Source organism: Streptomyces sp. NPDC048504 (assembly GCF_043200035.1).
Taxonomy (GTDB): domain Bacteria; phylum Actinomycetota; class Actinomycetes; order Streptomycetales; family Streptomycetaceae; genus Streptomyces.
In genome coordinates this window covers 379,923-434,013 of sequence record NZ_JBICXA010000006.1, presented here as the reverse complement: position 1 = coordinate 434,013, position 54,091 = coordinate 379,923, and the positions used below count along the sequence as shown (strand labels likewise).

At 70.6% G+C, this 54,091-nt stretch carries 57 protein-coding genes (1 of these 57 running past the window's edge); 28 read left to right on the top strand and 29 right to left on the bottom strand.

Annotated features, from left to right (window positions below; translation table 11 throughout):
* Nucleotides 1–44: 44 nt before the first annotated feature.
* Nucleotides 45–1,256, bottom strand: a complete 1,212-nt coding sequence (locus tag ACGFY9_RS18040) for an FAD-dependent monooxygenase (RefSeq protein ID WP_393755157.1) — start codon at nt 1,254–1,256, stop codon at nt 45–47.
* Between the two features lie 126 nt (nt 1,257–1,382).
* Nucleotides 1,383–2,078 (bottom strand): ribonuclease H, encoded by a 696-nt coding sequence (locus tag ACGFY9_RS18035; protein ID WP_393755156.1) that lies wholly within the window; start codon nt 2,076–2,078, stop codon nt 1,383–1,385.
* A 118-nt stretch (nt 2,079–2,196) separates the two neighbouring features.
* Here ACGFY9_RS18035 and ACGFY9_RS18030 point away from each other — a divergent pair, with 118 nt between their 5' ends.
* Together ACGFY9_RS18030 and ACGFY9_RS18025 are read left to right on the top strand one after the other, a co-directional pair.
* Nucleotides 2,197–3,129 (top strand): SDR family NAD(P)-dependent oxidoreductase, encoded by a 933-nt coding sequence (locus tag ACGFY9_RS18030; protein WP_393755154.1) that lies wholly within the window; start codon nt 2,197–2,199, stop codon nt 3,127–3,129.
* A gap of 17 nt (nt 3,130–3,146) precedes the next feature.
* On the top strand, nt 3,147–4,361 hold the full coding sequence (locus ACGFY9_RS18025; RefSeq protein WP_393755152.1) for a low temperature requirement protein A: 1,215 nt from the start codon (nt 3,147–3,149) through the stop codon (nt 4,359–4,361).
* 13 nt (nt 4,362–4,374) lie between these two features.
* Here ACGFY9_RS18025 and ACGFY9_RS18020 read toward each other — a convergent pair whose 3' ends face one another.
* A complete protein-coding gene (locus tag ACGFY9_RS18020; protein WP_393755151.1) occupies nt 4,375–4,845 on the bottom strand; it encodes a nuclear transport factor 2 family protein in 471 nt (156 codons plus the stop codon).
* A 58-nt stretch (nt 4,846–4,903) separates the two neighbouring features.
* Between ACGFY9_RS18020 and ACGFY9_RS18015 the strand changes: the two genes are divergently transcribed.
* Nucleotides 4,904–5,515 carry a TetR/AcrR family transcriptional regulator gene (locus tag ACGFY9_RS18015; RefSeq protein ID WP_393755149.1) on the top strand — a complete coding sequence of 204 codons (612 nt, stop codon included), beginning with the start codon at nt 4,904–4,906 and terminating at the stop codon, nt 5,513–5,515.
* 16 nt (nt 5,516–5,531) lie between these two features.
* Here the strand turns inward: ACGFY9_RS18015 and ACGFY9_RS18010 are convergent, their stop codons facing one another.
* Nucleotides 5,532–6,326 carry a VOC family protein gene (locus ACGFY9_RS18010; protein ID WP_393755147.1) on the bottom strand — a complete coding sequence of 265 codons (795 nt, stop codon included), beginning with the start codon at nt 6,324–6,326 and terminating at the stop codon, nt 5,532–5,534.
* A gap of 121 nt (nt 6,327–6,447) precedes the next feature.
* Between ACGFY9_RS18010 and ACGFY9_RS18005 the strand changes: the two genes are divergently transcribed.
* From ACGFY9_RS18005 to ACGFY9_RS17990, 4 genes are all read left to right on the top strand, one after another.
* On the top strand, nt 6,448–7,458 hold the full coding sequence (locus tag ACGFY9_RS18005; RefSeq protein ID WP_393755277.1) for a zinc-binding alcohol dehydrogenase family protein: 1,011 nt from the start codon (nt 6,448–6,450) through the stop codon (nt 7,456–7,458).
* 252 nt (nt 7,459–7,710) lie between these two features.
* Nucleotides 7,711–9,156: a family 2B encapsulin nanocompartment shell protein gene (locus ACGFY9_RS18000; protein WP_393755145.1), complete on the top strand. Its 1,446-nt coding sequence runs from the start codon at nt 7,711–7,713 to the stop codon at nt 9,154–9,156.
* 16 nt (nt 9,157–9,172) lie between these two features.
* On the top strand, nt 9,173–10,210 hold the full coding sequence (locus tag ACGFY9_RS17995; RefSeq protein ID WP_393755143.1) for a family 2 encapsulin nanocompartment cargo protein terpene cyclase: 1,038 nt from the start codon (nt 9,173–9,175) through the stop codon (nt 10,208–10,210).
* Nucleotides 10,211–10,259: 49 nt separating this feature from the next.
* Entirely contained in the window at nt 10,260–11,135 is an 876-nt protein-coding gene (locus tag ACGFY9_RS17990; protein ID WP_393755141.1) for a geranyl diphosphate 2-C-methyltransferase, read from the top strand.
* A 3-nt stretch (nt 11,136–11,138) separates the two neighbouring features.
* Here the strand turns inward: ACGFY9_RS17990 and ACGFY9_RS17985 are convergent, their stop codons facing one another.
* Nucleotides 11,139–11,567, bottom strand: coding sequence for an STAS domain-containing protein (locus ACGFY9_RS17985; protein ID WP_393755139.1), 429 nt, complete (start codon nt 11,565–11,567; stop codon nt 11,139–11,141).
* A gap of 232 nt (nt 11,568–11,799) precedes the next feature.
* Between ACGFY9_RS17985 and ACGFY9_RS17980 the strand changes: the two genes are divergently transcribed.
* From ACGFY9_RS17980 to ACGFY9_RS17970, 3 genes are all read left to right on the top strand, one after another.
* Nucleotides 11,800–12,474, top strand: a complete 675-nt coding sequence (locus tag ACGFY9_RS17980; protein WP_393755137.1) for a response regulator transcription factor — start codon at nt 11,800–11,802, stop codon at nt 12,472–12,474.
* An 8-nt stretch (nt 12,475–12,482) separates the two neighbouring features.
* A complete protein-coding gene (locus ACGFY9_RS17975) occupies nt 12,483–14,147 on the top strand; it encodes an ATP-binding protein (protein ID WP_393755135.1) in 1,665 nt (554 codons plus the stop codon).
* A 77-nt stretch (nt 14,148–14,224) separates the two neighbouring features.
* Complete coding sequence (locus tag ACGFY9_RS17970; protein WP_393755133.1) at nt 14,225–15,142, top strand: SGNH/GDSL hydrolase family protein; 918 nt, start codon at nt 14,225–14,227, stop codon at nt 15,140–15,142.
* Here the strand turns inward: ACGFY9_RS17970 and ACGFY9_RS17965 are convergent.
* From ACGFY9_RS17965 to ACGFY9_RS17925, 9 genes are all read right to left on the bottom strand, one after another.
* Nucleotides 15,096–15,764: a TetR/AcrR family transcriptional regulator gene (locus tag ACGFY9_RS17965; RefSeq protein WP_393755131.1), complete on the bottom strand. Its 669-nt coding sequence runs from the start codon at nt 15,762–15,764 to the stop codon at nt 15,096–15,098. The two genes, ACGFY9_RS17970 and ACGFY9_RS17965, sit on opposite strands and share 47 nt — an antisense overlap.
* Nucleotides 15,761–17,767, bottom strand: coding sequence for a CocE/NonD family hydrolase (locus tag ACGFY9_RS17960; protein WP_393755129.1), 2,007 nt, complete (start codon nt 17,765–17,767; stop codon nt 15,761–15,763). Before ACGFY9_RS17960 ends, ACGFY9_RS17965 begins: the two co-directional genes overlap by 4 nt.
* Complete coding sequence (locus tag ACGFY9_RS17955) at nt 17,764–19,494, bottom strand: dipeptide ABC transporter ATP-binding protein (protein WP_393755128.1); 1,731 nt, start codon at nt 19,492–19,494, stop codon at nt 17,764–17,766. Before ACGFY9_RS17955 ends, ACGFY9_RS17960 begins: the two co-directional genes overlap by 4 nt.
* On the bottom strand, nt 19,494–20,381 hold the full coding sequence (locus ACGFY9_RS17950) for an ABC transporter permease (protein WP_393755127.1): 888 nt from the start codon (nt 20,379–20,381) through the stop codon (nt 19,494–19,496). The genes ACGFY9_RS17955 and ACGFY9_RS17950 overlap by 1 nt, the downstream gene beginning before the upstream one ends.
* Entirely contained in the window at nt 20,378–21,334 is a 957-nt protein-coding gene (locus ACGFY9_RS17945) for an ABC transporter permease (RefSeq protein WP_329352469.1), read from the bottom strand. The genes ACGFY9_RS17950 and ACGFY9_RS17945 overlap by 4 nt, the downstream gene beginning before the upstream one ends.
* A gap of 2 nt (nt 21,335–21,336) precedes the next feature.
* Nucleotides 21,337–22,920 (bottom strand): ABC transporter substrate-binding protein, encoded by a 1,584-nt coding sequence (locus ACGFY9_RS17940; RefSeq protein ID WP_393755125.1) that lies wholly within the window; start codon nt 22,918–22,920, stop codon nt 21,337–21,339.
* A 187-nt stretch (nt 22,921–23,107) separates the two neighbouring features.
* Entirely contained in the window at nt 23,108–23,866 is a 759-nt protein-coding gene (locus ACGFY9_RS17935; protein WP_393755124.1) for an ABC transporter permease, read from the bottom strand.
* Entirely contained in the window at nt 23,863–24,672 is an 810-nt protein-coding gene (locus ACGFY9_RS17930) for a class I SAM-dependent methyltransferase (protein ID WP_393755123.1), read from the bottom strand. The genes ACGFY9_RS17935 and ACGFY9_RS17930 overlap by 4 nt, the downstream gene beginning before the upstream one ends.
* Nucleotides 24,669–25,700, bottom strand: a complete 1,032-nt coding sequence (locus ACGFY9_RS17925) for an ABC transporter substrate-binding protein (RefSeq protein ID WP_393755122.1) — start codon at nt 25,698–25,700, stop codon at nt 24,669–24,671. The genes ACGFY9_RS17930 and ACGFY9_RS17925 overlap by 4 nt, the downstream gene beginning before the upstream one ends.
* Before the next feature lie 156 nt (nt 25,701–25,856).
* On the opposite strand from ACGFY9_RS17925, the gene ACGFY9_RS17920 reads away from it, so the two are divergent.
* The gene (locus tag ACGFY9_RS17920) at nt 25,857–26,615 is read left to right on the top strand and encodes an ABC transporter ATP-binding protein (protein ID WP_393755120.1); all 759 of its coding nucleotides are present in this window, start codon (nt 25,857–25,859) and stop codon (nt 26,613–26,615) included.
* A gap of 146 nt (nt 26,616–26,761) precedes the next feature.
* On the opposite strand, the gene ACGFY9_RS17915 is transcribed toward ACGFY9_RS17920, so the two are convergent.
* Nucleotides 26,762–27,265, bottom strand: coding sequence for a VOC family protein (locus ACGFY9_RS17915; RefSeq protein ID WP_393755119.1), 504 nt, complete (start codon nt 27,263–27,265; stop codon nt 26,762–26,764).
* Nucleotides 27,266–27,386: 121 nt separating this feature from the next.
* On the opposite strand from ACGFY9_RS17915, the gene ACGFY9_RS17910 reads away from it, so the two are divergent.
* The 3 genes from ACGFY9_RS17910 (at nt 27,387) to ACGFY9_RS17900 (ending at nt 29,967) form a co-directional block, all read left to right on the top strand.
* The gene (locus ACGFY9_RS17910) at nt 27,387–28,604 is read left to right on the top strand and encodes an epoxide hydrolase family protein (RefSeq protein WP_393755118.1); all 1,218 of its coding nucleotides are present in this window, start codon (nt 27,387–27,389) and stop codon (nt 28,602–28,604) included.
* A 105-nt stretch (nt 28,605–28,709) separates the two neighbouring features.
* Entirely contained in the window at nt 28,710–29,363 is a 654-nt protein-coding gene (locus ACGFY9_RS17905) for a ClpP family protease (RefSeq protein WP_393755116.1), read from the top strand.
* Nucleotide 29,364: 1 nt separating this feature from the next.
* On the top strand, nt 29,365–29,967 hold the full coding sequence (locus ACGFY9_RS17900) for a ClpP family protease (protein ID WP_393755115.1): 603 nt from the start codon (nt 29,365–29,367) through the stop codon (nt 29,965–29,967).
* Nucleotides 29,968–29,976: 9 nt separating this feature from the next.
* Here the strand turns inward: ACGFY9_RS17900 and ACGFY9_RS17895 are convergent, their stop codons facing one another.
* A complete protein-coding gene (locus ACGFY9_RS17895) occupies nt 29,977–30,369 on the bottom strand; it encodes a helix-turn-helix transcriptional regulator (RefSeq protein ID WP_328685430.1) in 393 nt (130 codons plus the stop codon).
* Between the two features lie 88 nt (nt 30,370–30,457).
* On the opposite strand from ACGFY9_RS17895, the gene ACGFY9_RS17890 reads away from it, so the two are divergent.
* The gene (locus ACGFY9_RS17890) at nt 30,458–31,237 is read left to right on the top strand and encodes a class I SAM-dependent methyltransferase (protein WP_393755114.1); all 780 of its coding nucleotides are present in this window, start codon (nt 30,458–30,460) and stop codon (nt 31,235–31,237) included.
* A gap of 48 nt (nt 31,238–31,285) precedes the next feature.
* The gene (locus ACGFY9_RS17885) at nt 31,286–31,609 is read left to right on the top strand and encodes a hypothetical protein (protein WP_393755113.1); all 324 of its coding nucleotides are present in this window, start codon (nt 31,286–31,288) and stop codon (nt 31,607–31,609) included.
* Between the two features lie 29 nt (nt 31,610–31,638).
* On the opposite strand, the gene ACGFY9_RS17880 is transcribed toward ACGFY9_RS17885, so the two are convergent.
* Nucleotides 31,639–32,100, bottom strand: a complete 462-nt coding sequence (locus ACGFY9_RS17880; protein WP_393755112.1) for an ATP-binding protein — start codon at nt 32,098–32,100, stop codon at nt 31,639–31,641.
* Between the two features lie 83 nt (nt 32,101–32,183).
* A complete protein-coding gene (locus ACGFY9_RS17875; RefSeq protein WP_393755111.1) occupies nt 32,184–33,431 on the bottom strand; it encodes a DUF6777 domain-containing protein in 1,248 nt (415 codons plus the stop codon).
* A gap of 161 nt (nt 33,432–33,592) precedes the next feature.
* Here ACGFY9_RS17875 and ACGFY9_RS17870 point away from each other — a divergent pair, with 161 nt between their 5' ends.
* A complete protein-coding gene (locus tag ACGFY9_RS17870) occupies nt 33,593–34,882 on the top strand; it encodes a streptophobe family protein (RefSeq protein WP_393755109.1) in 1,290 nt (429 codons plus the stop codon).
* A 31-nt stretch (nt 34,883–34,913) separates the two neighbouring features.
* A complete protein-coding gene (locus ACGFY9_RS17865) occupies nt 34,914–35,342 on the top strand; it encodes a nuclear transport factor 2 family protein (RefSeq protein ID WP_393755108.1) in 429 nt (142 codons plus the stop codon).
* Between the two features lie 76 nt (nt 35,343–35,418).
* Here ACGFY9_RS17865 and ACGFY9_RS17860 read toward each other — a convergent pair whose 3' ends face one another.
* The 4 genes from ACGFY9_RS17860 to ACGFY9_RS17845 form a co-directional block, all read right to left on the bottom strand.
* Entirely contained in the window at nt 35,419–36,396 is a 978-nt protein-coding gene (locus ACGFY9_RS17860; RefSeq protein WP_393755107.1) for a serine/threonine-protein kinase, read from the bottom strand.
* Nucleotides 36,386–36,931 carry a hypothetical protein gene (locus ACGFY9_RS17855; RefSeq protein ID WP_393755105.1) on the bottom strand — a complete coding sequence of 182 codons (546 nt, stop codon included), beginning with the start codon at nt 36,929–36,931 and terminating at the stop codon, nt 36,386–36,388. The genes ACGFY9_RS17860 and ACGFY9_RS17855 overlap by 11 nt, the downstream gene beginning before the upstream one ends.
* Before the next feature lie 11 nt (nt 36,932–36,942).
* Complete coding sequence (locus tag ACGFY9_RS17850; RefSeq protein WP_393755104.1) at nt 36,943–39,285, bottom strand: FHA domain-containing protein; 2,343 nt, start codon at nt 39,283–39,285, stop codon at nt 36,943–36,945.
* 72 nt (nt 39,286–39,357) lie between these two features.
* On the bottom strand, nt 39,358–39,768 hold the full coding sequence (locus ACGFY9_RS17845) for a hypothetical protein (RefSeq protein WP_033280890.1): 411 nt from the start codon (nt 39,766–39,768) through the stop codon (nt 39,358–39,360).
* A 390-nt stretch (nt 39,769–40,158) separates the two neighbouring features.
* On the opposite strand from ACGFY9_RS17845, the gene ACGFY9_RS17840 reads away from it, so the two are divergent.
* Entirely contained in the window at nt 40,159–40,542 is a 384-nt protein-coding gene (locus ACGFY9_RS17840) for a nuclear transport factor 2 family protein (RefSeq protein WP_393755102.1), read from the top strand.
* A gap of 77 nt (nt 40,543–40,619) precedes the next feature.
* Nucleotides 40,620–40,907 (top strand): DUF1905 domain-containing protein, encoded by a 288-nt coding sequence (locus ACGFY9_RS17835; protein WP_393755100.1) that lies wholly within the window; start codon nt 40,620–40,622, stop codon nt 40,905–40,907.
* On the opposite strand, the gene ACGFY9_RS17830 is transcribed toward ACGFY9_RS17835, so the two are convergent.
* The gene (locus ACGFY9_RS17830; protein WP_393755098.1) at nt 40,897–41,823 is read right to left on the bottom strand and encodes an AraC family transcriptional regulator; all 927 of its coding nucleotides are present in this window, start codon (nt 41,821–41,823) and stop codon (nt 40,897–40,899) included. The genes ACGFY9_RS17835 and ACGFY9_RS17830 overlap by 11 nt on opposite strands.
* Nucleotides 41,824–41,929: 106 nt before the next feature.
* Here ACGFY9_RS17830 and ACGFY9_RS17825 point away from each other — a divergent pair, with 106 nt between their 5' ends.
* Nucleotides 41,930–42,913 carry an oxidoreductase gene (locus ACGFY9_RS17825; protein ID WP_393755096.1) on the top strand — a complete coding sequence of 328 codons (984 nt, stop codon included), beginning with the start codon at nt 41,930–41,932 and terminating at the stop codon, nt 42,911–42,913.
* Here ACGFY9_RS17825 and ACGFY9_RS17820 read toward each other — a convergent pair.
* Nucleotides 42,903–43,895, bottom strand: coding sequence for an aldo/keto reductase (locus ACGFY9_RS17820; RefSeq protein ID WP_393755095.1), 993 nt, complete (start codon nt 43,893–43,895; stop codon nt 42,903–42,905). The genes ACGFY9_RS17825 and ACGFY9_RS17820 overlap by 11 nt on opposite strands.
* 126 nt (nt 43,896–44,021) lie before the next feature.
* On the opposite strand from ACGFY9_RS17820, the gene ACGFY9_RS17815 reads away from it, so the two are divergent.
* Entirely contained in the window at nt 44,022–44,912 is an 891-nt protein-coding gene (locus ACGFY9_RS17815) for a LysR substrate-binding domain-containing protein (protein ID WP_393755093.1), read from the top strand.
* 27 nt (nt 44,913–44,939) lie between these two features.
* Nucleotides 44,940–45,455 carry a DinB family protein gene (locus ACGFY9_RS17810; RefSeq protein ID WP_393755091.1) on the top strand — a complete coding sequence of 172 codons (516 nt, stop codon included), beginning with the start codon at nt 44,940–44,942 and terminating at the stop codon, nt 45,453–45,455.
* Here the strand turns inward: ACGFY9_RS17810 and ACGFY9_RS17805 are convergent.
* Together ACGFY9_RS17805 and ACGFY9_RS17800 are read right to left on the bottom strand one after the other, a co-directional pair.
* Complete coding sequence (locus ACGFY9_RS17805; protein WP_393755089.1) at nt 45,437–46,507, bottom strand: adenosine deaminase; 1,071 nt, start codon at nt 46,505–46,507, stop codon at nt 45,437–45,439. The genes ACGFY9_RS17810 and ACGFY9_RS17805 overlap by 19 nt on opposite strands.
* Before the next feature lie 52 nt (nt 46,508–46,559).
* Complete coding sequence (locus ACGFY9_RS17800) at nt 46,560–46,955, bottom strand: VOC family protein (protein ID WP_393755087.1); 396 nt, start codon at nt 46,953–46,955, stop codon at nt 46,560–46,562.
* Nucleotides 46,956–47,607: 652 nt separating this feature from the next.
* On the opposite strand from ACGFY9_RS17800, the gene ACGFY9_RS17795 reads away from it, so the two are divergent.
* Together ACGFY9_RS17795 and ACGFY9_RS17790 are read left to right on the top strand one after the other, a co-directional pair.
* Nucleotides 47,608–48,459 carry a putative RNA methyltransferase gene (locus ACGFY9_RS17795; RefSeq protein WP_393755085.1) on the top strand — a complete coding sequence of 284 codons (852 nt, stop codon included), beginning with the start codon at nt 47,608–47,610 and terminating at the stop codon, nt 48,457–48,459.
* A 137-nt stretch (nt 48,460–48,596) separates the two neighbouring features.
* On the top strand, nt 48,597–49,304 hold the full coding sequence (locus ACGFY9_RS17790; RefSeq protein WP_393755083.1) for a histone-like nucleoid-structuring protein Lsr2: 708 nt from the start codon (nt 48,597–48,599) through the stop codon (nt 49,302–49,304).
* A gap of 119 nt (nt 49,305–49,423) precedes the next feature.
* Here the strand turns inward: ACGFY9_RS17790 and ACGFY9_RS17785 are convergent, their stop codons facing one another.
* Nucleotides 49,424–49,795, bottom strand: a complete 372-nt coding sequence (locus ACGFY9_RS17785) for a BlaI/MecI/CopY family transcriptional regulator (protein WP_393755081.1) — start codon at nt 49,793–49,795, stop codon at nt 49,424–49,426.
* Nucleotides 49,796–50,093: 298 nt separating this feature from the next.
* Here ACGFY9_RS17785 and ACGFY9_RS17780 point away from each other — a divergent pair, with 298 nt between their 5' ends.
* The 3 genes from ACGFY9_RS17780 (at nt 50,094) to ACGFY9_RS17770 (ending at nt 52,475) form a co-directional block, all read left to right on the top strand.
* Nucleotides 50,094–51,122, top strand: a complete 1,029-nt coding sequence (locus tag ACGFY9_RS17780; RefSeq protein WP_393755079.1) for a sodium-dependent transporter — start codon at nt 50,094–50,096, stop codon at nt 51,120–51,122.
* Between the two features lie 105 nt (nt 51,123–51,227).
* A complete protein-coding gene (locus ACGFY9_RS17775) occupies nt 51,228–51,938 on the top strand; it encodes a dienelactone hydrolase family protein (RefSeq protein ID WP_393755078.1) in 711 nt (236 codons plus the stop codon).
* 78 nt (nt 51,939–52,016) lie between these two features.
* Nucleotides 52,017–52,475, top strand: coding sequence for a pyridoxamine 5'-phosphate oxidase family protein (locus tag ACGFY9_RS17770; protein WP_393755076.1), 459 nt, complete (start codon nt 52,017–52,019; stop codon nt 52,473–52,475).
* A gap of 13 nt (nt 52,476–52,488) precedes the next feature.
* Here the strand turns inward: ACGFY9_RS17770 and ACGFY9_RS17765 are convergent, their stop codons facing one another.
* Nucleotides 52,489–53,394, bottom strand: a complete 906-nt coding sequence (locus ACGFY9_RS17765; RefSeq protein ID WP_393755075.1) for an aldo/keto reductase — start codon at nt 53,392–53,394, stop codon at nt 52,489–52,491.
* 42 nt (nt 53,395–53,436) lie between these two features.
* On the bottom strand, nt 53,437–54,091 hold the 3' portion of the coding sequence (locus ACGFY9_RS17760; RefSeq protein WP_393755073.1) for an RICIN domain-containing protein. The gene runs 710 nt beyond the window's last position; only the last 655 of its 1,365 coding nucleotides appear in the window; the start codon falls outside the window, past its right edge; its stop codon occupies nt 53,437–53,439.

Genomic DNA, 54,091 nt, shown 5'->3' with positions numbered 1-54,091 from the left:
CCTCCCCAGGCCGCTCGCGGAAGCCGGGCCGCTCCCGGAGGGGCCTACTTGCGGGAGGCGAGCGCCCGCGCGTGCACGGTCCGCGCGACCCTGGGCCCGAGCCAGCGCTTGAACCGGCGCAGCGCCTCCAGCCGTCCCGCCGCCTTGTCGATGCCGTAGTACACCTGCGGCGGGATGTACGGCAGCAGCGGCGAGTGGCGTTGGCCGAGCAGGGCGAACATGCGGTGCGGGGGCAGGTGGATGTAGCGCTCGAGGTTCTCGTACCACTGGGCGCTGTAGCGGGCCGCGCTCTGGATGGACAGCAGGGCGGATCTACGGCGCTGTTCGTAGGCGGCGAGGGCCTGCGGCAGCTCGGAGTGGTCACGCAGGGCGTCCGCGAGCGCGATGGCGTCCTCCAGGGCGAGGGTGGTGCCGGCGCCGATGGAGTAGTGGGTGGTGTGGGCGGCGTCGCCGAGCAGGACGAGGTTGTCGCGGTGCCAGGTCCGGTTGGTCAGCGTGCGGAAGTTCAGCCACTGGGCGCTGCCGTCGGCCGAGGCGCGGCCGATCAGGGAGTGACCGTCGAGAATGTCGGCGAACAGCTTCTCCAGCAGGGCGAGTCCGTCGGCCTCGGCCGCGGTGTCGAGACCGAGGCCGGTCCAGGTCTCGGGGGCGCACTCGATGACGCAGGTGCTGCCCTCGGGGCCGAACGCGTAGCCGTAGCACCAGATCCAGCCGTGGTCGGTCTCCACGAAGGCGAAGGTGAAGGAGCCGAAGACCTTGCTGGTGCCGAGCCAGATGTACTGGTTGCGGCCGGGCGTGAGTTCGGCGCCGAAGTGGTCGGCGTGGCGGGTGCGCAGCGCGCTGTTGACACCGTCGGCGGCCACGATCAGATCGGCGTCGGGCAGGTCGTCAGCGGTCACCTCGCACTCGAACTCCAGCCGCACGCCCAGGGATCGGGCCCGTTCGGCGAGGATCTTGAGGAGTCGGTGGCGGCCGATGCCGTGGCCCTCGTCCCCGGGTTGAGTGGTCGTCAGGTCCCGGATGCGGGCGACGCCGTCGCTCCAGCGCACCGAGTGTTCGTCGACGGCCCGCGCGGACTCCGGGTCGTACTCCCGGAGTTGGTCGAGCAGTCCACGCCAGTACGTCACGCCCCAGCCGTAGGTCGAGCCCTCGGGGTTGCGCTCGTAGACGGTGATGTCGTGGGACGGGTCCTGACGCTTCAGCAGGATGGAGAGATACAGACCGGCGGGCCCGCCTCCGACACAGGCGACCTTCACGCGCACACCCCTGGGGATTACTCAAAGTGGTCAAGTGGAACCGCAGAGTAGCAGGCTGGAGACGCACGAAAGTCCCATCGGCCTCGGAACTCGAAGACCGATGGGACGCGTCGAGCAGGCGGGGGCTTACGCCTCGGCGGTAGCGCACTCCGGGTGGCCCCAGCCCTGGGGGTTCTTGCTGATGGGCTCGCCGGCCGCGTACGCGCGACCGCACAGGCAGCGGCCGGGGAACTTGGCCTTGATGGTGCGGGAGGCCGAACCGGCGCTCTTGCGGGGCGACTTGGCACCGCCGGAGCGGGCGGGCTTCTTCGGGGTGTCGGGTGAGGGGGGCGGTTCCGGGGAGCCGAGGTCGCTGCCCGCGGGCTCCTGGACGATGGCCGCCTGGCTGGCCGCGCGGTCGGCGAAGTCGTTCAGCGGGTCGCCGTCGACCTGGTGGGCGGGGACGTAGCGGAACTCGACCGAGCGGCCGTCGAGGAGTTCGTCGATCCGGACGACCAACTCCTGGTTGGCGACGGGCTTTCCGCCGGAGGTCTTCCAGCCGTTGCGCTTCCAGCCGGGCAGCCAGGTGGTGACCGCCTTCATGGCGTACTGCGAGTCCATGCGGATCTCCAGCGGTACGTCCGGTGCGGTCGCCGTCAACAGGCGCTCCAGCGCGGTGAGTTCGGCGACGTTGTTGGTGGCCTTGCCGAGCGGCCCCGCCTCCCAGCGGGCCGGGCTCTCCTTGTCGTCCGAGACGACCCACGCCCAGGCGGCCGGCCCGGGATTCCCCTTCGAAGCCCCGTCGCACGCGGCCACCACACGTTCACGCATGCGCCCGATCATGCCATGGCCGCGCGAGGGGCCCGGCGTCACCCTCGGCAAGCGGTGCCGGTTCGAGAGGCGGTGTTCACAGCCACTGCTAATATACAGATGTCAATTAGTCCACCTGTTGGGGTTCCAGATGTTCAGTGCGGACACAACCGCCGCCGAAGTGATCGACGGCGTCGACCTGCACGGCCGCCGGGCCGTGGTGACCGGGGCCAGTTCCGGGATCGGGGTGGAAACGGCCCGGGCGCTCGCCGCGGCGGGAGCCGATGTCACCCTCGCCGTACGGAACACCGACGCGGGCGCCCAGGTCGCGGAGCGCCTGGAGAAGGAACTGCCGCCCGGATCGGGGCAGTTGACGGTCGGGCGGCTCGACCTGGCCGACCGGTCGACGATCACCGCATTCGTGGCGGCCTGGCAGGGCCCGCTGCACATCCTGGTCAACAACGCCGGCGTCATGGCCACGCCCGAACTCACCCGCACGCCCGAGGGCCGCGAATGGCAGTTCGGCGTCAACCACCTGGGCCACTTCGCCCTCGCCACCGGCCTCCACTCGGCTCTCGCGGCGGCGGACGGCGCGCGGATCGTGTCGGTGAGCTCCATCGGCCACCTCTTCTCCCCCGTCGTCTTCGACGACCTGGACTACCGCTTCCGCCCCTACGACCCCTGGACCTCGTACGGCCAGTCGAAGACCGCCAACGCCCTGTTCGCCGTCGGTGCCGCCGAGCGCTGGGCCGCCGACGGCATCACCGCGAACGCGCTGATGCCGGGCAATATCGCGGACACCTCCCTGTCCCGGCACATGGACATGGACCAGGTGGCCGCCTTCATCGCCTCGGGCGAACTCGCGCTGCCGCCGCAGAAGTCGGTGGAGCAGGGCGCCGCGACCTCGGTCCTGCTGGCCGCCTCGCCGACCGTGCAGGGCGTCACCGGCGCCTACTTCGAGGACTGCGCCCGATCCGAGCCGGTCACCGAGCGGGCCGGAGCCGTCGCCGGCGTCGCGCCGTACGCCCTGGACCGGGACAACGCGGCCCGCCTGTGGGCCGTGTCCGAAGATCTCGTCCGCTAGCCCCTTACGCTGCGCGCATGACCTCGCGACAAGAGCAATTCGCCCGGGTGCGCCGCCACTTGTGGCGACCCCCGCGCCCCCACGGCGAACAGCCGCGCGAGCGGGTGGTCGGACCGCTGGAACTCTTCTACGACCTGGTCGTGGTCGTGCTGGTCGCACAGGCCGCCCACCATCTGTCCGGAGAGCTCGACTGGCACGGACTGGGCCTGTTCGCGGCGGTGTTCGCGCTGGTGTGGATCGCGTGGCTCAACGGCAGCCTGCATCACGAACTGCACGGGCACGAGGACGCGCGCGGCCGGAGCATGTTCCTGCTGCAGATCCTCGTGCTCGTCCCGCTGGGCGCGTTCATCCCCGGCGCGGGCGACGAGCGCGGTGCCGCGTTCGCCGTGGACGCGGGGGTGCTGTTCGGGGTCCTGGCGCTGCTGTGGCTGCTCGCCTCGCGCAGTGACACGCCCGAGTTCCGGCGCCCCAGCACGCTGTACGTGACGGGGACGGCGGCCTGCGCGGTCGTGCTGGCCGCGAGCGCGGCCCTGCCCGCCGACGCCCGTGTGCTGACGTGGGGCGCGTTGGCCGTCGTCTATCTGGTGGGGTTCGTGTTCGTGATCGGGAGGGCCATTCCGGAACAGGTGGTCGCGCTCAGCGTGACCGACGCGCTCACGGAACGGTTCGGGCTGTTCATCATCATCGTGCTCGGCGAGAACGTGACCGGAGTGGTCGACGGACTGGCCCACGAGCCGACCAACGCGCTCACCCTCGCCGTCGGACTGGTCGCCGTGGTCGTCGGGTTCGGCGCGTGGTGGACCTACTTCGACTTCGCCGGACACCGGCTGCCGAGACCCACGCGCGCGTGCGCCCTGCGGTGGATGGTGGTCCATCTGCCGATCACGGCCGCGGTGGCGGCCATGGGCGCCGCGATGGTCGGCCTCGTCGAGCACGCCCACGACAGCCGGACGCCCGCGGCCACCGCCTGGGTGCTGTGCGGGGGCGCGGCCGCCGTGCTCTGCGCGACGATGGTGCTCGCGGCGTCCACGCGCCACTGGAACGAGAACCTCGGGCTCTACCGGCCTCTCGCCCGCACCTGTGTCGCCATGGCCGTCCTGTGCGTGGGGGTCGGCGCCCTGCGCCCGGCTCCCCTCGTCCTCGGCCTGGCACTCGTCCTGCTCTTCGGCATCCCCTGGGGAGTCGCCGTGGCCAACCGCGTGGCCCACTACGTGGAAGAACCGGCCACGTGACCCCGCCCGGGCGTCAGGGCGTCGACGTGCGCGTCTCGGTCCAGTCGACCAGCAGCCGGCGTTCGGCGAAGTACCAGTCGCCGTCCTGCTTGGCGAACTCGTCGAGGTAGCGGATGGAGGCGATCATCAGCGTGCGCCGCCCGGACTCGTCGACCCCGATGTGATGGGCCAGGCAGTAGCTCTCGCCTGTCGCCCGGTCGTCGCCGTCCATGGAAATGGTGCTCTGGCCGTTGAAGTGCGTGGTCGCCCGGTAGGTGTTGAGGTTGTCGAACACCGGGGCCAGGGACTCGCGCCCGTGCAGGGTCTGCGTCGGCTCGGCGGCCGTGGCGTCCATGAACACCAGGAAGCGGGTGTCCTCGGTGAACAGGCTCATCTGGCCCTTGGCGTCCCGCCGGTCCGCGCAGTGCGCGTAGGCGTCGACCAGCTCGCGGATGGCCAGCCGGTCGGCGGCTTCCCGGGGTGAGATCTCGGTGTGCGAGGCCATGACCTTGTCCCTTCACCACGCTATTTGACATGTGTATAAAATCACTCCCCATGGCAGAGTGCAACGTGCACCCGAGGAGGGCAGAGCACTGAGCGACCGGATCGATCCGCGCATCACCCGTACGACGCGGGCCTTCGAAGAGGCGATCATTGACCTCGCCGCCGAGCGGCCCGTCTCGCAGATCACGATCGGCGAGCTGGCCGACCGCGCCGGGGTCACCCGCGCGACGTTCTACAACCGCTACAGCTCCCCGCTGGACCTGCTCATCCAGGTGCTCCACGCCGACCTGGACCGCGGCCACCTGCTGGAGGCCGAGCGCCGCGCGCAGGGCGACTCCGCCCCCGAACTGCTGCGCCTGGCCACGTCGGAGGTGGCCGACCACGTCGAGCGGTACCTGCCGATATACCGGCACGCCCTCGACGACCCGGCGGACAGCGGCGTGTACGAGGCCCTCGTGCGCCACTTCAGCGACTACACGCTCGCCCTCATGGCCGACGGCCACCACCCGGGACTCCCCGAGGCCAACCGTCACGTGATCGCGCAGTTCATGGCGCGCGGCTTCGCGGGAGCCATCAGGGCATGGCTCGACGACCCGTCCGTCACGAAGGCCGACCTGGTCGACGCGGCCGTGGCCTGCGCTCCCGCCTGGTGGGCGGCCGACGGGAGCTGATCGACGACCGGCCCGGCTAGACGCCCGTGCTCGTGGGCATCTCTCCCTGGGTCGTGGTCACGTCGATCACCGTGAACGCGGCGCCCTGCGGATCGCTCAGGGCCGCGAACCGCCCGAAGGGACTGTCCATGGGGCCGAAGCGCACGATGCCGCCCAGCTCGGTGGCCTTGGCGACGGCTTCGTCGCAGTCGGGGACGGTGAAGTACACGTTGACGTACGACGGCACCTCGGGCGGGAACTCGTCGCCCATCGCCATCCGGCCCAGCACCGTCTCGTCGCCGACGTTGTACATCCGGTAGTCCATGCCGCCGCCGTCCATCTGCTTCTGCGCGTACGGGAAGACCGCCGCGAAGAACGCGTCCGCCTTCGCGGGTTCGCGGGTGAAGACCTCGGCCCAGGCGTAGGCGCCGGGCACGCCCGTGGCCTCGAAGCCCTCGTGGGCGCCGCCCTGCCAGACGCCGAAGACGGCGCCGCTGGGCTCACTGGCCAGGCACATCGTGCCGAAGTCGCCGACCTTCATCGGCTCCATGAGCACCTGCCCGCCGTTCTCGCGGATCTTCGCCGCGGTGGCCGCCGCGTCCGGTGACGCGAGGTACAGGCACCACTGCGACTGCCCCTCCGCTCCGGGCATCGGCGGTACGACGGCCGCGACCGCCTTGTCGTCGACGAAGGCCTGGGTGTAGTTGCCGTACTCCGACGACGCGTCGCCGAAGGTCCAGCCGAGGACCTCGCCGTAGAAGCGCTTGGCTCCCTCGACGTCGCTGAACATCGCGTCGGCCCAACAGGGCGTTCCCTCAGGTTGTACGGCCATGATCGCGGCCCTCTCCGATAGGTCGGGTTGTCCGAATTCTCACGCTAGTCACCCGGAGAGCAGGACGCGCGCCGAACGCCGCGGTCCGTTCCACACTGGACGCATGGCGGATACGACGACGATGCGCGCGTGGGCCGTGACCGAGCCGGGTCCCGTCGAGGGGGGTTCTCTCCAGCTCGTGGAGAAGCCGGTGCCCGTACCTGGGGATGACGAACTGCTCGTGCACGTGCGCGCGTGCGGGGTGTGCCGGACCGATCTGCATGTCACCGAGGGGGATCTGCCGGTGCACCGCCCGGAGGTGACTCCGGGGCACGAGGTCGTCGGGGTGGTGGCGGGACTCGGGGCCGGGGTGAGCGGGTTCGCGGTCGGTGACCGGGTGGGCGTCGCGTGGCTGCGCCGTACCGACGGCACGTGCGCGTACTGCCTGCGCGGGGCCGAGAATCTGTGCCCGCGCTCCGAGTACACCGGCTGGGACGCCGACGGCGGCTACGCGGAGTACACGACCGTACCGGCCGCGTTCGCCCATCGGCTCCCGGCCGGCCTCGACGATGTGGCCCTGGCGCCGCTGCTCTGCGCCGGCATCATCGGCTACCGCGCGCTGCGCCGGACCGCACTGCCGCAGGGCGGCCGCCTTGGTCTCTACGGCTTCGGGGGCAGCGCCCATCTGTGCGCCCAGGTGGCGCTCGCCGAGGGGGCCACCGTGCATGTGCTGACCCGGGGCAGGGCGGCGCAGCGGCTCGCGCTGGACCTGGGGGCGGCTTCGGCGCGCGACGCCTACGAATCTCCGCCGGAGCCGTTGGACAGCGCGATCCTGTTCGCGCCGGTCGGCGATCTCGTGCCGGTGGCGCTGCGAGCGCTCGACCGGGGCGGGGTCCTCGCGGTCGCCGGCATCCACCTCAGCGACACACCGCCCCTGGACTACGAGCACGAGCTGTTCTACGAGAAGGAGTTGCGCAGCGTCACCTCCAACACCCGTGCGGACGCGAGGGAGTTCCTCGATCTGGCCGCCCGGCACCACGTGCGCGCGACCACCCACACGTATCCGCTCGCGCGGGCCGCGGACGCGCTGACGGATCTGAAGGCCGGCCGTTTCGACGGGGCCGCGGTGCTGGTGAACGACCTCAACGGGTAGGCGGTGCGCAGGGGTTCGCGGGTGGACGACCTCAACAGGTCGGCGGCGCACGGAGGTTCGCGCAGGTGAGGCGCTCCAGCGCCCCGTGCGCCGGGGCACGGGAAGGATCTCTTCCTCTCCCCGCCTCGATCGGCGGTTTACACCCTCCCGGGCGTGAAGCCGCCCCCTGCGCGCGGTTACCGGTCCTGGGCAGGACTGTTTGGCTTGAACACCGACGACGCGCTCACCCCTGTTCACCTCCCGGGAGGGAAAGTGTCCACTCCGGAAAGCGCCCACGGACCCGCCACCGACGAACCCGACCCCACGGCACCCGGCAACGGTCAACAACCCACCAGCCTCAGCACCCTGGCGGCACGTCAGCTCGCCACGACCACCAAGTCCGAACCCCAGATGCAGGCCATCACCTCCCGATGGCTGCTGAAGATGCTGCCCTGGGTCGACGTGCGGGGCGGTGCCTACCGCGTCAACCGGCGGCTCCAGCTCAGCGTCGGCCGCGGCCGGGTGCAGTTCGAGCAGAACGGCGCCGACGACATCAAGGTCATCCCCGAGACCCTCACCGAACTGCCGGTGCTGCGCGGGTACTCCGACACGGAGGTCCTGAAGGAGGTCGCGGGCCGGTTCCGGGTCCGGGAGGTGCGGGCCGGCCAGATCCTCTTCGAGGCCGGACAGCCCGTCACCGAGGCCTACTTGGTCGCGCACGGCCGCTTCACCCGCTACACCGCCGGCAAGTACGACGAGGAGGAGATCCTCGGCGTCGTCACCGACGGCGACCAGATGGGGGACGAGGCGATAGGGCAGTCCGACCCGCTGTGGCTGAGTTCCGTGCGCGCCGAGACGGCGGGTGTCCTGCTCGTGCTGCCGTGGGACGTCGTGACCGAATTCACCGGCCGCGTACCGTCGTTGGCCGCACATCTGGAGGCGTACGCCGAGCGGCAGCGGCTACCGATGAACCGCAAGGGCGAGGCCGACGTCCCGGTGCAGGCCGGCCATGTGGGCGAGCCGACGCTGCCCGGCGGCTTCGTCGACTACGAACTCGCCCCGCGCGAGTACGAGTTGTCGCTCACCCAGACCGTGCTGCGGGTGCACACCAGGGTCGCCGACCTCTACAACGACCCGATGGACCAGACCCAGCAGCAACTGAGGCTCACCATCGAGGAGATCCGTGAGCGGCAGGAGTGGGAGCTGGTCAACAACCGGGAGTTCGGGCTGCTGCACAGCGTCGACTACACCCAGCGCATCAGCACCTTCACCGGCCCGCCGACCCCGGACGACCTGGACGAACTGCTCGCGATGCGGCGCAAGACGCGGCTCTTCCTCGCCCATCCGAAGGCGATCGCGGCCTTCTTCCGACAGTGCAACCGGCGTGGCCTGGTGCCCGGCACGGTGAACGTCGAGGGGCACGAGATCCCCGCCTGGCGCGGTGTCCCGTTCTTCCCGTGCGGCAAGATCCCGATCACCCCGCAGCACACCAGCAGCATCATCGCGCTGCGCACCGGGGAGGCCGACCAGGGTGTCATCGGGCTGTTCCAGACCGGTATCCCCGAGGAGTTCCAGCCCGGCCTGAACGTGCGCTTCATGGGCATCGACTCGGCCGCGATCATCCGCTACCTCGTCACCGCGTACTACTCGATGGCCATCCTGGTGCCCGACGCGGCGGGAATCCTGGAGAACGTCCAGATCGGCCGGACCGCCGAATGACGGCGTGGAGCACCTCATGACCACATCCCTTTCGCTGCCCGGTCCGCCGAACCTGGCCGGCGCCGTCCGAGCCCGGCGCACCGGGGCGATCCCCGGCCTCAAGTACCGACCCGCGGCGCCCGCCGACCCCGAGAAGGCCGCGGAGATCGACCGCAGGCTGGAGGCCTGGGCGCGCGAGCTCGATCTGTTCCCGGCCGCGTGGGACGGGGACTTCGCCGGCTTCCGGTTCGGCCGGGCCGTGGTGCTCCAGCACCCGGGGGCGCTCGACCTCGAACGCCTCACCGCCGCGGGCAAGTTGCTGCTCGCCGAGAACATCGTCGACAACTGCTACTGCGAGGAGGACGAGGACAAGGGCGGCTCGCACCGCGGCCTGGGCGGACGGCTGATCTTCGGACAGTCCGCGCTCGACCCCTTCCACTCCACCCCCGAATACGAGGAGGAGTGGCGGCACGGCGTACAGGCGGACGGCCCGCTGCGCTCGTACCACTTCGCGCTCAAGGACTACGCCCTCCTCGCCACCCCCAGCCAGACCGACCGGTTCGTGCACGACATCGCCCGGCTCCACCTCGGCTACCTCGCCGAGGCCGCGTGGGCGGAGATCCGGTACAAGCCGCGTGTCTGGGAGTACCTGGTGATGCGGCAGTTCAACAACTTCCGCCCCTGTCTGTCGATCGTCGACGCGATCGACGGCTACGAACTGCCCGAACAGGTCTACGCCCGTCCCGAGATCCAGCGGGTCACGGCCCTGGCCTGCAACGCCACCACGATCGTGAACGACCTCTACTCCTTCACCAAGGAGCTGTCCGACCCGGATCACCTCAACCTGCCCCAGGTCGTCGCCGCCAACGACCGGCGCGGGCTGAAGGCGGCCTATCTGAAGTCCGTCGAGATCCACAACCGGATCACGGACGCCTTCGAGGAGGAGTCCGCGCTGCTGTCCGCCGCATCGCCCCTCGTCGAGCGCTACACCCAGGGCCTCGCCGCCTGGGTGGCCGGCAACCACGAGTGGCACGCCACCAACAGCCACCGGTACCACCTGCCCAACTACTGGTAGCAGAACAGCCCCTGACATCTCGTCAGACGTACGACGCTAGGAGTCACCGTTGACCACAGCCGACGCCGGCCGCACCACAGCCCCGGTGCCGACCCAGTCCACGTACCAGAACCGTGTCGCGGAGTACTGGAACGCCGAAGAGAACCCGGTCAACCTCGACCTCGGACAGATCGACGACCTGTACCACCACCACTACGGAATCGGCGGGGCCGACGAGTCCGTGCTCGACGAGCCCGACCCCGTCCGGCGCCGGGAGCGGCTCACCGCGGAACTGCATCGTCTGGAGCACGCGCAGGCCGAGCTCCTCGCTTCCCATCTCGGCCAACTCACCCCGGAAGACCGGGTGTTCGATGCGGGCTGCGGGCGCGGCGGGGGCAGTGTCGTGGCGCATCTGGGGTACGGCTGCCGGGCGGACGGGGTCACGATCTCCGCCAAGCAGGCCGAGTTCGCCAACGCGCAGGCACGCAAGCGGGGCATCGACGGCAAGGTGCGCTACCACCATCGCGACATGCTCGACACCGGCTTCCCGACAGGGGAGTTCGCCGCGTCCTGGAACAACGAGTCCACGATGTATGTGGAGTTGGACCTGCTGTTCGCCGAGCACGCCCGGCTGCTGCGCCGGGGCGGACGCTATGTGGTGATCACCGGCTGCTACAACGACACGTACGGCCGGGCCTCGCGCGAGGTGTCCCTCATCAACGCCCACTACATCTGCGACATCCACCCCAGGTCGGAGTACTTCCGGGCGATGGCCCGCAACCGGCTGGTGCCGGTCCATGTCCAGGACCTCACCGAGGACACGATCCCCTACTGGGCGCTGCGCAAGCAGGCCGACCATCTGGTGACGGGGATCGAGGACACCTTTCTGGACGCCTACCGCAACCGCAGTTTCCAGTATCTGCTGATCGCGGCCGACCGGGTCTGAGTCTCAGCGCCCGGCGATCCTGGAGGCCGCCTCCGGGAGGCCGGGCACCGGATCGAGCAGGTCCAGCGTGCCGTGCGCCCGCAGCAGGCGCACGGTGCGCGGAGCGCACACCACAGCGAACCCCGCCTCGTGCTCCCGCACCCGGCGCCGGAAACGCAGCACCAGGTTGAGGCCGGTGGAGTCGATGAACGTGGTGCGGCGCAGATCGACGACGTAGGCGGGCGCGCGCAGCGCCACCACCGAGTCGAGCCACTCGCGCAGCGGGGTAGCGGTCGCGAGGTCGACGTCGCCGTGCAGATCGACGACCAGCAGGCCGTCCCGCGTGCCCAGCAGGGCGTGTTCGCCGGGTGCGGGCCAGGCCGGGGTGGGCACAGGCTCCGGGCCGTTCTCGTACCGCAGGGCGTTCTCGGGCAACAGGCCGTTCTCGTGCAAGGTGTTCCGTCCCCGTTCCGTGCCTTCCGCGCGCGGGCGCGCGATCCGGCGCGGGTCCGTGCGGCGGCTTCGACATCCCCGCACCGCACGAGCCCGCGCCGGAACTCCCCCCGAGCGGCTCCCCCTTGAACCGTGGGTACCTACTGTTCTACCTTCGCCACATGGTCGGGGCATCAACGCCCGCTCATCAGCGACACAACGAGCGGGCAGCAGTTGGGCCAGGTGATCCGGAATGCGTCCGCACCTCGCCCTGATCGAGGACGAACCCGATTTCGCACTGATGTGCCGTTCCTATCTGGAACGCGAGGGATTCACCGTCACCTGGGCCATGGACGCCCGCGCCGGAAAGTCCGTCCTCCACGAGAGCCGTGTCGATCTCGCCGTCCTCGATCTCGGCCTGCCGGACGGCAGCGGCCTGGAACTCCTCCGGGCCCTGAGGCCCACCAGCCGCCTCCCGGTCATCGTGATCACCGGGCGGGGCGCGGAGGCCGACCGCGTGGCAGGCCTGGAGATCGGCGCCGACGACTACCTGGTCAAGCCGTTCTCGCAACGGGAGTTGGTGGCCCGGATCCGGGCCGTACTGCGCAGATCGCAACCGCCGGAGGTCCCGGCCGTGTTCCAGATCGGCTCGCTGCGGATCGACACGGCGGCCCGCCAGGCGTCCGCCGACGGCGTCTTCCTGACGCTACGGCCCAAGGAGTACGCCCTGTTGGAGATGCTCGGGGAGGCGCCCGGCCGGGTGTTCTCCACGGAGCAGGTACTGGAGCGGAGCTGGGGTGCCTCCTGGCAGCAGCCGGCGACCGTGATCGAGCATGTGTACCGCCTGCGCGGCAAGCTCGCGGCACTCCCCACGCCCGCACCCCGGATCACCACGGTCCGTGGCTACGGCTACCGCCTCGACCCCTGAGAGCCGCCATGCCGCCCCCCGCCACCCCGGACTTCCGGCGTCTCTTCGACTCGGCGTTGTCCCCGCTGCTGGTGCTCAGCCCCGACTTCACCATCGTCGAGGTCAACCGCGCGTACCTCGCCGCCACCCGTACGGGCCGCGAGATTGTCGGGCAGCGGATCTTCGACGTGTTCCCCGACAACCCGGACGATCCGTCGGCCGACGGCGTCGCCAATCTGCGCCGCTCGCTGGAGTCGGTGGTGGCGACGGGCCGCAAGGACACGATGGCCCTGCAGCGCTACGACATTCCCGGCGGCGAGGCGGGCACCTTCGACGAGCGGTACTGGAGTCCCGTCAACTCCCCCGTCCTGGACACCGACGGACGCGTCACGCACATCATCCACCGGGTAGAGGACGTCACGGACTTCGTCCATCTGCGCCGGGTCGGCCGGGAGCAGGAACGTGCCGCGGCGGAGGCGCAGATGCGGGCGGAGGGCATGGAGATCGACCTCTTCGTCCGGGCCCGGGAGATCCGCGAGGTCAACGAGCAGCTGAGCCGCGCCAACGCCGAACTGGACGCGGCCGGGCGGCAGTTGAGGGAGGAGCAGCGGGCCAAGGACCGTTTCATCGCGACGCTCTCGCACGAGCTGCGCAACCCGCTCGCCGCCGCCACCGCGGCCGTGGAACTGCTCTCACTCGATCTGCCGGACGGCGGCCGTCCCGCACTGTCCGTCCTGGAACGGCAGTTGGGCACGCTCGTGCGGATGAGCAACGATCTCCTGGACGGCACGCGGGCGTTGACCGGCCGCCTGGAACTGGTAACCGAGCGGGTCGACGTGCGGTCCGTGGTCGCGAGCGCGTGCGCCGACATCCGCAACCTGTTCGGACACGAGGAACGCACGCTCCAACTCACCTTGCCCGACACACCCGTTGTCGTCGACGGGGACCGGCTGCGGCTCGCCCAGGTGCTGACGAACCTGCTGTCCAACGCCCTCAAGTACACCCCACCCGGCGGACGTACCGAGGTCCATCTCGCGATCGACGAGGGGCAGGCCCGGCTCACCGTCCAGGACGACGGCATCGGTTTCGAACCCGCCCGGGCCGAGGACCTGTTCGGCGTGTTCACCCGCGTGGCCCCGGCAGGTCCCAACACACCCGAGGGCCTCGGTCTGGGCCTCGCGGTCGCGCGGACGGTCGTCGAACTGCACGGCGGCCGGATCAGCGCGCGGAGTGAAGGCCCCGGCAAGGGAGCGGAGTTCACCGTGCTGCTGCCGCAGGCCGACGAGGAGGCTCCGGAGCCGCCACGGCCGTCCGCGCTCCCTCGTCCCCGGCGCCAACTGGCCATCCTGATCGTGGAGGACAACACCGACCTGGCCGCGACATACCGCACCCTGTTGGAGCGGCAGGGTCACCACGTCACCGTCGTCCACACCGGCGCGGACGCGCTCACCGCGACGGGGTCCGACGTCTTCGACGTGGTGCTGTGCGACCTGGGCCTGCCCGACACCGACGGGTACACGGTGGCCCGTACGGTCGGTGCCCGCCCGCACGGCACCCGGCCGCGTCTGATCGCGGTCTCCGGGTTCAGTCAGGGCACCGACCGCTCGCTGTCCCGGGCGGCCGGCTTCGACGCCCATCTCGCCAAGCCGCTCCCGCTGACCGATCTGCTGGAGTTCCTGGAGAGTCCCGAGTAGTCGGGTGTCTTCCTCCTTCCGTCCGGCTGTGCTTGCCTGAGGGGCCGTTTTCCGGTGCCCGGGACGGGAGTTGGCGTATGCGGAAGCCGTGGATCGTGGGTATGGCGCTGGCCGCGGTGCTGCTCGGCGCGTGCACGGACCCGTCGTCCGGGCCCGAGGCCGCCCCGCCCACCCCGTCCGTGCCCACCACCACGGAACGACGGGCGCCGGCCTCGCCGAGCAGTGCCCCGGTGGTGAAGTCGGCGCCCCGGGTGCTGTATCTCGGGGACTCCCTCGCGATGGAGAGCCAGAACGTGCTCGGGCGGGAACTACGCGGCGAGTTGGACGCGACGTACACGAGCGCCCCGTACTCGGGGACCACGCCGTGCGACTACCTGGAGGGCACCAAGGAAGGTTCGCTGGTCCCGGACGGGGACAAGGCGGCCGTGCTGGTGCGTGCGCTGCACCCGGACTTCGTGGTGCTGCAGTTCTGGGGCAACGCCTGGGGCTACACGCCCTGCATGGACGGGATCACCTACGCCGCCGACCGGGAGACGTACTTCAAGCGGTACGAGGCCGACATCAGGAAGCTCACCGCGCAGATCGCGAGCGCCGGAGGCGCCCAACGGCCCACGATCGTCTGGGTGTTGCAGGGGCCCGATCCGATGACGCCCGAGCGCGTCCGGAACGTGAACGCGCTCTACGAGTCGCAGGCCAGGTCCGCGGGCGACATCGTCGCCGACGCCGGCAGGACCGTCAGCCCGGCCGGCGCCCGCTACACCTGGACCCAGTACCTGCCCTGCACCGCCTACGAACGCGCCCACCCCGACTACTGCACCCAGCCGGACAACGACCGCACCGCCCTGCACCTCGACAAGGACTACCTGCACTTCTGCCTGGTGCCGACGACGTCAACGCCGAGGCCGTGTCCGGTGCACTCCCCCGGCATCCTGCGGATCGCCCGGGAGATCACTCGGGTGATCGGCGCCCAAGCTCGGTCTCGATCAGGCGGTTGAGGTGACGGCGGGCGTCCTGGGTGCTCAACGGGGGTGCCTGGCGCAGGCGTTGCAGGGCTAGGCCGTCGGCGAGGGCGGCGAAGCGGACGGTGAAGCCGTCGAGGTCGTCGGCGTCGAACTCGCCGTCGGTGACGCCCCGTTGGGCCAGTGCGCGGATCTGCTGGTGCCAGGTCTCGTAGCGATGGGCCTGTCCGCCGCTGAAGGCCTCGTCGGTGCCCTGTTCGCCGGCGTTCCAGTAGTCGAACCACATGCGCCAGTGCCGGTCGGTGTCCTCGGTGAACAGCGCGTCGACGAGCAGCCGCAGCGCCTCGGCCCCGCTGGTCGCCTGCTCGGCCGCCTCGCTCAACTCGGCGTAGTAGCGCTCGATATGGAGGACCATCGCCTCGGAGAGGATCTCCTGCACGCTGCCGAAGTGGTAGGTGACTGTGCCGACGGAGACCCCGGCGGCGGCTGCCACGTCCCGGACGCCGACCGAGGCGTAGCCGCGTTCCGCTATCAACGGGACGGCCGCCTCGACGATGAGCCGCCGGCGCACCTCGGTGGGCTGCCGGGTGCGGTCGGCGGCGGCGACAGCACGGCGCGGGGACTTGGCGACCGGCTGGGGCTGCTTGGCAGCTGTCATCCCGACGTCCTCGGGGTGGTGCGGTGCCATGCTCGCTCGGCCACTGTCTCTCCGTTCGCCCGTGCTTCGACCCGACTGTCCATGACGAAGTCCGCGGCCGTGGCGCGCAGCTCCGTCCGCGCCATGATCTCAGCGTCGTAGCCGTCCCCGCGGCGCAACCGGATCCGCCACTCCGACACGGCGCTCGCGGACCGCGGGTCGTCGCCGCGGATGCGGTACGTCTCCCGCGCGCTCTCCTCGTAGCGCAGCCCGTCCGGATACGTCCGCGATCCCCCGTAGTTGGGGTCGACCTCCAGCGTCCACTCGCCCTTGGCGACGTCGTGCGTGACCAGTCGCTCGGGGGTCGGCTCGGCGGGCCGGTCGTAGGTCACGTCCAGCGGTACGGCCTGTTCGGGCTCCTCGAAACGGATCGGCGGCTCATCTCCCGCTTCGCGCACGGGCAGTTGTACGGCGCTCTCGGCCGGGACGACCCGCAACTCGCCGCGCTCGCCGTGCGGCCAGACCCACGGCCAGTAGGTGTCGGAGACGGCGAGCCGGATGCGGTGGCCGGGCGGGACGGCGTAGCCGATGCCGGTCAGCTCGAACTCGACGTCCTCGTAGGTCCCCGGTGTCCACTCGACTACCCGGTCACGGCCGTGCCTGCTCAGCAGGTTGAGCACACCACGGGTGACAAGCGTGGACGAGCCGTCCGGCGCCACGTCGCACAGCCGGGCGATGACATGGGCGCGCGGGGCGCTGCTGTCGAGGCGGAGCCTGACGCGCGGGCGGCCGAGGATCTCGACGCGTTCGGTGAGCGGCTCGGAGTCGAAGCAGACCGAACGGCCGTCCTCCTCGCGCTGGTCCGGCGGCAGGTCGCTCGCGTTGCCGAAGGGGAAGAAGCGTCCGGCGTCGAGGCCGGTGTGCTGCGGGGAGCGTACGAGGACGGGCTCCGCGCTCGCGCCGAGGGGGCGTGAGTCCCAACTGGCCTTCGGGCTCGGCCACTTGGCGTCACCCACCCAACGGCCGGGCAGCACGTCGTACGACGTCGCCGGCGGGACCGGGTCGGTGATCCAGGCCCTCAGCAGGGGCTCCGCCATGGCTCCCGTGTCGATGCCCTTGAGGTGCTGGTCCCACCAGCGCAGGGTCTCCTGGAGGAAGCCGATCGCCGGGCCGGGCGGCAGGCCGCGGTCGGGGTACTGGTGCGACCACGGGCCGACGATGCCCCGGACGCGGTCCTCGGGCAGGTGCTCGACGAGCCGCAACACGGCGTCGCGGTACGGGTCGTTCCAGCCGCCGACCGCGAGGACGGCCGCGTCGATGGCGGTGTAGTCCTCGCAGACGCTGCCGTGCTTCCAGTAGTCGTCGCGCTGTTGGTGTTCGAGCCAGGTGTGGAGGAAGGGTTCGAGGGCGTCGAGGCGTTCGCGCCACATCGGCACCCAGCGGTCCGCACCGACGCTCGCCGGGTCCGGCGGGCGGGACGCGAAGGCGAGCATGGTGCCCGCCCAGGCGAGCATGTCGATGCCGAGGACGGCGCCGCCCGTGTAGTGGACGTCGTTGTCGTAGCGGTCGTCGGTCGAGCAGACGGTGACGATTGCCTTGAGGGGTTCGGGGGCGAGAGCGGCGATCTGGAGGGAGTTGAAGCCTCCCCAGGAGATGCCGAACATGCCGACCTTGCCGGTGCACCAGGGTTGTGCGGCAAGCCAGTTGACGACGCCGACGCCGTCCGCGAGTTCCTGCGCGTCGTACTCGTCGCCGGGCAGGCCCTCGCTGTCCCCGTGCCCCCGGATGTCGACACGGACTGAGGCGTAGCCGTGTCCGGCGTACCAGGGGTGGCGCTGGGCGTCGCGGGGCGCGGTCCAGTCGCTCTTGCGGTACGGGAGGTATTCGAGCAGCGCGGGCACGGGTTCCGACTCGGCGTCATCGGGCCGCCAGATGCGGGCGTGGAGCCGGGTCCTTCCGTCCCGGGTGGGGATCCAGACGTCCTCGCGGACGACCCGGCGCTCGAACTGCTCGCGGTACTTCACAAAGCTCCTTCCGCCACAGGGGCGTTGAGGGGGCGCCAGCGACGGACGCGGTGGCCGTCGTCGCCGTGGTCGGTCCAGATGTCGTCCCCGTCCGCCGCGTCGGCCCAGTCGGCGGTGTCGTCGACGTAGGGCCGCGCGTCGGGGTCGGGTTCGAGGGCTGCGGCCATGAGTTGGCGGGTGTAGGGGTGTTGGGGGTCGGCGAAGACGGTCTCCGTCGGGCCCTCCTCGACGACGACTCCGTGGCGCAGTACGACGACCCGGTCCGCGATGCCCCGTACGACGGCCAGGTCGTGGCTGATGAACAGGCAGGCCAGGTCGCGTTCGCGGCGCAGGTCGTCGAGGAGCCGCAGGACGTCGGCCTGGACGGAGACGTCGAGGGCGGTGGTGATCTCGTCGGCGATGAGGACGTCCGGCTCGCCCGCCAACGCCCTTGCGATGCCTATGCGTTGGCGCTGACCACCGGAGAGCTGCGCGGGCAGGCGGTCGGCGAGGGCCGGGTCGAGGCGTACGTCGGCGATGAGCTGGCGGGCCCGCTCGGTCGCCGCCGTGCGGTCGGTCACCGTACCGAAGAAGCGCAGGGGGTGACGGACCGCGTCGCCCACGGAGCGGCGCGGGTTGAGCGAGGTGTCGGCGTTCTGGAAGACGAGCTGTACCCGGCGCCGCAGGGACAGCGGTCGTTGCTGTGCCGGGCGGGCCAGGTCGCCGTCCGCGTGTTTCATCGCGCCGCCGGACGGGGTGCGCAGTCCGGCCAGGGTCCACGCGAGGGTGGACTTGCCGCTGCCCGACTCGCCCACCAGCGCGAGGACTTCGCCGCGCCGGACGTCGAAGGAGACGCCGTGGACGGCGCGGGTGCTGCCGTAGTCGATGGTGACGTCCTGCGCGGAGACGGCCACGGGGGCGTCGGCGGAGACCTCCGCCCGGGGCCTGAGCTCGCGCTCCCCCGCCTCGCCGACGACGGCGAGCCCGGCGTCGTCGAGGCGCGGCACGCTCGCCAACAGGCGCTTGGTGTACGGGTCTTGGGGCTGCGCGAACAGCTGCCTGGTGACCGCCGATTCCACCACCCGGCCGGACCGCAGGACGGTCACCTCGTCGGCCATGTGCGCGACGACTCCGAGGTCATGGCTCACGAGGACGGCGGCGAGGCCGAGTTCGTCGCTCAGGGCGGCGATCAGGTCGAGGACGCTGCGCTGGGTGATGACGTCCAGGCCGGTGGTCGGCTCGTCGAGGACCAGGACCTTGGGGCGGGCCGCGATGGCCATGGCGATGGCGACGCGCTGCTGCTGGCCACCGGACAGCTCGTGCGGGTAGCGGCGGGCCAACTCCGCCGGGCGCGGCAGCCGGACCTGTTCGAGGAGGTCGACGACGGGCACGTCACCGCCCGCCTCGGCGATCTGCCGTCCGATGCGCATGGAGGGGGTCAGGGCGTGGCCGGCGTTCTGGCCGACCATGGCGACCGTTCCGCCGCGCAGTCGTCGCAACTCCCGTGCGGGCAGGGCGAATACGTCCGCTCCGGACACCTCGACCTGGCCACCGGTGATCCGGGAGCCGTGGCGCAGATGCCCGAGCAGGGTCGCGGCGATGGTCGACTTGCCGCTGCCGGACTCGCCGACGAGGGCGTGGGTCTGGCCCTCGGCGACGTCCAGCGACACCTCGTGTACGACGGGGACGTCCTGGCCACCCGAACGGTAGGCCACGGAAAGGGAGTTGACGGACACGATCGAGGTCATCAGGAGCCCTCCCTGATCCGGTCGACGCCCCACGCCTTGGACAGGCCGTCGGCCGCGAGGTTGAGCCCGACCACGAGGGTGGCCAGGGCGATGATGGGGGCAAGGCTGGCCATCGGGACGACGGTGATGGCGGTGCGGTTCTCGGCGACCATCAGGCCCCAGTCAGGAGTGGGCGGGTCGGCGCCGAAGCCGAGGAAGGACAGCGAGGAGATCAGCAGCACGACCCAGGAGGCCCGCATCGCGAACTCCACACACACCACGTCGGTGATGTTCGGCAGGATCTCCCGGCGCAGGATCGACCAGGTGCTCTCGCCGCGGGCGCGGGCCGCGGTCACGTAGTCGGCGGGGACCACCGCGAGGGCGGCGCCGCGCACGACGCGGACGACCTGCGGGACGTAGACGACCGCGACGGCGAGGACGATGACCGCCGGGCCGGTGCCGAGCGCGGTCACGACGACGAGCAGGGCCAGGACGGCGGGGATGGACAGGATCGCGTCCAGGACCCGGCCCAGTACGTCGTCGAACCAGCCGCCGCGCAGGGCCGCCGCGCATCCGATGACCGTGCCGAGGGCGACGGTGATCAGGGTCGCGGTGACGGAGATGCCGAGCGCGTACCGGCCGCCGTAGAGGACGCGGGTGAGGACGTCCCGGCCGTATTGGTCGGTGCCGGCCCAGTGGCTCCAACTCGACCCGAGGAGGGCGTGGTCGGCGTCGTTGGCGATGGGGTCGTAGGAGGTGAGGAGGGGGGCGAGCAGGGCGATCAGGACGTGTACGGCGACGATCGCGAGGCCGATGACGGCGGTGCGGGAGCTGGTCAGGGTGCGCCAGGCGCGGACGGTGCGGGCGCCTCGTACGGTCGTCTGCGGGACGGTGTCGAGCGTGGTCATCGGGTCCTCCCTCGGGTGCGGAGCCTGGGGTTCAGGGCCATGGTGGCCAGGTCGGCCGCGAGGTTGCAGACGACGTAGACGACCGCGCTGATGAGGGCGATGGCCTGGATGGTGGGCAGGTCGCGGTTCTGCACGGAGGAGAGCATCAGCTTGCCGATGCCCGGGTAGTTGAAGACGTTCTCGACCACCGCGACCCCGCCGACCAGCCAGGCGACGTTGAGCGCGATGACGTGCAGCGTGGGCAACAGGGCGCTCGGCAGGGCGTGTCGGGTGACGACCCGCCAGGTGGAGAGGCCCTTGAGGCGGGCGGTGGTGACGTACTCGGTGGCCATCACGTCGATGACCGAGGTGCGGGCCATGCGGACGATGTACGCGGCCATCACCACGGCGAGGGCGAGCGCGGGAAGCCATACGGCGGGCAGGAGTTGGGAGACGGTGGCGTCGGGGCCGTAGAGGACGACCGCCGGGAACCACGGGAGGGCGACCGAGAAGCACAGGACGAGGACGGTGGCCACGACGAACTCGGGGACGCTCATGCCGACGAGGCTGACGGTGGAGATGACGTGGTCGGGCCAGCGGTCGCGGTAGAGGCCCGCGAGGATGCCGAGGACGATCGAGCCGGTGACCGCGAAGAGGACCGTGACGACGGCGATCAGCGCGGAGTTGCCGAGATACATGGACACTTCGCCGCCGACGGCCTTGCCGGAGACGAGGGAGGTGCCGAAGTCGCCGTGCAGGGCGCCCCAGACCCAGTCCCAGTACCGCTCCCAGGCCGGCCGGTCGAGCTTCAGCTTCTCGCGCAGGGCCGCCACCGCGTCCGGGGTCGCGTCCTTGCCGAGGATCTGGGTGGCGACGTCGCCGGGCAGGGCCTGGACGGCCAGGAAGACGAGGATGGAGGACAGGAAGAGAGTGCCGACTGCCGCCGCGATACGGCGGGTTATGAAGGAGAGCATCGTCAGGCTCCCTTCAGGCCGATGGACAGGTAGTCGAACTCGAAGCCGTGCTCGGCGTATCCGCGTACCTTGCGGGAGATGCCGACAAGTCGGTCGGCGAACATCGGGGTCATTGCCCCGCCTCTCTCGATCACCAACGTCTGCGCCTCGCCGTAGAGTTCGCGCCGCTTGGTGTCGTCGATCTCGGCGCGGGCCCTGTCGAGCACCGCGTCGAATTCCTTGTCGGACCAGGCGGTCTCGTTGTAGGAGGAGCCGCTGCGGAAGATCTGGGTGAAGAGCTGGTCGACGGGCCGGCCGGTGAACCAATAGGTCGCCATCAGCGGCTTCTTCATCCAGATCTGCGTGTAATACGAGTCCGCGGAGGCCGTCTTGACCTTGATCCGGATACCGGCGCGCTTCGCCGAGTCCTGGTAGGCGAGAGCCATCGGCGTGAACAGCGGGTCGTAGGACGAGGTGTAGAGGTCCATCGCCAGGCCCTCGTGGCCCGCCTGCTTCAGCAGGTACTTCGCCTTCTCCGGGTCGTGCTTGGGGTGCGCGGAGATGTACGCGGGGTCGCTCGGCGGTACGGGGTTGTCCCAGCCGGCGGTGCCCGCGCCCTGGAGGGCGACCTTCACCACGTGCTCCGGGTCGTAGGCGAGCTTCATCGCCTGGCGGACGCGGACGTCGGTGAAGGGCTTCTCGGTGGTGAGCATCGGGAGGACGTACCACTGGGCGTTCTTCACACGGGCGATGGTGGCCCGGTCGGAGGCGGCGACCACGCGGGCGGTCGCGAAGTCGAGGTTGGTCTGCGAGAGCAGGTCAACCTGCCCTGCCAGCAGGGCGTTTGAGCGGGCCGACATGTCGGCGACCGAGTAGAAGGCGACGGCGTCGAGTACGGGGCGGCCCCCGAAGTGGTCCTTGTACGCGGTGACGCGGCCGGGTCCGGCCGGTGCGAACGACTCCAGCTTGAAGGGGCCGGTGCCGATGCCGGTGCGGCCGATGGACTTCGCACTGCCGTCGGGGATGACGTAGCAGTTGTAGTGCGTCAGCAGGCTCGGGAACTCGGCGTTCGGCGACTTCAGTGGCACGACGAGGGTGTGGGCGTCGGGCGTGCCCAGCTTCTCGGGGTCGATGAGCGGGGCGAGGACCGCGGCCTGCGGGGACGCCGTCGCCTTGTCGAGGATGTGGCGCAGCGTGTAGGCGGCGTCGGCGGAGGTGAAGGCGCGGCCGTTGTGGAAGGCGACGCCCTTGCGGAGGCGGAAGGTCCAGGTGCGGGCCTTGGCGTCGGTCTCCCAGGACTCGGCGAGGTCGGGGGCCAGCTCACCGTTCGCGGCGACGCGGACGAGCCGGTTGTAGAGGGCTCCCAGGTACTCGTACGCCGACAGGGAGCTGGCCGGGTCGAGGGTCTCGGCGTCGGAGGCGGGCGGCCGGGCGATGCGCAGGGTGCCGCCGCGGTCGGGGGCGCCCTTCTCCGCGGCGGCCGGCAGGACGGGGGCGGCCTGTGCCCCACTGCAGCCGGTCAGCAGCCAGGACCCGCCGAGCGCGGCGGCCGAGGCGACGCCCGCGGCGAGCACCGACCGGCGGCCCGGGTGGTGGATGTCGGACATGTACCGACCGTCCTTGTCGCTATTCGTTCAGCCGAACGATTGAGTGAAGTTGGTGAACGATAACGAGGGGATGGTTTCCCGCCAACCCTTTGGGCCCGGAAATTAACGTCCGAAACGCACTGGTTACGCGGAGGGGGCGCGCCGGCGTCCCGGCGACGGGCCGCGCGGCGGCTCCGGGGACGGCCGCTCAGCCGGTGGTCTCGCGGGCCCAGGGCAGCAGCGCCCGCTCCGCGAGGACGACGACGTAGAAGAGCAGCACGCTCATCGCGCTGAGCAGGGCCATCGCGGCGAACGCGAGAGGCGTGTCGGCGTTGCCGCCGGAGGCCACGATGACGTAGCCGAGGCCCTGGTCACCGCCCGCGAACTCGCCGACGACCGCGCCGACGACGGCCAGGGTGACGCCCAGGCGCAGGCCGGTGAAGACCTGGGGCAGGGCCCAGGGGATGCGGAGCTTGCGGTAGGTCTGCCAGCGGGACGCGGTGAGGGAGTGGGCCAGTTCGGTCAGCTCCAGGGGGACCGAGGTCAGCCCGGCCATGGTCGACACCACGACGGGGAACCAGGCGAGCAGGGCCACCATGAACACCTTGGGGGCGGTCCCGAAGCCGAGCCAGACCACGAGGAGCGGTGCCACCGCGATCTTGGGTACGGCATTGACGGCGACCAGGAGCGGCATGACCGCGCGTTCCACGCCACGGGACGCGGTGAGCAGGACGGCGGTCGCGAGTCCCGCGCCCACGGCCAGGCCGAAGCCGACGGCCGTCTCGGTGAACGTCTGCCAGGTCTGCCGGAGCAGATAGCCGGGCAGCCGGTCGAAGGCGCGGACGACGTCGGGCGGTGACGGCAGCAGGAACGGCCGGATACCGAAGGCGACGGTCGCCAGCCACCACCCGGCCAGCGCGCACACCGCCGCCAGGACCGGCGGCCCCGCCGCCAGAACGCGTCTCACGCGGAGGGCCTGCGGCCGATGGTCGAGTAGGTGAAGTGGCCGCGTACCAGCAGCCGGGGATCGGCCACCAGCCGGTCCAGCTCGTCGAGTTGGGCCTCCGTCATGCCGGCCGCCAGGAAGTCCTCCCTCGCCTGCGCGATGTTCGCGCCGATCAGCAGCGCGCCGGCGGTGCCGCCCGGCCAGGACCGGGCCTGGATCACGGTGTCCACGTCGGCCAGGCCCGCCGCGAGCATGGCGGCGGGCACCCGGCCCGCCCAGGTGGGGTCGTTGCCGTGGGCGGGCAGGACGCGTTCGACGAGCAACTCGTGGTAGCGGTCGACCAGTTGGGCCGCCTCGGGGGTCGGGGCAGCCAGCACCAGCTTGCGGAAGGTCGTCTCGAAGTCCTCCACCACCAGCGCGCCACCGGGTGCGAGCGCCGCCGCGAGCCTACGGAGAATGGCCTCCCGTCCGGGCAGGTGCAGCAGCACCAGCCGGGCGTGGATCACGTCCCAGGGTCCGTCCGGCACCGGTTCGCTCTCCAGGTCGTGCACCAGCACGTCGTACGGCGGACTCGGCGGCAGATGACGGGTGTTGACGTCGGTGGCCAGCACCCGCCCGGTCGGCCCCGTCGCGCGGGCGAGCCAGGCGGCGATGCTGCCGCCTCCCGCACCGGTCTCCAGACAGCGCCGGCCGGTCAGGTCGCCGAGGGACGACAGCCGAGAGATGGTGAACTCGTCGAGGATCGCGGGGAGTTGACCGTGCCGGTCGACGGCCTCCGGGTGGTCGTTGTCGAAGACGTACGGGAGCGGGGTCTCCAAGTCCGTCAACTTCCCTTCATGGCAGCGAAGTCGACGACGTCCTGCGGGGTCATCCCCGGCTGGATGACACCGGCGTTCTGCAGGCTGGTGATGGCACGCCGCATCCGCGCCTCGGTGATCGTGCCGATGGACGACTCGCCCTCGGCCGTCACGGACGGCGTCATCAGCTTGATCTCCGCGGTCGCGGCCGTGGCGTCCGTCTCCGGGTGCTTGGCGTGCAGCAACTTCCCGGCCTCGTCGGGGTGTTGGATCGTGTACTTCAGCCCTTTGAGCAAGGCGGTGCGGAAGCGCTTGACCAGGTCCGGTTTCTTCGCGGCGATGGAGGCCGTGGTGACGGTGGCGTTGCCGTAGAGGTCGGGCAGGTAGGTGCTGTAGGGAAACACCACGACGTGCTTCGACCTGGCCTGCACGGTGGCCTTCTCGATGGTGGGCCTGCCGATCAGGAACGTGCTGAGCGCGTCGGCCTTTCCGCTCGCGAGGGCCGGGCCCAACTGGACGGGCTGGACCGCGATCCAGTGGATTCCGGCGGAGTCGATGCCGGCGAGCTTGGCGTAGCCGGGAAAGAGCAGCTGGTTCACGGAGTTGGCGGCGGCCGCGATCCGCTTGCCCTTGAGGTCCTTGGGGGTGGTGATGCCCGAGCCCTGCATCGCCACGATGGAGACGAGGGTCCGCTGATGGATGGCGAGTACGGCGCGGAAGTCGCGGTAGGCCGTGGAGTTCTTGGCCCCCGCGGAGATCGTCGCGCCTGTGAAGTCCAAACTCGTGAACTGCGCGTTTCCGGAGGCGAGGGCCTTGAGGTTCTCGCCGGTGGCCTTTCCGAGTTCGATCTGTACGTCGATTCCCGCCTGCCGGAAATAGCCCTTCTGCTCGGCCACCCAGGCGAAGGCGTCCCGTCCCGCCGCGCCGAAGGCGGTGACGTAGGTGATGTGATCCTTGGCCGGACTCTGGCTCTTGGAGGAGGAGTTGGAGTCACAGGCGGCGGCCAGCAACGTGACCGCCGTACAGAACACCGTCGCCGTGCGGTATGAGCGGATCATGCGACCTCCCCTGACGGGGGAATGGGTGGGGGGACGGCGGCACTTGAGGGGGCTTTATCGCCGGGGTCGCGATCCGGAAAATCGTACGCGCGCATGCCACAATCCAGCAGAGCGATTTTCGGTACTCCGCGCACGGCGGCCGACGGGAGTCGACGCGTGATCCAACTACGGGGTGTGTCCAAGGAGTTCGCGCACCGGCGGGGCTCCGTCGAAGCGCTTCACGGCATCGATCTGGAGGCCGCCGACGGCGAGTTCGTGGCGGTCGTCGGGCGGTCCGGTTGCGGGAAGTCGACGTTGCTGCGGCTGATCGCGGGGCTGGTGCCGCCCACGCGGGGCGAGGTCCTGATGCGCGGCCGGGCCGTCACCGGTCCGCGCCCCGACTGTGCCGTCCTCTTCCAGCGTCCGGCGCTGCTGCCGTGGCGGTCGGTGCTGGACAACGTGCTGCTGCCTGCGGAGATCGCGGGCGAGCGACGCAACGGCTCACGCGAACGGGCACTGGGGCTGATCAGCACGATGGGCCTCGACGGCTTCCAGCGCCGCCTGCCGCACGAGCTGTCCGGCGGGATGCAGCAGCGGGTGGCGCTGTGCCGGTCGCTCATGCGGCGGCCCCGGGTGCTCTTGATGGACGAGCCGTTCTCCGCGCTCGACGCGCTCACCCGGGACGAGTTGTGCGCCGAGTTGCAGCGGACGCACCGCGAGCATCCGTCCACCGTCGTCCTCGTCACGCACTCCGTGGACGAGGCGGTCCTGCTCGCCGATCGGGTGGTCGTCCTCACGCCCCGGCCCGGCCGGATCCGTACGGTCCTCGACATCACCCTGCCGCGTCCGCGCACCCGCACCGAGGCCGGCCAGGCGGAGCAACTGGCCCGGCGGGCGGCCGAGTTGCACGCGATGCTGCTGGACAGCGAGAGCTGACCCCAGCGCGAGACCCGCTGCGCGAACCGGCCGCCTGGCCCACCCCGAGCCTGGTGCCCCGGGGAACGAGCAGGCCCCGATGGCTTCCACGAGCCGGAGCCTGCTCCCCGCGACCACCCGTCACCGGTGACCTGTCCGTCCGGCCGTCACTCCCCGGCGAAGGCCTTCTCCAGCGCGGCGAGGTCGAACTTGCTCATCGCCATGAAGGACTCGGTGGCACGGGCGACCTTCGCCGGGTCCGGGTCGGTGATCATGTCGATGAGCCGGGTGGGGACGACCTGCCAGGACACGCCGAACTTGTCCTTGAGCCAGCCGCACGGACCGGGCTCGCCGCCGTCGGTGAGCTTGGTCCAGTAGTAGTCGATGTCCTCCTGGTTCTCGCACGGGATCTGGAAGGACACCGCCTCGGTGAACTTGAACTCGGGGCCGCCGTTCAGCCCGACGAACTTCTGGCCGAGGGCCGTGAACTCCACGGTGAGCACCGAGCCCGCCGGTTGCGGGGCGCCCTCGCCGTAGTGGCTGATACGGCCGATGCTGGAGTTCTTGAAGATCGACACGTAGTGGTGGGCGGCTTCCTCGGCCTGGCCGTCGAACCAGAGACACGTGGTGAATCCGTCGGTGGGTACGTCGGTGGTCATGAGCTCCTCCATGGGCTCCGGGTGCATCGAACACGGTCATCTGTATCGACCCCCGCCCGCCGCGAAACTCATCGGTCGGACGGCCGGATAATCCGGGTGGCCGATGCCCCGCCCGGAACTAGTCTCGAATTCCATGACGTCCTCGCAGGCAGACAGCGTCCACCCCTTCCGCATCGACATCCCGCAGGCCGACCTCGACGACCTGCACGCCCGCCTCGACCGCACCCGCTGGCCCGACGAGCTGCCCGGCACGGGCTGGGCGTACGGCGTACCGGCCGGCTATCTGCGGGAGCTGGTCCGGTACTGGCGGCACGCGTACGACTGGCGGGCGGCCGAGGCCGAGCTGAACGCGTGGCCGCAGTTCACCACCACCATCGACGGATCGAAGGTCCACTTCGCGCACATCCGCTCCCCGGAACCGGACGCCACCCCGCTGATCATCACGCACGGCTGGCCGGGCTCGATCGTCGAATTCGTCGACATCGTGGGCCTGTTGACCGATCCCGCGGCCCACGGCGGCGACCCCGCCGACGCCTTCCACGTGGTCGTGCCCAGCATTCCGGGCTTCGGGCTGTCCGGGCCACCCGCCGACACCGGCTGGGAGACGGGCCGGATCGCCGACGCCTGGGCCGAACTGATGCACCGGCTCGGCTACGAACGGTTCGGCGCGCAGGGCGGCGACTGGGGCTCGGCCATCTCCCGCGCGCTGGGCCGCGCCCACCCCGACCGTGTCATCGGCGTCCACCTCAACCTGTTGCTGGGCGCGCAGGCACACACAGAGCCCACCGCCGAGGAGCTGGCCGCGCTCAGCCCCGAGGAGCGGGAGGACACCCAGGAGTCATGGCGCCGCTGGGCCGCGTGGTCGCGCGAGGGCACCGGATACGCCGTCCTCCACGCCACCCGCCCGCAGACCCTGGCGTACGGCCTCACGGACTCGCCGGTCGGCCAACTCGCCTGGATCGTCGAGAAGTTCAGAGAGTGGACCGACTCGGAGGACCTCCCCGAGGAGGCCGTCGACCGGGACAGGCTGCTCACGAACGTGATGCTGTACTGGCTGACGGGGACCGCCGGTTCGGCCGCCCGGATCTACTACGAGTGGGCCCACACCACGGGCGCCCGGGCCGCCGCGCCCACGCTCCCGTCGACCACCCCCACCGCGCTCGCCGTCTTCCCGGCCGAGATCCAGATCCCCCTCCGCCACAAGGCCGAACGGACCGAGAACATCGTCCGCTGGACCAAGCTCGACCGGGGCGGCCACTTCGCCGCGATGGAGGAACCGGACCTGCTGGCCGAGGACGTACGGGCCTTCTTCCGGGAACTCCGAGAACGCCGGGAGAAGGGCGTCGGCTGACCCGTCTGCTCATGGCGAATCTGCTGAAAGCCTAGAAATCCCCAGGCCGGGGCATTGTCGGCCGACAGTGGAGACAGGTCACGACACCCTCGACAAGGAGTGCCCATGTCTCCACTCACGGCCGGTTTCGCGCCGGCCCTCATGCCACGCGCCGAGGAGGGCGACACCCCGTCCTCCCGCTTCGACGACCACCTGGCCGCCCAGCTCCTCGGACAGCGGATCGTCTTCCTCGGCACCCAGGTCGACGAGGTCTCCGCGAACCGGATCTGCGCCCAGTTGCTGCTCCTGTCCGCGGAGGACCCGCGCACGGACATCAGCCTGTACATCAACAGCCCCGGCGGCTCGGTGACGGCGGGCCTCGCGATCTACGACACGATGCAGCTGATCCCGAACGACGTCGCCACGCTGACGATGGGCTTCGCGGCCAGCATGGGCCAGTTCCTGCTCAGCGTCGGCACCCACGGCAAGCGCTACGCCCTCCCCCACGCGCGGGTCATGATGCACCAGCCGTCGGCGGGCATCGGCGGCACCACCGCCGACATCGAGATCCAGGCGGAGAACCTGGACTTCACGAAGAAGACCATCGAGCGGCTGACCGCCCAGCACACGGGCCAGAGCGAGGAGACCATCTCCCGCGACGGCGACCGCGACCGCTGGTTCACGGCCGAACAGGCCAAGGAGTACGGCATGGTGGACCGGGTCGTCGCATCGCTGGACGACGTGCGCCCGGCCGCCTCGAAGCGACGGATGGGGCTCTGACATGGGGACGTACACGATTCCGAACGTCGTCGAGCGGACCCCGAACGGCGAGCGTTCCTACGACGTGTTCAGCCGGCTGCTGTCCGAGCGGATCATCTTCCTCGGCACCGAGATCGACGACGGCGTCGCCAACGTCGTCATCGCGCAACTCCTCCATCTGGAGTCGTCGTCGCCGGAGAGTGAGATCGCGATCTACATCAACTCGCCCGGCGGCTCGTTCACTTCGCTGATGGCGATCTACGACACGATGACGTACGTCCAGTCCCCGATCTCGACGTTCTGCGTCGGCCAGGCCGCCTCGACGGCGGCCGTACTGCTGGCCGGCGGGGACCCCGGACGGCGGTCCGTCCTGGAGCACGCGCGCGTGCTGCTCGGCCAGCCGGCGAGCGGCGGGCAGCGCGGCATGGTCTCCGATCTCGCCCTCCAGGCGAAGGAGATGGTACGGATCCGCTCCCAGGTGGAGGAGGTGCTGTCCCGGCACACCCACCACGACATCGCCACGCTGCGCGCCGACATGGACCGCGACAAGGTGTTCACCGCGCAGGAGGCCGTGGCGTACGGCCTGGCCGACGAGGTGGTCAGCCGACGCCTCGGCCCGCTCTGAGCGGCACTGTCAGGCGGCGACCAGACTGAGCTGCCCGTTGTACGGCGAAGTGACCCTGCCCTGACGCCTGTTGCGGTGCCGGCCGAGTTCGTCCCCGGCCAGCGACAGCAGGTCGCCGAGGTCGAGTCCAAGGGCGTGGGCGGCGGCCGCGAGAACCTCCGAGGAGGCCTCCTTGCGGCCCCGCTCGACCTCCGAGAGATACGGCATGGAGATCCGGGCGGCGTCGGCCACGTCCTTCAACGTGCGTTCCTGCGCGAGGCGTTCGCGTCGCAGGACGTCACCGACCAGATCGCGCCACAGGGGTTCCTTGGGCGCGGGGACCTGTGGCTCCGGCAGGTGAGGAGCCGGCTCGTGCGGGCGCAGCGGAATCACGCGGGCTTGGTTCGGCGCTTGGTTGCTCACCCCCTCAGACTAAAAGCCTTGGACGTGAGGGCAAGGGATCAGCATTCTGCCCTGGGGGGAATCGCCGATACGAAAGGGTGCCGAAACGGTGCTGCGCGACACATTCGACGGGGCGGCCGAGCGCTACGACCGGGCCCGCCCCCGGTATCCGCGCCCCCTGGTCGACGAACTGGCCCGTACGACGAACCTCGGCCCGGACAGCCGGGTCCTGGAGATCGCCCCCGGCACCGGTCAACTCACCGTCCCCCTAGCCGAGTTCGGCTGCCGGCTGACCGCCGTGGAGCTGGGTCCGTCGCTCGCGGCGGTGGCCCGGCGCCATCTGAGCGCCTTCCCGCGAGCGGACGTACAGGTCGCGGACTTCGAGCTGTGGGAGGTGCCGGACGAGCCGTTCGACCTGGTCGTGATCGCGACGGCGTACCACTGGTCCGACCCTGGGAGCTTCCTCGCGAAGGCGGCGTCCGCGCTCCGCCCCGGCGGGCACCTCGCGGTCGTCACCACGCATCATGTGGCGGGCGGCACCCAGGACTTCTTCGACCGGATGCAGCGCTGCTACGAACGCTGGGACCCGGCCACCCAGCCCGGCTTCCGGAGTCCCACCGAGGACGAAACGGCAACGGACACCGGGGAGTTCGAGCGTTCCGCGCACTTCGAGGACGTAACGGTGTGGCGCGGGGCGCGGGAGATCACGTACACGACCGACGAGTACCTCGATGTCGTGCTCACGTACTCGAACCATCTGGCGATGGACGAGCCCTCGCGCCAGGGCCTGTTGGCCTGTCTGCGGGAGCTGCTGGAAACGCGGCACGGCGGCCGGGTCACCAAGCGGTACCTGCACGAGCTGATCACGGCCACCCGAAGCGGGACGTGAGGCTGCGCGCACACCGACGGTTTCCCGTTCGACCCGAAGGACCGAGCCGTGCCCGACCGACCTGAGATTGTCTGCATCTGCGGTTCCACCCGGTTCGTGGACGAGATGAGCGCGGCGAACCGTGATCTGACCTTCGCGGGTGTCATCGTCGTAGCGCCAGGCGTCTTCCTGCGCGCCGAGGATCACGAATCGGACGAGTTGATCACCGACGAGCAGAAGACCGCGCTGGGCGCCCTCCACCTGCGCAAGATCGACCTGGCTGACCGGGTTCTGGTCGTCAACCCTGGCGGGTACATCGGCGAGTCCACGAGCAGGGAGATCGCATACGCCCACGCCACCGGCAAGCCGGTCTCGTTCACCGATCCCCTCTGATCAGCGCGAGGTGGGCAGGGCCGCTCTTGCTAGCGGTCCTCGCCGTTCAGGTGCACCACGGCGCGCACCCGCTTGCCGACCGGTACCCGTTCGACGCTCACCTGCGCGGCCAGGGCGTGGACTATCTCCAGCCCGTGCCGGCCGATGCGTTCGGGGTCCCGGGCGAAGAGCCGGGGCAGGGCGACGCTGCTGTCGCAGACGGACACCGTCACCGAGGTGTCCGTGCCCTCCAGCTCCAGGATGTACGGGCCGTTGCTGTGCCGGTCCGCGTTGGTGACCAACTCGCTGACCACCAGGAGCAGTTCACCGTCGGACTGGTCGTCGATCGTGGCACACCACTCGGTTCTGAGCTGCTCCAGGAACTGGTGGGTGAAGTGCCGGGCCGCTGAGATGCAGCCCGGTTCGCCGGTGTAGTGCGCCGCCCGCCTCAGCGGTTCCACGGGCACGTCGAAACGAGTCGGTATCACTACCCCGTCCCGGTGGTCGATCATGCGTGTCTCTCTCGGAAGGCGGCACTGCCGGTCGCTGTCGTACCAGTGCTCGTACCCAGCCCCACGCCCGGCAGTCCACCCGATCAGAGTGACGGTGAAATCGACCCCGACGAAACCGGCGCGCTGAAGCTGGACGACGAGGTCGTGGTCGTGTCGGAAGCCAGCGATTCGGGCGGGGAGGACGAGGCCGAGGAGGCGGAGGAGGCCGACGACGACTCCGTCGACGGCGGCTCGGAGGACGGGGACTCCGAGCTCGGGGACGAGGAGGACGGCGAGGACGGTGCGCTCGACGTCGGCGGGCACGGGCTGGTGGACGTCCCGGGCGTTCCCGGCGTACCGGGGGCCGTGGAGGCGCACGGCGACGGGGAGTTGGAGGACGGCGAGGTCGGCGGGGACACGGTCACCGAGGGGCTGGCCGGGTTCACCGGCGGCGGGGTCTTGTGGTCGTGCTTGCCCGTGTCGCCGTGGTGGCGGCCGAACCACTGGTGGTTGCCGGGGTCGTAGATCACGAAGATGTTGATGATCTGCGGTGCGGGGGTGACCACGACGACGTTCTGCGGCCGGTAGGAGGACCAGGTGTCGCCGGTGCGCTTCGGGGTCGTCTGCTGGGCGACGGGCGGCGACAGCGGGTTGCCGCAGGCGCAGCGGACGCGGGGCACGCCGTGGTTGTCGACGAGGACGGCGGTGCCGGCCTGGAGGACGGCCTGGTAGCTGGTGGCGGCGCCGTCGCGGTAGCCGTGGTTGGTGACGCGGGTGTCCATGCGCAGTTGTACGGGGGTGAGCGAGCGCAGGTAGGCGGGGACTCCGGCGGGCTGGACGCCGGCGACGGACGCGAACGCCGTGTTCTTCGCCGGGGCCGCCTGGAGCGCCTTGATCTGCTTCTCGACGTCACAGCTGGAGACGTTCTGGGTACCGCCGTAGAGGCCGGGGGCGCCGCCGTCGACGCCGCGCACCGCGTTCACGGGTTCCGAGGCGGTGGGTGAGGCGGAGACCGGCGGGGCGGAATTCTCGGTCGCGCTGGACTCGGTGAACGGATCGGGTCCGGTCTTGGCCGCGGACTGCAGGAAGACCTCGCCCTTGCTCGCCGTGCTGCTCGAACCGCCGTCGGACCGGGTGAAGACGACGGCCAGCACCACGGCTGCCACCACGACGGTCGTGAGGATCGCGACGCGCGGCGCCGACTTCCACCAGGGCCGGTGCGGCTCCGGCGCCCCCGCACCGCCGCCGCCCGAGGGCTGCGAGGGCGGGCCCGAAGGCGGCTGGGAGGGTCCCGACAGCGGGCCGGAGGGCGGTCCGGTGGGGCGGCCTGAAGACGGAGGTTCGACGCTCACGAGCTCTTCTTCCCGACGCGGTCGACAGCGGCATTCATACTGGTTCATGCCGCTTTATCCACAACGAACCCATTGTGTGCTCCGGTCATGGTCCGCCCGCAAGCCGACGCGGACGGCCCTCCCGGCGGGCGCGCTCCCCCGCCGCTGCTTAGCGTGACCGTGTGACCCCCCGAACCCCCTCTGACCAGGCAGTGGCCCGCCACGGCTGGCTCCAGGCGCTCGGCACGGTGCTGGCAGGAGTGCTCAGCATGGGCCTGGTGTCCGCGCTCGGCCTGTGGGCGGCGGGCGCGACGGACCTCCCGGACGGCGCGTTCCCCCGGGTCGTCACGGCCACGGTGGTGACGGCGGTGGGCGGCACCGTGAAACTCACCGGCAACGCCGGCTCGCTGGCCGACACCAAGGCGGGCCTGACCGTCATCCCCCTCTCGGTGACCCTGACCGGCACCCTGATGACCGCAGCAGGCTTCCTACGACCCCTGCGGCACCGCGCGGTCGCCTCGGCGGCGGAACTGGCCGGCTGGGCCGCCCGTATCGCCGTCCTGTGGCTGCTCGCCCTGATCGGACTGGCCTTCGGGGCACGCCAGAAGTTCTCGATCTCCCTCGGCACCGGAACCCTCGGCGACATCGGCGACCTGTTGGGCGCGTCTCCGGAGGTCGGCTTCGAGGCGGACGTGGCGCAGACGGTGCTGTTCGGCCTGCTGTGGCTGGCAGGAGTTCTGGTCCTGTCCCTCCTGGTCTCCCCCGGCGCCCCCCTCCCCGCCCGCCTCCTCCGCTTCCACGCGTCGGTACGCCCGGCCGCGTTCGCCGTGGTGGTCCTGCTGCTGGCCTACGTCGCGCTGGGCGTCGTCCTGGCCCTCGTCACAGCGGCGACCCGCGGCAACGCGACCCAGACCTTCGCCCTGATCCTGCTCGGCATGCCGAACCTGGTCTGGCTCACCCTCACGATCGGCCTGGGCGCCACCTGGAACGGCCGGGTCGACGGCCCCTTCGGCCTGCCGATGCCGCACCTCCTGGACGAGGTCCTGCGCACCCCGGACCTCTCCACCCTCAATCTGCATTCGCTCGCCGCCTACGACGGCAGGGTGTGGTGGCTCCTGGTGATGGACGCGGTCCTGCTGTTGTCCGCGGCGTTCCTGATGGCCGTCCGCTCCCCGGCCCACGTACGCGCCTGGCAGCACGCCGTCCACCTCGCGGTCGCCTTCGCCCTCGCGGTCCTCATGATCTGCCTGATCGGACGAATCTCGGCCCACTACGGCCTCTCCCTCCTGGGCATCGGCGACGTGGGCGGCGGCCTGTCCGGAGACCTGTTCCTGAAGCCGGAGTTGTGGTCGGCGGTGGGGTTGGCCGCGGTGTGGGGTCTGGTCGCGGGTTTCCTCGGGGCCATCTTGGCAAGGCCGGTCCACCGACGGGGCGAGGTCGAAATCCCCGCGCAGCCGCAACGCCAGGCATGAGAGTGTGCGCCCATCCAAAGGAAGGGCAGACATGGCATTGCCTCTCGAAGACCGCCTGGCCATAACGGAGTTGATCGCACTGCACGGCCACCTGGTCGACGAGGGCGAACTCGACCGCCTGGCCGAGGTGTTCACCCCGGACGTCGAGTACGACCTCACCGACTACGGCCAGGGCACGCTCACGGGCCTCACCCAACTCACGGACTCAGCCCTCGCGTTGGGCGCCGGGAACCCCGTGGCACATCACGTGACGAACGTGGTGATCGAGGAGCTGCCGGACGGCCGAATCCGGGCGCGATCGAAGGGCCTGGGCATCAAGACGGACGGCTCGTGCGGATCGGTGACGTATGTGGACACGGTGGTGCGGGCGGGGATGGGTTGGCGGATCGCGCAACGAAGGATTACGGCGCGGCGGGTGCCCCTGAACGGCCTGACTCCGGGGACTGCAGCGCCCCTTTAGGGGCGCGGGGCTGTATCGATTTGCGGCTCCGCCGCGTGGGCGCGACCAGCCACAACGAGCCCGCGCACGAAACACCTCAGTCCCGCCGCCTGAACACCGGCTCCGCCCACCGCGGCGGCTCCGGTGGCCTCCCGTCCCGTCGCGAGACCACCCGCAGATCCACCTCGGTAGAAGCATGCCCGGCCTCACCCCCGCGCAACTCCGTCACAAACGCCAGACAAGACTCGTACCGATCATCAGGACTCTTCGCCAACGCCCTCGCGAAAACCTCGTCGACATGCCCCGGCAGACCAGACCGAGCCTCACTGACCGCCGGAGGCACGTCGTACTGGTGCGCCCACAACAGAGCCATGTCATCGTCCCGCCGAAACGGCGGCCGCCCCGCCAGGGTCTCGTAGACGACGCACGCGAGCCCGTACACATCGCACCGCCCGTCCACCGGCCGCCCCGAGATCTGCTCAGGCGCCACATAGTCGAGCGTGCCGACGAACTGCCCCACGGTCGTGAAGCCGGTCAGGGACAGGGACTTCTTCGTCAGGCCGAAGTCGGTGAGGTAGACGTGCTCGGGGTGGTCGCTGTCCGTGCCGCGGGCCACGAGGATGTTGCCGGGCTTCACATCCCGGTGGACCAGCCCGTGTTCGTGCGCGGCGTCCAGCGCGGACGCGACCTGCGTGGCGATGCGTACGGCCGTAGGGAGCGCCAACGGGCCCTCCCGGTCCAGGAGATGACGCAGGTCGCTGCCGGAGACGTAGCGCATCGCGATGTACAGGACGCCGTCCGTCTCGCCCGCCTCGAAGACGGGGACGATGTGCGGGTGGTCGATCGCGGCGGCGACCCGGGACTCGTGGGTGAAGCGTTTGCGGAAGGTGTCGTTGCGGGCGAGTTCGGGGGCGAGGAGCTTGAGGGCGACCGTGCGGTCGAGGCGGAGGTCGTGGGCGCGGTAGACGACGGCCATGCCGCCGCGGCCGATCTCGTCCTCGATGCGGTAGCCGGCGATCTGCTGCCCGATCAACTCGGAGGGGCGGCCGGAGAAGAGGCTCGCGTCACGGGCCATCGGGGCTCACGACCTGGGTGGGGGCGTGGCCGGGGTCGGCCGGTTCGGCGTGGGGTCCGTCGTCCGAGGCGTAGGTGCTGAGGCGGGTGCCGTCGCCGTACACCCAGCGCTCGTGGTCGGAGTCGTAGAGCCAGACGGATTCGCCGTCGACGACCACGCCGATCCGCAGGCCCTTGGTGCGGGCCTCGAAGGACGCACCGTCCAGGCCGCCGCCCGCCAGGTCCTCCACCGCGCTGCGGTAGCGGGCGAGTGCCTGTTCGGCGCGGGCGAGCAGCGGGCGTGGGTCGGCGGTGCGGGTCAACGGGCCACCGGCCGCCGGCGGGTCCTGGGAAACCGAGATCAGGTGGCGGCCGTCGACCCAGGCCGACCAGCCGTTGGAGCACAGGGCATGGGCCCAGTCGCCGCGCCGTTCCAGCAACTGCACCGGGAGCAGCGCGTCGAGCGGCACGGTGGGGCGGGCGGGGTCCGGGGCCTCCCAGGCGGGCATCCCGTGCTCGGGGACGACGTGCGTGGGCCGGAAGCCAGGGGTCGTCATCGTGGCGGCCCCTATTTCCGCATCACTGCGGGTTCGTGCCGCCGCAGCAGCCGGGACACCAGGAAGCCGAAGAGCAGCGACAGCACGATCAGCATGCCCATGTTGAGCAGCCACACCCCGGCCGAGTGCCGGAACATCGGATCGCCGGTCAGCTCGCCCGGCACGATCCGGGCCAGCCCGATGGTGCCGGCCATCCCGCCGAGCGCCCACCGGGAGGGCACCAGCCAGGACAGCTGTTCCAGACCGGGCACGCCGTGCAGCTTCAACAGGGCACCGCAGAACACCACTTGGACGATGGCGAGCAGCACGAGCAGTGGCATCGTCACCTCCTCCTTGCGCACCGTCGCGGAGACCAGCAGCCCGAGCATCATCGCGGTGAAGGACAACAGGGCGACGGCCACGGTGATTTCGATCAGGGGTGGCATCAACACCCCTTTGCCCCTGGGCGCGTTGAGGTCGACGCCGAACAGTCCCACCAGGGTGAGCACCACGGCCTGCGCCACGGTGATCGCGCCCAGGACGACGACCTTGGAGAGCAGATACGCCGTTCTGGACAGGCCGACGGCTCTCTCGCGCCGGTAGATCGCGCGTTCCTTGACGAGTTCGCGCACGGCGTTGGCCGCGCCGGTGAGCACGCCGCCGACGCACAGGATGAGCAGCGCGTTCATCGCGGTCTCCCGGGTCAGCTCGCTCCCGGCGAGCGCGCGGGCCATCGCGCCCATGACGAACGGCAGCGCGATCATGATGACGAGGAAGGTCCGGTCGGCGGCGAGGGCGGCGGTGTACCGGCGCACCAGGGTGCCGAGTTGAGCGCTGCGGCTGCGGGGCCGGGGCGGCGGCGGAGCCGCGGCGACCGGACCCGAGCCCAACTGGTGGGGCTGCGCGGTCGAGTTGACGATGTACTGGCGCTGGAAGGGCGAGTCCCTGAACTCCCCTGCCCAGTCCCGCTCTTGATCCCGCTCGAACGCCTCGAAGGCCTCCGGCCAGTGCTCGAAGCCGAAGAAGGCGAGGGCGTCGTCGGGCGGCCCGTAGTAGGCGACCTTGCCGCCGGGCGCGAGCACCAGGAGCCGGTCGCACACGTCGAGGCTGAGGACGCTGTGGGTGACGACGATGACGGTACGGCCGTCGTCGGCGAGGCCGCGCAGCATGTGCATCACCGAGCGGTCCATGCCCGGGTCGAGTCCGGAGGTCGGCTCGTCGAGGAAGAGCAGCGAGGGCTTGGTCAGCAGTTCCAGGGCCACGCTGACCCGCTTGCGCTGCCCGCCGGAGAGGCTGTGCACGGGCTGCGCGGCGCGCTGTTCGAGGCCGAGTTCGCGTACGACCTCGTCGACCCTGGCCTGCCGTTCGGTCTTGGCGGTGTCCTGGGGGAAGCGGAGTTCGGCCGCGTAGGACAGCGCGCTGTGCACGGTCAGTTGGGCGTGCAGGATGTCGTCCTGCGGGACCAGGCCGATGCGCTGGCGCAGTTCGGCGTAGTCGCGGTAGAGGTCGCGGCCGTCGTAGAGGACGGTGCCGCGGTCGGCGGGGCGCTGGCCGGTGAGCGCGTTGAGGAGGGTGGACTTGCCGGCGCCGCTGGGGCCGACGACGGCGAGCAGGCATTTCTCACCGACCGGGAACGACACCTGGTCGAGAAGGACCTTGCGGCCGTGGTCGACGGCGACGGTGAGGTCCTGTACGTCGAGGGAGACCTCGCCGGTGTCGACGTACTCCTGCAGCTGATCGCCGACGAGACAGAACGCGGAGTGTCCGATGCCGACGATGTCACCCGGCCCGACCGGGGCGCGGGCGACGGGCTGGCCGTTGAGGTAGGTGCCGTTGTGGCTGCCGAGGTCGACGATCTCGTAGGTCCCGTCCGGCATGGCGCGCAGCTCGGCGTGGCGGCGGGAGACGATCAGGTCGTCGACGACGAGATCGTTGTCGCCGGCCCGGCCGATGCGGACGGTACGGCTGGGCAGCGGTCGTACGGTCGTCGGTTGCCGGTACGTGCCGGTGAAGGCGGGCATGGACACGGCCGAGGGGCGTTCCGGGGCCGGGGCGGGGCGGTCGGCCAGGGTGACGCACGGGCCGTCGGCCGGGTTGCCGAAGCGGATCACGCTGCCGGGGCCGACGCCCCACTCGTGGACGCGGCGGCCGTCGGCGTAGGTGCCGTTCGTGCTGTGCTCGTCCTCCAGCGTCCAGTGGTCGGCGTCGGGCCGCAGGACCGCGTGGTGCCAGGAGACCCGGGCGTCGTCGATGACGATGTCGCTGAGCGGATCACGGCCGACGTGGTAGTCGCGGCCCGGGGTCATGACCGTGGAGCCCGATTCCGTCTCCAGGAGGAGTTCGGGCGCTGTCGGCGCGTTCGGCCGCTCTGGCATGCCCTGAATTCTACCGATTCGTTCACCTGTGCGCCCGGTCAGCGGTCAGGGGCGTGCGGTGGTCGACACGTGTCAGGCTACGGGGACGACCAGTGCCGGAACGGTCCGCTGCATCCGGAGGGCGTCGACCGATTCGGCGAGCAGCTCATACTCGGTGGTCTCGTCGCTGATGGCGATCTGCACCAGCCTGCCGGCCGCCAACTCATAGGCGACCTGCTCCTGTTGGCCCACGTCACGGGACCAGGTGCGTAACGCGCGGGGCACGTCGGGGGCCGTGTCCGAAACCGGTACCAGGGCACCCCGGGGGAAGCGCGGGTTCTCCGGTTGCGGGTCCAGCCGGTCGGCCATCCACACCGCGCGGTCCCGTAACCACCACAAGGCGAGTGCCAGGGTCGGCGCACGGTAGGTTCCCAGAGGCACCCCGACGCGCTGACCGCCGCAGGTACCGTACGCGGTGACATGGCACAGGAATTCGTCGTGCACGATCACTCCCCCGTCGCGTGTCTCGATTGCCGGTCGGGCCTCGCTTTCCATGCGGCTCTGCTGGCGGCTCGGGCGGCTCAGGCGGTGCACACGATGGCGGATTTGCCTCGTGAAGCTATGCCCTGGCTTTCGGGAAGTTATGCCCTAGCAGACGAGTATGTTCACTCCTGAAACACTGTCACCACGACTTTTTAGCCACTCTCCTGGCATATTCACAGCCCTCGTTGGCCGAAAAGCTTCGAAGCCCGTTGTGCGGTGTTCTCCCGTCGTCATTACCCGAGGGGTAATCGACGCTTCCTGCGGCCCCCGGCAAGGTGGAGTCACCGGGTCGGCAGGCAGCTGATCCGGGCCCTGACCAGTACGAACGACCTCGCTGGAGGCTGATTCACCATGTCCGTGAACACCGACCGATACGAGAATGCCGTCGCCCGCTACTTCGAGGCCTGGAACGCGGGCGAACCGGAGGCGCTGGCGAAGGCGGTCGCCGCCGCCTGGTCCGTCGAGGGTACGTACACCGACCCGCTGGCGGCAGTCACCGGCCACGCGGAGATCGCGGGGCTGATCGCCGGGGCGCACGAGCAGTTCCCCGGATTCGCCTTCCGTCCACTGGGCGCGATCGACGGACACCACAACACCGCCCGCTTCTCTTGGGAGTTGGTGAGCGAGGCCGACGGAACGGCGCCCGTCGCCGGGTTCGACGTGATCACGCTGGACGGGGACGGCCGTATCCGCTCCGTGCTCGGCTTCCTCGACCGGGTGCCCGCCGGGGTCTGAGGGCCCGCCTTCGCGATGAGTTTTCCCGTTCGGGGTGGTCTCTTGTACGGCAGGCCACCCCGAGCGGAGGACACATCATGAGTACCGGCACCCCGTTGAACGAGGAATTCACCGCCGAATTGATCAAAAGCCCGAATGACGGCGGCTGGACCTATCTCGTCTGGCCCGAGTCCGTCGCGTTCTTCGGCACCCGCGGTCTGGTCAAGGTCCGCGGCACGATCGACGGACACCCTTTCCGCAGTTCGTTCATGGCCCTCGGCGACGGCACCCACAAACTCCCCGTGAAAGCCGATCTTCGAAAGGCCATCGACAAAGGCGAGGGCGACCGGGTCACCGTACGGCTCGAAGAACAGCTCAGCTCCTAGCCAGGGCCTCTTCGCGATATCGCCGCGGCGCCACCCCGACCGCCCGTTTGAACGCGTTGCTGAAGGCGCTCTCGGAGGTGTAGCCGACGGAACGGGCGAGCGCGCCGACCGGGGCGGCGTCCTGCCGCAGGGCCCGGGCGGCAAGATTCATCCGCCAGTTGAGCAGGTAGGTCAGGGGCGGCACGCCGGCCGCCTCCTTGAACCGTACGGCGAACGTGGTGCGGGACATCGCGGCCGCCCGGGCCAGCTCCTCCAACTGCCAGGGGTGGGCCGGGTCTCCGTGCATCAGGCGCAGCGCGGGGGCGAGCCGTTCGTCGGCGAGGGCACGCAGCCAGCCGGGCGGCAGACCGTCCGAGTCGGTCAGGCAGACCCGCAGCACCTGCACGAACATCAGCTGCGCGAGCTGCGCCGAGACGAACTCGACCCCGGCCCGGCGTGTGCGCATCTCGGCCGCCAACTGCCCGATGAGCCACCGCAGTACACCGGCCTCGGGTGAATCGGCCCGCACGTGGACGAGCTCCGGCAGCGCCCGGCGCAGCAGGTCGCCGCGGTCCCGGCTCAGGTCGATGTGCCCGGACACGCAGGCGACGTCCACCGCGTCACCCTGCCCGAGCCGGCCCATCCGGGTCGCCGGGTCCATGACGACGTCGGCGGAGTCGGTCGGCGCGACGCCGGGCCGGCTGCACAGGGTGTACGGCTGGCCGCCGTCGGAGATCACGACGTCCCCCTCGGCGAGCCGCAGGGGTTCGCCGCCGTCGCGGACCAGCAGGCAGCCGCCCTGCACCACGGCGTTCACCTTCAGCCGGTCGCGTCCGCGCAGCTCGATGGCCCAGTCGCCGCCGGCCGTGAAGCCGCCGGAGAACACGCTGCGGGCGTCCGCGACGGCGAGGGCGTCGGACAGGGGATCCACGGTCATGTTCGAACTATCACGCAAGTTATGCGGATTCTCAAGTATTCATCGTACGGATCGGTCGACCTACGGTGTCCCTCAACAGCTCAAGCTGGTGAGGGAGAGAGCAGACATGACCACCGCACAGCAGCCCCTGAATTCCGGCTTCGGCGCCGCGTCCACCGCCGAGGAGGTGATCAAGGGCATCGACCTGACCGGCAAGGTCGCGATCGTCACGGGCGGCTACTCCGGCATCGGCCTGGAGACGGCCCGTGTGCTCCACGGCGCCGGGGCCCGGATCGTCGTACCCGCGAGGGACGTGGAGCGGGCCAGGACGGCGCTCGCGGTCATCCCCGGAACCGAGGTCGAGTACATGGACCTGCTGGACCCGGCGTCGATCGACGCCTTCGCGGAGAAGTTCCTGGCCTCCGGGCGTCCGCTGCACCTCCTGGTGAACAACGCCGGGATCATGGCGACCCCGCCGACGCGGGACGCGCGCGGGTACGAGGCGCAGTTCGCCGCCAACCACCTCGGGCACTTCCAGCTGACCACCAAGCTGTGGCCCGCGCTGGTCGCGGCGAACGGCGCGCGGGTCGTCGTGCTGTCGTCGCGGGGCATCCGCTTCGCCGGCGTCGACTTCGACGACCTGCAGTTCGAGCACCGGACCTACGAGCCGTTCCTCGCCTACGGCCAGTCCAAGACGGCCAACGCCCTGTTCGCCGTCGAGGTGGACCGGCGCGGACAGGCGCAGGGCATCCGCGCCTTCGCCGTGCACCCGGGCCTGATCATCGACACCGGCCTGGTCAAGCACATCGACCCGGCGATGCTCCAGGCCGCGGGTGCGCTGGACAGCGAGGGCAAGCCCATCCGTGACCCCGAGCGCCAGATGAAGACCGTGCAGCAGGGCGCGGCCACCAGCGTCTGGTGCGCGACCAGCCCGCAGCTCGACGGTCTCGGCGGGGTCTACTGCGAGAACGTCGACATCAGCCCGCTCGTGACCCCCGAGAACGAGGCCGCGTGGACCACCGGCGACACGATCCCGGGGGTGCTCCCCCGCGCCGTGGACCCGGAGGCGGCGGCCCGTCTCTGGGAGGTCAGCGAGCGGCTTACGGCCTGACGATCGCGTCGATGCGGGCCAGCTCGTCGGCGTCGAAGTCCAGGTTGCGAGTGGCCGCGACGCTGTCCTCGACCTGCTGCGGGCTGCTCGCACCGACCAGCGCGGAGGTCACCCGGCCACCGCGCAGCACCCAGGCGAGGGCGAGCTGGGCGAGGGTCTGACCGCGCCCCTTGGCGATGTCGTCGAGGGCGCGGAGCTGTCCCACCAGGTCCTCGGTGACCGCGTCGGAGTTCAGGAACGGGCTGTCGCTCGCCGCCCGGGAACCCTCCGGGATGCCGTCGAGGTAGCGGGAGCTGAGCAGCCCCTGCTCCAGCGGGGAGAAGACGATCGACCCGACCTGGAGCTCGTCGAGGGCGTCGAGCAGGCCCTCGTCCTCGGGGCGGCGGTCGAGCATCGAGTAGCGCGGCTGGTGGATGAGGAGCGGGGTGCCCAGCTCGCCGAGGATGCGGGCGGCCTCCCGGGTCTGCTCCGCCGAGTAGTTGGAGATGCCGACGTAGAGCGCCTTGCCCTGCTGGACCGCCGAGTGCAGGGCGCCCATCGTCTCCTCCAGGGGAGTCTCCGGGTCGGGGCGGTGCGAGTAGAAGATGTCGACGTAGTCCAGGCCCATGCGGCTCAGGCTCTGGTCCAGCGAGGACAACACGTACTTGCGCGAACCCCACTCGCCGTAGGGGCCGGGCCACATCAGATAGCCGGCCTTGGTGGAGATCACCAGCTCGTCGCGGTACGACCCGAAGTCCGCCTTCAGCGCCTCGCCGAGGGCGGACTCGGCGGCGCCGGGCGGCGGGCCGTAGTTGTTGGCGAGGTCGAAGTGGGTGACGCCGAGGTCGAAGGCGCGGCGCAGGATGGCGCGCTGGGTGTCGACCGGGCGGTCGGGCCCGAAGTTGTGCCACAGGCCGAGCGAGATCGCGGGGAGTTTCAGACCGCTGCGTCCGGTCCGCCGGTAGGGCAGGTCCGCGTAACGGTCGGGGTGTGCGGTGTACAACGCGACTCCAGAGGGGTTGGCACACGGGATACCGGTTCCAGGGAACCACCATCCACTCTGTCGTGACCTGCGGGCAGTGGTCCAACAGAAGAATCCGATGGAATTCAGCGGCTACGCTTCTCAATCATGGAACTGCGTCATCTCCAGCATTTCATCGCCGTGGCCGAGGACCAGCACTTCACCCGTGCGGCCGAGCGCCTGATGGTGTCCCAGTCGGGCCTGTCGGCGTCGATCCGCGCCCTGGAACGGGAGTTGCAGACCCCGCTGTTCGTCCGCACCACCCGCCGGGTCACGCTCACGGAGGCCGGCCGGGCACTGCTCGGCGAGGCTGAGCGCATTCTGGCGCAGGTGCGCTCGGCGCACGAGGCGGTGGCCGCGGTGCAGGGCGTGCTGCGCGGAACCCTCTCCCTGGGGACCGAGCAGTGCATCGCCGGGGTGCATGTGGCCGGGCTGCTCGCCGCGTTCCGGCGCCGCCATCCCGATGTCGAGATCCGGCTACGGCAGGCGGGTTCCGGCGCGCTGGCGGAGGAGGTCGCGGCTGGACGCCTGGACCTGGCGTTCGCCTACCGGACTCAAGCGGACACCGACCAACTGCGCTCCGTATCACTCACGAGCGAGCCGATGACCGTGCTGTGCCATCCCAGCCACCGGCTCGCGGAGACCGGCGCGGCGGTCACCCCGGACGACCTCGGCGGCGAGGTCTTCGTCGACTTCCACCCGGACTGGGCCTCGCGCCGCACCACGGACGCCGTCTTCGCCGCGGCGGGCGTACGGCGGACGGTCGCGCTGGAGGTCAACGACGTGCACAGCCTCCTCGACCTGATCGACGAGAACCTCGGCATCGCGGTGGTCCCCCAGCACTTCCGTCACAAGCGCGAGCCCCTCACCGCGCTCCCCCTCAAGGGAACCGGCGAGGAGGTGTACGAGACGGTGGCCCTGCTGCCCCCTCCGCAGGCCACCAGTCCGGCGGCCCGGGCCCTGATGACCCTGCTCGAAACCGGGACTCCGGCCGCGTGAGCGACGGCGATGCGCGAAGGTGGACGTATGCATGCCAACGACATCCTCATTGACGCGTACGGCCGTATCCAGGAAGAAGTCCACGCCGCCGTCGACGGCCTGACACCGGACCAACTGCACGCCCGCCTCGCCCCCGACGCCAACTCCATCGCCTGGCTGATCTGGCATCTCACCCGCGTCCAGGACGACCACGTCGCCGAAGCCGCAGGCCTCGACCAGGTATGGCTGGCCCATGGCTGGGAGAAGCGCTTCGGCCTCGATCTGCCCGCCAAGGACACCGGGTACGGACACTCCGCCGCGAAGGTCGGCAAGGTGCGCGTCGAGTCGGCCGGACAGCTGACCGGGTACTACGACGCCGTGCACGAGCAGACGCTGGAGTATGTGCGCGGGCTGACGCCGGAGGACTACGAGCGGATCGTGGACGAGCGCTGGGACCCGCCGGTCACCCTGGGCACACGGCTGGTCAGCGTCCTGTCCGACGATCTGGAGCACGTCGGACAGGCCGCGTATGTGCGCGGGCTGCTTCAGAGCGCGGAGGCGTAGCCCGGCAGGACGACGTCCTCGATGAGGGCCTTGCGCTCGTCGTACGGGATGAACGCGCTCTTGAGGGCGTTCACCGTGACGGTGCGCAGGTCCTCGACCGTCCAGCCCGCCTCCTCGACGAGGAGGGACATCTCGCGCGTCATCGTCGTACCGGACACCAGCCGGTTGTCGGTGTTGAGGGTGACGCGGAAGCCGAGGTCCTTCAGGGCGGTGATGGGGTGCTCGGCGATCGAAGTGGCCGCGCCCGTCTGGAGGTTGGAGGTCGGGCACATCTCCAGCGCGATCCGGCGGTCGCGGACCCAGCCGGCCAGGCGGCCGAGCTTGCCGTCGACGATGTCCTCGGTGATGCGGACGCCGTGGCCGATGCGCTGGGCGCCGCACACCTGGAGGGCCTGGTGGATGCTGGGCAGGCCGTGCGCCTCACCGGCGTGGATGGTGAACGGGACGCTCTCGCGGCGCAGGTGCTCGAACGCGGCGAGGTGGTCGGCGGGCGGGAAGCCGTCCTCGGCACCGGCGATGTCGAAGCCGACGACACCCGCGTCCCGGAAGGCCACCGCGAGGTCGGCGGCCTCGCCGACCCGGTCGAACATCCGCATCCCGCACAGCAACGTCCGCACCTGCACCGGCGTCCCCGCTGCCGCGGCCTTCGCCATACCGGCCGCGAGCCCCTCCTGGACGGTCTCGACGACCTCGGCGAGGGTGAGTCCGGCGTTGGTGTTCAGCTCGGGGGCGTAGCGCACCTCGCCGTAGACGACACCGTCGGCGGCCAGGTCGAGGACGTACTCCTCGGCGGTGCGCAGCAGGCCCTCGCGGTTCTGCATCACGGCGAGGGTGTGCTCGAAGGTGGCGATGTAGCGCACCAGATCACCGGAGTTGGCGGCGTCGAAGTACCAGGCGGCGAGCTCGTCCGGGTCGGTGGTGGGCAGTTTGTGCCCGACCGACTCCGCGAGCTCCACCACGGTGGCGGGGCGCAGGCCGCCGTCGAGGTGATCGTGCAGCACGGCCTTGGGGAGCCGGCGGAGGGCGTCGGCGTCTATGCGCGTAGATGACATGTGCGGTGGTTCCTCGGTCGTCGTTCGGTAGCGGGGTGGGTGGTGCGGGAGATCAGGCGGCGGGCTGGAGCAGGTCCCAGCGGTTGCCGTACAGATCCTGGAACACGGCGACGGAACCGTACGGCTCGTGCCGAGGCTCCTCCAGGAACGTCACACCCGCCGCGAGCATGCGGGCGTGCTCGCGGGCGAAGTCGTCGGTGTGGAGAAAGAACCCGACACGGCCACCGGTCTGGTCACCGACCCGGGCTCCCTGATCCTCACCCTTGGCACGGGCGAGCAGCAGACCGGTCCCGGAACCGTCCGCACCGGGCGGCGCCACGACGACCCAGCGGGAGCCGTCGGGACGGGGCGCGTCCTCGACGAGACGGAAGCCGAGGGCTTCGGTGTAGAAGCGGATCGCCTCGTCGTAGTCGTCGACGACGAGGGTGACCAGGGCGATACGGCTCATCGGGGGTCTCCGTGCGGGTTCCTGTGGCGGGATCGACGTGGGATTGACGGGTGAGGTTATACGTAAAACTTCGTCGGCGCCAGTCGGATTCCGCAGGGGTTGGAGAGGGGGTGGGGCGGCGGGGCGAATGGGCAGGTCAGCGGGGTGCTGTCGGGGTGCCGGGTGAACTTGGAGGCGTGCGCGGACACGCGGGTCGACGGGGCATGGCGGATGCCGGGGCTCGGTCGGCCAGGGCCTGTCCAGTGGATCAAGCCGCAGGAAATGACCGGCCTCTCACCTGCGCCGGTGAGCGGGGTGTGGTGCGTGCAGCCGCAAGGCGGAGGAGGAAGTCGACGCGATGAGGGCCCCCCACGCCCCGCGTCCGCGGCATGATCCGCCGGACAGGCCCTGGCTAGCCATGCTGCCCGACATCGGCGGCACGAGAGGCTTCGCCGGTGTCCGTAGACTCATGGCGTGGCATTCATGAGCACCCCGCACTGCTGCTTCCTGTAACCGGAAGGCGTTGAGGGCGAGGCCGGACGGCGTCGCCCTCCTTGGTGTGCCTGCTGCGTGAACCACCTTTCCGGCGCTGCCCGTTCTTGTTCGAGGCAGTGACGTTCCGAGCGCGCGTACAGGCACGGTCTCTTCCCCTCACCCTTGCCAGGAGTGCCTCGTGCCCGTGTCGTTTCCCCCTGCCCTCGCCCTGTCCCTCGACCTGCTGCGCTGCCCGACGTGCCGCACCCGCGGCCTGCGCCCCGACCGCGGCGCGCTGCGCTGTCCGGCAGGCCACACCTTCGACATCGCCCGCCACGGCTACGCCGGACTGTTGACGGGTGCCCGGGCCACCAGTGGCGACGACGCGGCCATGGCGCAGGCGCGGGACCGGTTCCTGTCGACCGGGACGTACGCGCCCATCCGTAGAGCCGTTGCCCGTCTGGCGGCCGACTCCGCGCCTGAGCAGGCCACGGTTGTGGACGTCGGTTGCGGCACGGGCTACTACCTGGCCGGCGTACTCGATCAGTTGCCCGGCGCCCGCGGTCTGGGGATGGACACGTCGGTGTCCGCATTGCGCTCAGCGGCGCGCGCCCATGAACGAGCCGCCGCGGTGGCCTGGGACGTCTTCCGTCCCTTCCCACTGGCCGGCGGAGTGGCCGACGTCGTTCTGGATGTGTTCGCCCCGCGCAACCCGGTCGAGTTCCATCGGGTACTGCGCCCGACCGGCCGGTTGATCGTGGTCCGACCCACCGGGCGGCACCTGGTCGAGTTGCGCGGCCGGATGTCCGCGATGGTCACGATCGACCCGGCCAAGGAACGACGCCTGCACCGGGCGATGGGTCCCTACTTCGAGGCCGCCGTCACCGAACAGGTCCAGTACACCGCGCCCTTGACCAGGCAGGACGCCCTCGACCTGGTGGGAATGACGCCGAGCGCACGCCACGTGAGCCGTGCGGACCTGAACGATGCCGGCCCCTTGCCGGACCACGTCACCGTCTCCGTGCTGGCCACGGCCTACCGGCCTCGGTGACCCGAGCAGGCGCGTGTTCCGGCCCTGGCAGGCGACGCGGAAGCTCCATCCGCGTCCGTCATTGTCAGTGGTCCCGCATACGGTTCTCCGACGGGTCATCAGCGGTCGGGCGCATCCTGCCGGAATGGAGATCACACGTGAGCGATGTTCCGCGGCACGAGACGGGGGACGTACGAAAGGCCTGGGGTCGGGTCACCGCGTGGCTTGAGCGGAACGATCCTGAAGGTCTCGCTGGGCTCGGCGGCCCCGGCAGCCAGGCGGCCATCGGCGAAGCCGAACTGCGCCTGGGGCTGGAGCTGCCGGGAGAGATGCGGCAGTGGCTGCTGACGAACGACATCGACGCCGGCGGACAACCCGACGGTCGATCGTGTCTGGTGGCCCTGGGGTGCGAGATACCCCTACCCGGCGGCCATCTCCTTCTGGGCCTGACGGACATTCAGCGGGTCTACCTCAGCCGGATGGGCTTGGAGGAGATGCAGCCGTCCGCGGACCCCGACTGTCCGTTCTGGCGTCGTGAGTGGGTGCCGATCGCCGCGGAGCGTGACGGTCTCTACGGGACGTTTCTGGACACGCTCAGCGGAACAGTCGGCACGTGGGCTGAAGCACACGGTCCCGAGGAGGGTATGTACGCCTCGTTGTCCGCCTTCTTCCAAGAGACGGCGGACCGGCTGGAAGGGGTCTCCTCGGGAGACTGGAGAGGCCCCGGCAAGTCTGCTCGACTCCGTCAGCTCGATCCCCGTCCGGAGGACGAGCCCGTACGCCTCTGGGCACGCGCCAACGGCTACCTCGTCAATGATCGTGGCCGTATCCCTGCGAGCATCCGCGAGGCCTACGAGGCAGGGTGAGCACCAGGTCCCGCTGTACCGGTCGGTCGGGCACAGCTATGCGCCGGTCGCGGCGACGAGTGCAGTCCGGACCAGGTGCTGGCACGCTGCCGACGGCGATGCCTTCAACTCGCCGGACGTCACGCCTCCCCAGATTCCAGAAGGTCCCGCAGCACCCGCTCGTCGTCAGGACTGAGCTGAGCGACGAACCGGGCCAGCACCGTCTCCCGGTCCCCGTCCCGGTCGAGTTCCGTATGCATACGGCGGGCGGTGAGCCCCTGCGCGTCCTGCACCGGAAAGTAGGCGTACCCCCGCCCCTGGCGCCGGCGCTCCACGACGCCCTTGTCGTGCAGCCGGGTCAGGATCGTCGTCACCGTGGTGCGGGCCAGGCCCGTGTCGAGGCTCAGCTGCACCTCGCCGGGGGTCTGCGGGTGGCCGGCGGCCCAGAGGGCGGCCATGACGGTGGCCTCCAGCTCACCCGCCGGTCGGCGTTCGTCCTTCTCGTCGGCCATGGGAACGATCCTCACCCCGTCTTCGTCTACAGTTCAGTAGACCGTCTACAGAATTGTAGTCACTCGGGTGCCGTCTCGTCACCGCGCCCGTGTGTCCGCTTCCGCCCGCCCATTATGGAAGGACCGTCGACGATGACCGCAGGGCTTCACTCACTCATCCCCTCGCGCGTCTCGACGAGCTTCCACGCGATACCGGCGCTCCGTCTCCGCCCAGGTCCTACGACGGAAGAGCGCCACGATGTGTCCCCACTCCTCCGGGATCCCGGCCAGGTTTCCCTCCGTACCTCGTCTGCTCGCCATGCTCCGCCGCCACCTGGGCCGAGCCGTCGCCGTGACGTACCTCGCCGCGGCGGTGCTGCCAGGACCCGGCCTGTGGCTCCGGCACCCGCATGCGACGGGCATCGCCGAACTGTCCCTGCGGACACCCCAGTTACTCCTCGCCCTGGTCCTGTTCGGCGCCGGACTCCAGGTACCACTGCGTGAACTGCGGTTGCTGCTACGGCGCCCCGCCGCCCTGCTCGCGGGCCTCGCGCTGCACATCCTGGTGCCGCTGCTGATCGTCCCCGGGGTGGCTCTCGCGCTGCGGCTGTCGCCGGACCACGACGGCGGCAGCGGGATGATCGCCGCGATGATCCTCGTCGTCGCCATGCCGGTGGCCGCCGGGGCGACGGTGTGGACCGCGAAGGGGGACGGCGACCAGCCCACAGCCGTCGGCCTGGTACTCGCCTCCACCCTGGTCAGTCCCCTCACCGTCCCGCTCACCCTGGCCGTCCTGTGCCCGCTGCTCCAGGGCGACTACGCGGGCAGACTCGACGTCGCCGCACATTCGGCCGGGGACGCCTTCGCCCTCACCTCGGTCGTCCTGCCCTGCGCGGCGGGCATCGTGTGCCGGCTCCTGCTGCCCCGGCGCGCACGGGACGGACTCATCGGCGTGGCCGTGCCCGCGGCGCTCCCGGGTTCGCTGTTGCTGACGTACGTCAACGCCAGCGGCGTGCTTGGTCCTTTCCTGCGCCATCCGCGCCCGGTGCTCCTGCTGGCCGCGCTCGGCGTGGCCGCGACGGTGTGCGGGCTGTCCTTCACCCTGGGCCGCTTGGCCTCAGGGGTGCTGCGTCTCGACGCCCGGGCCGGTGCCTCGGTGACGCTGGCCTGCGGGATGAACAACAGCAGCGCGAGCGCGGTGCTGATCACGACGACCCTGCCCGACCGCCCGCACATCCTGCTGCCGGTGCTGGCGTACGGGCTGCTGCAGAAGGTGGCCGCCGGACGGGTGGTCCGCACAGGGCAGGAGGCGGACCCGGCGCCGGTCCCCATCCGGCAAGCGAAGTGAGGGGCCGGGACGCCTCCCGAACCCGGCCGTGACAGGCTGGAGATCACGTCGGGACCCGCCCCGACGACGCCCCTACCGAGCATCGCCGTACAGGAGTTGAACGCCATGTCCTCCGAGCTGCCGAAGTCGACCGGAGCCCCGGCCCATCAGAACGTCACCTTCCCCAGCGCCGGGGGCACCGCCCACGGCTATCTCGCGCTGCCGCCGTCCGGGAGCGGACCGGGCGTGATCGTCATCCAGGAGTGGTGGGGCCTGACCGACCACATCGCCGACGTGGCCGACCGGCTCGCCCGGGAGGGCTTCGTCGCGTTCGCCCCCGACCTGTACGGCGGGAACGTGGCGCACGAGAGCGACGAGGCCCTCCGGATGATGCTGGCCCTCCCGGTCGCCCGCGGTGTCGAACTGCTCTCCGGCGCGGTCGACCACCTGCTGTCCCTGCCCGAGGTCACCTCGGACACGGTCGGCGCGGTCGGCTTCTGCATGGGCGGCGGCTTCGTCCTGTACCTCGCCGCGGCCGACCCCCGGGTCAGCGCGGCGGTGCCGTTCTACGGCGTGATCCAGGGCGAACTCCCCGACTTCTCCGGCCTGAAGGCCCAAATCCAGGGCCACTACGGCGAGTTGGACGAGAGCATCCCGGTGGCGAGCCTCGACGCCCTGAGCAAGACCATCCAGGAACAGTCCGGCATCACCCCGGACCTGCGCCTCTACCCGGCCAACCACGCCTTCTTCAACGACGGCCGCCCGGTCTACGACGCCGACTCCGCCACCCGCGCCTGGGCGAGCACGGTGCCGTTCCTGCACGAGCAGCTGGGCTGACGCTCACGCGCCCTCGGGCCAAGGTCCTACGCCCCTGGCCCGAGGTGCCGCGCGGGCCCCGCCGGTAGCGTCCCGGGCATGACGATCACCGTGCCGCCCCGCGGCCCCGAAGAGCGCAGGCGTGACGTACTGGCCAGGCTGGAGCGGGAGTCGGACATCTGGGTGGCGTCGGCCGACGCGGAGGGGCTGCCGTGTCTGGTGCCGCTGTGGTTCGTCTGGGACGGGCAGGCGGTGTGGCTGTCCACCCGGGCCACGAATCCCACGGGCCGCAATCTCACCGACGGGCGGCGGACGCGGCTCGCCTTCGCGGACACCCGGGACGTCGTGCTCATCGACGGTGAGGCGACGGCCTTCACCGCCCAGGACGTCCCGACTGCAGCGGTCGAGTCCTTCCGCGCGAAGTACGGCTGGGATCCCCGCGAGGACCGCGGGCCCTACTCCTTCTTCCGGGTACGGCCCGTCGCCGTCCAGGCGTGGCACGAGGTGCGTGAGCTGCCCCAGCGCCATCTGATGCGGGACGGCGCCTGGGTGGCCTGAGCCCCGTCGACCGTCAACCGGCCTTCCTGTGCAGCTCGTTGAGGCGGGCCAGTTCGTCCTCGGTCAGCCGGATCGCGCCCGTGGCCACGTTCTCGGTGAGGTGGTCGGGGTTGCCCGTGCCGGGGATGGCCAGGACGTGCGGGCCCTGCGCGAGGGACCAGGCGAGGCGGATCTGGGCGGGGCTCACGCCGTGGGCGTTCGCGATCGCCAGAACCTCGTCGCCGTGGGCGGCGGTCGCGCCCTGTGGCCCGGCGTCGCCCGCGATGGCGAAGAACGGGACGAAGGCGATGCCCTGTTCCCCGCAGATCCGCAGCATGTCGTCGGTCTCGGGGCTGGACGAGTCGAGCCCGAACCGGTTCTGCACGCTCACCACCGGTGCGATCTCCTGTGCCTCGGCGAGGTGCCGGGGCTCGACGTCGGAGATCGCGAGGTGCCGGACCAGGCCCTCCTCGCGGAGTTCGGCGAGGGCACCGAAGTACTCGGCGATCGAGTCCTGCCCCATCCGGCGGAGGTAGACCACGTCGAGGTGGTCGCGCCCCAACTGCCGCAGGTTCTCCTCGACATGGCCGCGCAGGTCGTCGGGGCGGGCCGAAGTGCTCCACTCCCCCGCGTAGTTCCGGAAGGGGCCGACTTTGGTGGCGATCACGAGGTCGTCCGCGTAGGGGGCGAGTGCGGAGTTGATGAGTTCGTTGGCGGACCGCAGGGACGAGAAGTAGAAGGCGGCCGTGTCGATGTGGTTCACACCCAGCTCGATCGCCCTGCGCAGCACGGCGATCGACCGGTCGCGGTCGCTCGGTGTGCCGAGGTTGAAGGCTGCGCTGCCCGTCAGCCGCATCGCGCCGAAGCCGATGCGGTTGACGGTCAGGTCGCCGAGTGTCCAGGTGCCCGCGGCGGCCGCGGTGATCTTCTCCGAAGTCATCAGCGGAGTTTCGCACACACCCGCCGCGCGCCCGCCATCGCTTTACGGATACGTGTACGTGTTCAGGGAGTTGACCGCGGAGGCCGGGTCACCGAGGTCGTAGCGGTCCACGGCAAGGAAGTTGGGCTTCTTGCGGGCGGCCGGCTGGCAGAACCGCTGGGCCCGGTCGAGGACCTTGGTGTTGTCGGTCTGCGCCGTCCCGGCGATCGTCGCGTCGCGGAAGTGGTTCATGACGAACAGCGGGCGGAACCCCGCATACGTCTGCGTCAGCGGGACGTTGAGGTCGCTGCCGTACCAGCGGCTGTAGCAGGACCAGTCGGAGGAGCTCGCGCCGGAACCCATCGACCAGTAGTTCTCGACGGTCCACTCGCGCTGGTACATCACGCCGAAGCTGTCCCGGGTCAGTCCGGCGGACTCGTCGGAGGCACGGCTGTGGTCGGTGAAGATCAGCAGGCGGTGGTTGGCGGCGATCAGGTCGGCCATCTTCGGCCAGCCGTTCTGCCGTACGCCGGTCTGGTCGGGGCGGTACAGCACGTCGTACAGGCCGTTGACGCGGGCGAGTTCGCCGCGCAGGACGGCCGGGTCGACGTAGTCCTCCAGGAAGACGGTGACGAACTGGTCGGGGTGCGCCTTGAGGAAGTCGACCATGCGCTGGAGGTCGACGTTCAGGGCGACCGGGCTGCTGACCAGGGTGCAG

Excerpts from the sequence above, each read along its gene's own strand:
- ACGFY9_RS18035 (WP_393755156.1), bottom strand. The coding sequence starts at position 2,078 with ATGATCGGGCGCATGCGTGAACGTGTGGTGGCCGCGTGCGACGGGGCT.
- ACGFY9_RS18030 (WP_393755154.1), top strand. The coding sequence starts at position 2,197 with ATGTTCAGTGCGGACACAACCGCCGCCGAAGTGATCGACGGCGTCGAC.
- ACGFY9_RS18025 (WP_393755152.1), top strand. The coding sequence starts at position 3,147 with ATGACCTCGCGACAAGAGCAATTCGCCCGGGTGCGCCGCCACTTGTGG.
- ACGFY9_RS18020 (WP_393755151.1), bottom strand. The coding sequence starts at position 4,845 with ATGGCCTCGCACACCGAGATCTCACCCCGGGAAGCCGCCGACCGGCTG.
- ACGFY9_RS18010 (WP_393755147.1), bottom strand. The coding sequence starts at position 6,326 with ATGGCCGTACAACCTGAGGGAACGCCCTGTTGGGCCGACGCGATGTTC.
- ACGFY9_RS18005 (WP_393755277.1), top strand. The coding sequence starts at position 6,448 with ATGCGCGCGTGGGCCGTGACCGAGCCGGGTCCCGTCGAGGGGGGTTCT.
- ACGFY9_RS17995 (WP_393755143.1), top strand. The coding sequence starts at position 9,173 with ATGACCACATCCCTTTCGCTGCCCGGTCCGCCGAACCTGGCCGGCGCC.
- ACGFY9_RS17980 (WP_393755137.1), top strand. The coding sequence starts at position 11,800 with ATGCGTCCGCACCTCGCCCTGATCGAGGACGAACCCGATTTCGCACTG.
- ACGFY9_RS17975 (WP_393755135.1), top strand. The coding sequence starts at position 12,483 with ATGCCGCCCCCCGCCACCCCGGACTTCCGGCGTCTCTTCGACTCGGCG.
- ACGFY9_RS17970 (WP_393755133.1), top strand. The coding sequence starts at position 14,225 with ATGCGGAAGCCGTGGATCGTGGGTATGGCGCTGGCCGCGGTGCTGCTC.
- ACGFY9_RS17965 (WP_393755131.1), bottom strand. The coding sequence starts at position 15,764 with ATGACAGCTGCCAAGCAGCCCCAGCCGGTCGCCAAGTCCCCGCGCCGT.
- ACGFY9_RS17955 (WP_393755128.1), bottom strand. The coding sequence starts at position 19,494 with ATGACCTCGATCGTGTCCGTCAACTCCCTTTCCGTGGCCTACCGTTCG.
- ACGFY9_RS17950 (WP_393755127.1), bottom strand. The coding sequence starts at position 20,381 with ATGACCACGCTCGACACCGTCCCGCAGACGACCGTACGAGGCGCCCGC.
- ACGFY9_RS17945 (WP_329352469.1), bottom strand. The coding sequence starts at position 21,334 with ATGCTCTCCTTCATAACCCGCCGTATCGCGGCGGCAGTCGGCACTCTC.
- ACGFY9_RS17940 (WP_393755125.1), bottom strand. The coding sequence starts at position 22,920 with ATGTCCGACATCCACCACCCGGGCCGCCGGTCGGTGCTCGCCGCGGGC.
- ACGFY9_RS17925 (WP_393755122.1), bottom strand. The coding sequence starts at position 25,700 with ATGATCCGCTCATACCGCACGGCGACGGTGTTCTGTACGGCGGTCACG.
- ACGFY9_RS17915 (WP_393755119.1), bottom strand. The coding sequence starts at position 27,265 with ATGGAGGAGCTCATGACCACCGACGTACCCACCGACGGATTCACCACG.
- ACGFY9_RS17910 (WP_393755118.1), top strand. The coding sequence starts at position 27,387 with ATGACGTCCTCGCAGGCAGACAGCGTCCACCCCTTCCGCATCGACATC.
- ACGFY9_RS17905 (WP_393755116.1), top strand. The coding sequence starts at position 28,710 with ATGTCTCCACTCACGGCCGGTTTCGCGCCGGCCCTCATGCCACGCGCC.
- ACGFY9_RS17900 (WP_393755115.1), top strand. The coding sequence starts at position 29,365 with ATGGGGACGTACACGATTCCGAACGTCGTCGAGCGGACCCCGAACGGC.
- ACGFY9_RS17880 (WP_393755112.1), bottom strand. The coding sequence starts at position 32,100 with ATGATCGACCACCGGGACGGGGTAGTGATACCGACTCGTTTCGACGTG.
- ACGFY9_RS17865 (WP_393755108.1), top strand. The coding sequence starts at position 34,914 with ATGGCATTGCCTCTCGAAGACCGCCTGGCCATAACGGAGTTGATCGCA.
- ACGFY9_RS17860 (WP_393755107.1), bottom strand. The coding sequence starts at position 36,396 with ATGGCCCGTGACGCGAGCCTCTTCTCCGGCCGCCCCTCCGAGTTGATC.
- ACGFY9_RS17855 (WP_393755105.1), bottom strand. The coding sequence starts at position 36,931 with ATGACGACCCCTGGCTTCCGGCCCACGCACGTCGTCCCCGAGCACGGG.
- ACGFY9_RS17850 (WP_393755104.1), bottom strand. The coding sequence starts at position 39,285 with ATGCCAGAGCGGCCGAACGCGCCGACAGCGCCCGAACTCCTCCTGGAG.
- ACGFY9_RS17840 (WP_393755102.1), top strand. The coding sequence starts at position 40,159 with ATGTCCGTGAACACCGACCGATACGAGAATGCCGTCGCCCGCTACTTC.
- ACGFY9_RS17835 (WP_393755100.1), top strand. The coding sequence starts at position 40,620 with ATGAGTACCGGCACCCCGTTGAACGAGGAATTCACCGCCGAATTGATC.
- ACGFY9_RS17830 (WP_393755098.1), bottom strand. The coding sequence starts at position 41,823 with ATGACCGTGGATCCCCTGTCCGACGCCCTCGCCGTCGCGGACGCCCGC.
- ACGFY9_RS17825 (WP_393755096.1), top strand. The coding sequence starts at position 41,930 with ATGACCACCGCACAGCAGCCCCTGAATTCCGGCTTCGGCGCCGCGTCC.
- ACGFY9_RS17815 (WP_393755093.1), top strand. The coding sequence starts at position 44,022 with ATGGAACTGCGTCATCTCCAGCATTTCATCGCCGTGGCCGAGGACCAG.
- ACGFY9_RS17810 (WP_393755091.1), top strand. The coding sequence starts at position 44,940 with ATGCATGCCAACGACATCCTCATTGACGCGTACGGCCGTATCCAGGAA.
- ACGFY9_RS17805 (WP_393755089.1), bottom strand. The coding sequence starts at position 46,507 with ATGTCATCTACGCGCATAGACGCCGACGCCCTCCGCCGGCTCCCCAAG.
- ACGFY9_RS17800 (WP_393755087.1), bottom strand. The coding sequence starts at position 46,955 with ATGAGCCGTATCGCCCTGGTCACCCTCGTCGTCGACGACTACGACGAG.
- ACGFY9_RS17785 (WP_393755081.1), bottom strand. The coding sequence starts at position 49,795 with ATGGCCGACGAGAAGGACGAACGCCGACCGGCGGGTGAGCTGGAGGCC.
- ACGFY9_RS17780 (WP_393755079.1), top strand. The coding sequence starts at position 50,094 with ATGCTCCGCCGCCACCTGGGCCGAGCCGTCGCCGTGACGTACCTCGCC.
- ACGFY9_RS17775 (WP_393755078.1), top strand. The coding sequence starts at position 51,228 with ATGTCCTCCGAGCTGCCGAAGTCGACCGGAGCCCCGGCCCATCAGAAC.
- ACGFY9_RS17770 (WP_393755076.1), top strand. The coding sequence starts at position 52,017 with ATGACGATCACCGTGCCGCCCCGCGGCCCCGAAGAGCGCAGGCGTGAC.
- ACGFY9_RS17765 (WP_393755075.1), bottom strand. The coding sequence starts at position 53,394 with ATGACTTCGGAGAAGATCACCGCGGCCGCCGCGGGCACCTGGACACTC.